43 protein-coding genes and 1 tRNA gene (2 of these 44 cut by a window edge) are annotated in these 57,671 nt (G+C 69.0%); 35 read left to right on the top strand and 9 right to left on the bottom strand.

The window, feature by feature from the left end; genetic code table 11:
• The 3 genes from F6X51_RS05545 to F6X51_RS05535 form a co-directional block, all read right to left on the bottom strand.
• On the bottom strand, positions 1-451 hold the beginning of the coding sequence (locus F6X51_RS05545) for a DUF4214 domain-containing protein (protein ID WP_150962211.1). Its footprint begins 1,058 nt before the window's first position; only the first 451 of its 1,509 coding nucleotides appear in the window; the start codon lies at positions 449-451; its stop codon lies off the left edge, out of view.
• Position 452: 1 nt separating this feature from the next.
• Positions 453-3,533, bottom strand: coding sequence for a class I SAM-dependent methyltransferase (locus tag F6X51_RS05540; protein ID WP_150962210.1), 3,081 nt, complete (start codon positions 3,531-3,533; stop codon positions 453-455).
• Positions 3,534-4,049: 516 nt separating this feature from the next.
• Positions 4,050-5,954: a hypothetical protein gene (locus F6X51_RS05535; RefSeq protein ID WP_150962209.1), complete on the bottom strand. Its 1,905-nt coding sequence runs from the start codon at positions 5,952-5,954 to the stop codon at positions 4,050-4,052.
• A 253-nt stretch (positions 5,955-6,207) separates the two neighbouring features.
• Between F6X51_RS05535 and F6X51_RS05530 the strand changes: the two genes are divergently transcribed.
• The gene (locus F6X51_RS05530; RefSeq protein WP_150962208.1) at positions 6,208-6,648 is read left to right on the top strand and encodes a helix-turn-helix domain-containing protein; all 441 of its coding nucleotides are present in this window, start codon (positions 6,208-6,210) and stop codon (positions 6,646-6,648) included.
• 55 nt (positions 6,649-6,703) lie between these two features.
• On the opposite strand, the gene F6X51_RS05525 is transcribed toward F6X51_RS05530, so the two are convergent.
• A complete protein-coding gene (locus F6X51_RS05525; protein WP_150962207.1) occupies positions 6,704-7,798 on the bottom strand; it encodes an FkbM family methyltransferase in 1,095 nt (364 codons plus the stop codon).
• Positions 7,799-8,120: 322 nt separating this feature from the next.
• Between F6X51_RS05525 and F6X51_RS05520 the strand changes: the two genes are divergently transcribed.
• The 6 genes from F6X51_RS05520 (at position 8,121) to F6X51_RS05495 (ending at position 15,566) form a co-directional block, all read left to right on the top strand.
• Positions 8,121-8,801: a class I SAM-dependent methyltransferase gene (locus F6X51_RS05520; protein ID WP_150962206.1), complete on the top strand. Its 681-nt coding sequence runs from the start codon at positions 8,121-8,123 to the stop codon at positions 8,799-8,801.
• A complete protein-coding gene (locus tag F6X51_RS05515) occupies positions 8,798-10,558 on the top strand; it encodes a glycosyltransferase (RefSeq protein ID WP_150962205.1) in 1,761 nt (586 codons plus the stop codon). The genes F6X51_RS05520 and F6X51_RS05515 overlap by 4 nt, the downstream gene beginning before the upstream one ends.
• The gene (locus F6X51_RS05510; protein WP_150962204.1) at positions 10,555-12,930 is read left to right on the top strand and encodes a glycosyltransferase family 4 protein; all 2,376 of its coding nucleotides are present in this window, start codon (positions 10,555-10,557) and stop codon (positions 12,928-12,930) included. The genes F6X51_RS05515 and F6X51_RS05510 overlap by 4 nt, the downstream gene beginning before the upstream one ends.
• An 8-nt stretch (positions 12,931-12,938) precedes the next feature.
• Complete coding sequence (locus tag F6X51_RS05505; protein ID WP_150962203.1) at positions 12,939-13,448, top strand: hypothetical protein; 510 nt, start codon at positions 12,939-12,941, stop codon at positions 13,446-13,448.
• Between the two features lie 89 nt (positions 13,449-13,537).
• Positions 13,538-13,951 (top strand): hypothetical protein, encoded by a 414-nt coding sequence (locus F6X51_RS05500; protein WP_150962202.1) that lies wholly within the window; start codon positions 13,538-13,540, stop codon positions 13,949-13,951.
• A gap of 382 nt (positions 13,952-14,333) precedes the next feature.
• Complete coding sequence (locus F6X51_RS05495) at positions 14,334-15,566, top strand: hypothetical protein (protein ID WP_150962201.1); 1,233 nt, start codon at positions 14,334-14,336, stop codon at positions 15,564-15,566.
• Positions 15,567-15,807: 241 nt separating this feature from the next.
• Here the strand turns inward: F6X51_RS05495 and F6X51_RS05490 are convergent, their stop codons facing one another.
• Both F6X51_RS05490 and F6X51_RS27710 read right to left on the bottom strand, forming a co-directional pair.
• The gene (locus tag F6X51_RS05490; protein ID WP_150962200.1) at positions 15,808-18,186 is read right to left on the bottom strand and encodes a hypothetical protein; all 2,379 of its coding nucleotides are present in this window, start codon (positions 18,184-18,186) and stop codon (positions 15,808-15,810) included.
• A 642-nt stretch (positions 18,187-18,828) separates the two neighbouring features.
• Positions 18,829-20,121, bottom strand: a complete 1,293-nt coding sequence (locus F6X51_RS27710) for a site-specific integrase (protein WP_191970016.1) — start codon at positions 20,119-20,121, stop codon at positions 18,829-18,831.
• 351 nt (positions 20,122-20,472) lie between these two features.
• On the opposite strand from F6X51_RS27710, the gene F6X51_RS05480 reads away from it, so the two are divergent.
• Complete coding sequence (locus F6X51_RS05480) at positions 20,473-21,324, top strand: type II toxin-antitoxin system HicB family antitoxin (protein WP_150962199.1); 852 nt, start codon at positions 20,473-20,475, stop codon at positions 21,322-21,324.
• On the opposite strand, the gene F6X51_RS05475 is transcribed toward F6X51_RS05480, so the two are convergent.
• Positions 21,297-21,797 (bottom strand): CAP domain-containing protein, encoded by a 501-nt coding sequence (locus tag F6X51_RS05475; RefSeq protein WP_150962198.1) that lies wholly within the window; start codon positions 21,795-21,797, stop codon positions 21,297-21,299. The two genes, F6X51_RS05480 and F6X51_RS05475, sit on opposite strands and share 28 nt — an antisense overlap.
• A gap of 459 nt (positions 21,798-22,256) precedes the next feature.
• On the opposite strand from F6X51_RS05475, the gene F6X51_RS05470 reads away from it, so the two are divergent.
• From F6X51_RS05470 to F6X51_RS05455, 4 genes are all read left to right on the top strand, one after another.
• The gene (locus F6X51_RS05470) at positions 22,257-23,450 is read left to right on the top strand and encodes an ABC transporter substrate-binding protein (RefSeq protein ID WP_150962243.1); all 1,194 of its coding nucleotides are present in this window, start codon (positions 22,257-22,259) and stop codon (positions 23,448-23,450) included.
• Positions 23,451-23,651: 201 nt separating this feature from the next.
• Positions 23,652-24,524: a branched-chain amino acid ABC transporter permease gene (locus tag F6X51_RS05465; RefSeq protein ID WP_150962197.1), complete on the top strand. Its 873-nt coding sequence runs from the start codon at positions 23,652-23,654 to the stop codon at positions 24,522-24,524.
• 75 nt (positions 24,525-24,599) lie between these two features.
• The gene (locus tag F6X51_RS05460; protein WP_150962196.1) at positions 24,600-26,645 is read left to right on the top strand and encodes a branched-chain amino acid ABC transporter ATP-binding protein/permease; all 2,046 of its coding nucleotides are present in this window, start codon (positions 24,600-24,602) and stop codon (positions 26,643-26,645) included.
• Entirely contained in the window at positions 26,638-27,360 is a 723-nt protein-coding gene (locus tag F6X51_RS05455; RefSeq protein WP_150962195.1) for an ABC transporter ATP-binding protein, read from the top strand. The genes F6X51_RS05460 and F6X51_RS05455 overlap by 8 nt, the downstream gene beginning before the upstream one ends.
• A gap of 208 nt (positions 27,361-27,568) precedes the next feature.
• On the opposite strand, the gene F6X51_RS05450 is transcribed toward F6X51_RS05455, so the two are convergent.
• A tRNA-Asp gene (locus F6X51_RS05450) sits at positions 27,569-27,645 on the bottom strand.
• 330 nt (positions 27,646-27,975) lie between these two features.
• On the opposite strand from F6X51_RS05450, the gene F6X51_RS05445 reads away from it, so the two are divergent.
• From F6X51_RS05445 to F6X51_RS05340, 22 genes are all read left to right on the top strand, one after another.
• Positions 27,976-28,341, top strand: a complete 366-nt coding sequence (locus tag F6X51_RS05445; protein WP_109890497.1) for an NADH-quinone oxidoreductase subunit A — start codon at positions 27,976-27,978, stop codon at positions 28,339-28,341.
• A 45-nt stretch (positions 28,342-28,386) separates the two neighbouring features.
• Positions 28,387-28,974 (top strand): NuoB/complex I 20 kDa subunit family protein, encoded by a 588-nt coding sequence (locus F6X51_RS05440; protein WP_150962194.1) that lies wholly within the window; start codon positions 28,387-28,389, stop codon positions 28,972-28,974.
• 9 nt (positions 28,975-28,983) lie between these two features.
• Positions 28,984-29,631: an NADH-quinone oxidoreductase subunit C gene (locus F6X51_RS05435; protein ID WP_150962193.1), complete on the top strand. Its 648-nt coding sequence runs from the start codon at positions 28,984-28,986 to the stop codon at positions 29,629-29,631.
• 14 nt (positions 29,632-29,645) lie between these two features.
• Positions 29,646-30,836 carry an NADH-quinone oxidoreductase subunit D gene (locus F6X51_RS05430; RefSeq protein ID WP_150962192.1) on the top strand — a complete coding sequence of 397 codons (1,191 nt, stop codon included), beginning with the start codon at positions 29,646-29,648 and terminating at the stop codon, positions 30,834-30,836.
• 13 nt (positions 30,837-30,849) lie between these two features.
• The gene (nuoE, locus tag F6X51_RS05425) at positions 30,850-32,256 is read left to right on the top strand and encodes an NADH-quinone oxidoreductase subunit NuoE (RefSeq protein WP_150962191.1); all 1,407 of its coding nucleotides are present in this window, start codon (positions 30,850-30,852) and stop codon (positions 32,254-32,256) included.
• A 9-nt stretch (positions 32,257-32,265) separates the two neighbouring features.
• A complete protein-coding gene (gene nuoF / locus F6X51_RS05420; RefSeq protein WP_150962190.1) occupies positions 32,266-33,567 on the top strand; it encodes an NADH-quinone oxidoreductase subunit NuoF in 1,302 nt (433 codons plus the stop codon).
• A gap of 43 nt (positions 33,568-33,610) precedes the next feature.
• Positions 33,611-35,692 (top strand): NADH-quinone oxidoreductase subunit NuoG, encoded by a 2,082-nt coding sequence (nuoG, locus tag F6X51_RS05415; RefSeq protein WP_150962189.1) that lies wholly within the window; start codon positions 33,611-33,613, stop codon positions 35,690-35,692.
• Between the two features lie 12 nt (positions 35,693-35,704).
• The gene (nuoH, locus tag F6X51_RS05410) at positions 35,705-36,727 is read left to right on the top strand and encodes an NADH-quinone oxidoreductase subunit NuoH (RefSeq protein ID WP_150962188.1); all 1,023 of its coding nucleotides are present in this window, start codon (positions 35,705-35,707) and stop codon (positions 36,725-36,727) included.
• A gap of 25 nt (positions 36,728-36,752) precedes the next feature.
• On the top strand, positions 36,753-37,241 hold the full coding sequence (nuoI, locus tag F6X51_RS05405; RefSeq protein WP_150962187.1) for an NADH-quinone oxidoreductase subunit NuoI: 489 nt from the start codon (positions 36,753-36,755) through the stop codon (positions 37,239-37,241).
• A 186-nt stretch (positions 37,242-37,427) separates the two neighbouring features.
• The gene (locus F6X51_RS05400; protein ID WP_150962186.1) at positions 37,428-38,048 is read left to right on the top strand and encodes an NADH-quinone oxidoreductase subunit J; all 621 of its coding nucleotides are present in this window, start codon (positions 37,428-37,430) and stop codon (positions 38,046-38,048) included.
• A gap of 138 nt (positions 38,049-38,186) precedes the next feature.
• Positions 38,187-38,492, top strand: coding sequence for an NADH-quinone oxidoreductase subunit NuoK (gene nuoK / locus F6X51_RS05395; RefSeq protein ID WP_003598182.1), 306 nt, complete (start codon positions 38,187-38,189; stop codon positions 38,490-38,492).
• A gap of 93 nt (positions 38,493-38,585) precedes the next feature.
• A complete protein-coding gene (gene nuoL / locus F6X51_RS05390; RefSeq protein ID WP_150962185.1) occupies positions 38,586-40,748 on the top strand; it encodes an NADH-quinone oxidoreductase subunit L in 2,163 nt (720 codons plus the stop codon).
• 124 nt (positions 40,749-40,872) lie between these two features.
• Positions 40,873-42,393: an NADH-quinone oxidoreductase subunit M gene (locus F6X51_RS05385; protein WP_150962184.1), complete on the top strand. Its 1,521-nt coding sequence runs from the start codon at positions 40,873-40,875 to the stop codon at positions 42,391-42,393.
• A gap of 14 nt (positions 42,394-42,407) precedes the next feature.
• On the top strand, positions 42,408-43,856 hold the full coding sequence (nuoN, locus tag F6X51_RS05380; RefSeq protein ID WP_150962183.1) for an NADH-quinone oxidoreductase subunit NuoN: 1,449 nt from the start codon (positions 42,408-42,410) through the stop codon (positions 43,854-43,856).
• Positions 43,857-43,860: 4 nt separating this feature from the next.
• On the top strand, positions 43,861-44,682 hold the full coding sequence (locus F6X51_RS05375) for a biotin--[acetyl-CoA-carboxylase] ligase (protein WP_150962182.1): 822 nt from the start codon (positions 43,861-43,863) through the stop codon (positions 44,680-44,682).
• 17 nt (positions 44,683-44,699) lie between these two features.
• Complete coding sequence (locus tag F6X51_RS05370) at positions 44,700-46,373, top strand: ribonuclease J (protein ID WP_150962181.1); 1,674 nt, start codon at positions 44,700-44,702, stop codon at positions 46,371-46,373.
• Positions 46,374-46,460: 87 nt separating this feature from the next.
• On the top strand, positions 46,461-46,865 hold the full coding sequence (mce, locus tag F6X51_RS05365; protein WP_150962180.1) for a methylmalonyl-CoA epimerase: 405 nt from the start codon (positions 46,461-46,463) through the stop codon (positions 46,863-46,865).
• Between the two features lie 24 nt (positions 46,866-46,889).
• Positions 46,890-47,213, top strand: coding sequence for a DUF1467 family protein (locus F6X51_RS05360; protein WP_150962179.1), 324 nt, complete (start codon positions 46,890-46,892; stop codon positions 47,211-47,213).
• 100 nt (positions 47,214-47,313) lie between these two features.
• Positions 47,314-48,642 (top strand): sugar MFS transporter, encoded by a 1,329-nt coding sequence (locus F6X51_RS05355; RefSeq protein WP_246696633.1) that lies wholly within the window; start codon positions 47,314-47,316, stop codon positions 48,640-48,642.
• 448 nt (positions 48,643-49,090) lie between these two features.
• Positions 49,091-50,416 (top strand): proline--tRNA ligase, encoded by a 1,326-nt coding sequence (gene proS, locus F6X51_RS05350; RefSeq protein WP_150962178.1) that lies wholly within the window; start codon positions 49,091-49,093, stop codon positions 50,414-50,416.
• Between the two features lie 7 nt (positions 50,417-50,423).
• Positions 50,424-51,743, top strand: a complete 1,320-nt coding sequence (locus F6X51_RS05345) for a lipoprotein-releasing ABC transporter permease subunit (RefSeq protein ID WP_150962177.1) — start codon at positions 50,424-50,426, stop codon at positions 51,741-51,743.
• A 21-nt stretch (positions 51,744-51,764) separates the two neighbouring features.
• Positions 51,765-52,478 carry an ABC transporter ATP-binding protein gene (locus F6X51_RS05340; protein WP_150962176.1) on the top strand — a complete coding sequence of 238 codons (714 nt, stop codon included), beginning with the start codon at positions 51,765-51,767 and terminating at the stop codon, positions 52,476-52,478.
• A 23-nt stretch (positions 52,479-52,501) separates the two neighbouring features.
• Here the strand turns inward: F6X51_RS05340 and F6X51_RS05335 are convergent, their stop codons facing one another.
• Positions 52,502-53,782: a glycosyltransferase gene (locus F6X51_RS05335; RefSeq protein WP_150962175.1), complete on the bottom strand. Its 1,281-nt coding sequence runs from the start codon at positions 53,780-53,782 to the stop codon at positions 52,502-52,504.
• 686 nt (positions 53,783-54,468) lie between these two features.
• On the opposite strand from F6X51_RS05335, the gene dnaE reads away from it, so the two are divergent.
• Positions 54,469-57,671: the 5' portion of a DNA polymerase III subunit alpha gene (dnaE, locus tag F6X51_RS05330; RefSeq protein ID WP_150962174.1), read on the top strand. The gene runs 298 nt beyond the window's last position; the window shows 3,203 of its 3,501 coding nt (coding positions 1-3,203); the start codon lies at positions 54,469-54,471; its stop codon lies off the right edge, out of view.

The raw sequence follows: 57,671 nt of genomic DNA, 5'->3' as shown, positions 1-57,671 counted from the left end.
CGCCGAAGGCCAAGGCGTAACCAGTCGAGGCGAGCTCCCGCACGACGAGCGTGTAGGCATCGGGATAGATCACGTCGTCGTAGTCCAGGAACGCGAGGTAGCGCCCGCGCGCGTTCCGGATCCCGAGATTGAGCAGGGCGGAGCGGGCGTCTTTCGGCTCCTCTCCCTCGAAATTCAGAAGGTTGAGGGTGACCCCCGTGGCGAGTTCGAGGATCGGGGCAAGCACGGCCTTGGTCGCCGCGATATCATCTTGCGTGAAGCGCTGCGTGCAGAGATGGATCGTCAGGGGGCGATAGCGCTGGCAGACGAGCGAAAAAATGCAGCGGGAGAGTTCCGCCAGCCGCTTCGCATCATGAAATCGCACGATCACATCGAGGCGACCATCCGCATAGGTCCGATCCTCCTCGGGGGAGGGCGGTACGTCCTGGTCAACGGGTTGGTCATTCAGCATCTCACCACCTCGTCGCTGCGAAGCTGAAGGTGTGCTCGAAATCGGCGACGTCCCGGCGGCTCGCGAAAGCGGGGATCTGCGGGATAACAGGGATGGGAATCCTGGCGTTGCCGAACTCAGCGCGCAACATCTGCTCGAAGGCGTCTCCGCCCCACTTCCGAGCCAGGATGATGCCGGAGGTCAGGAAATGCGCGTGGACCGAGCGGTCGTAGGGTCGGTCGATCACCGGATGGTAGTAGATCGCCCGCGGGCAGGTCTTCACCTCGAAGCCGGCCGCGCGGGCGCGCCAGGACAGGTCGACATCCTCGCAATACATAAAGAATCGCTCGTCGAAGCCGCCGATGGCTTCGTAAATCGCGCGCGGGATCAGGAGACAGGCCCCCGAGGCCCAAGGCGTGTCGAAGCTCGTGGTGTCGTAGATCTTCGGGTGCTCCTCGGGCGATTGCACCGCCTCGATCAGGGCGGTCTCGCGGGCGGCCTGCGCCATTTGAACCAGCGCCTGCACGCATTCGGGATGGAAGGCGCCATCGGGATTGGCTGCGACGTAGTACTCCTCCGAGGGACCTGCTGGGGTATGATTGCTGAAGGCCTCCGCCATCAAGCGATTATGGCCGGCTCCAAATCCAATATTACCCCGGCTCTCCACAAGATGGACCGATGGATCGCGCAGGAGGTCCGGCTCGGTCGGCTGGCCATTATCGATCAGCAGGACCCGCCCATTCTGCGAGAGGCCAGCTTCTCGCAATGCCAAGCGGGCACTGGCGATCGTCGTGGCGAGTTCAGCCGGGTCATTGTTGTAGGTGACGATACCGACCGTGACGTGGGCCGGCCGGATGATCTCGCTGGAACCGAGCACCTGACGCCGGATCCGATCCCGCTCCTCGAGCCAGGTCCGGCTCCTCTTGCGTCCCTGGTGTCGTCCGATCCGAAGGTAGTGGATCAGCGGGTCCATCCCGGCGGCCCGTACGTCGGGGTGCCGGTCGAGGTACCATTCGGGGTCGAAGTCCGGGTGCGGCTGCGGCCGCAATCCGGCCGCGACCGCATCGAGATAATGCAGGAGTGGGCTCTGCCCGGTCGGGACCTCCGGGTTCTGCTGACGGTACCAGGGGGCGTTGAACAGGTGGTTGGGGTCGGAGTTCTTGACCACGCCCACCGTCAGATAGTGCAGCAAGGGATCGATCCCGGAGTCACGTACCTCCGGGCGGCCATCGAGGTACCACTCCGTCTCGAAGAGACCCGAGGCGGCGATGCGCTTCCAGACGGCCAGATCGACGAAGCGTCCGTCCTGCTTGCCCGCCTGCAGGTAGTGGACGAGCGGGTCGCCCCCCGCGGCTCGCCCGTCGGGGTGCCGGTCGAGGTACCATTCGGGGTCGAAGTCCGGGTGCGGCTGCGGCCGCAATCCGGCCGCGACCGCATCAAGATAATTCAGGAGCGGGCTCTGCCCGGCCGGGACCTCCGGGTTCTGCCGACCGTACCAGGCCACGTCGAACAGGCGATTGGGCGCGGCCTGCGCGAGCACGCCGACCGTAAGGTAGTGCAGCAACGGGTCAATTCCGGAGTCTCGCAGATCCGGATACTGGTCGAGGTACCACTCGGGCTCGAACAGTCCCGAGCCCGCGATGCGCTTCCAGCTCGCCTGGTCGATGAAGCGTCCTTCACGCCGGCCCGCCGTCAGGTAGTGGATCAGGGGATCCATACCGGCGGCGCGTACGTCCGGGTGCCGGGCGAGATACCAGGCGGGATCGAAGTCCGGGTGCGGCTGCAGTCGCGAGCCAGCCGCGACCGCATCGAGATAGTGCAGCAGAGGGCTCCTTCCGGTGCACGCCTCTGGGTGCCGTTCGCAGTACCAATCCGCATCGAACAACGGGTTCGGATCCGCGTGCTGCGCCACACCGACCTTGAGGTAATGCGCGAGGGCGTCGCCCCCGGCCGCGCCCGCATCCGGATGCCGCTCGCAGTACCAGTCCGGATCGAACAAGCCGGAACTTGCGATGCGCGCCCGTTCTCGTTCGTCCGCGGTCCGACGGTTCGACCGCGCCAGGATCCGCCGCATGGTTGCGCGCGCCTCGCCCAGGATCTGTCGGCTCCAGCTGCGAACCGCCGGGCGCCCGGCCGAGGCGCGGGGAGACTGTGTCGCCATCCGCGGTGCCACGCGTGTCTCCACGGGATCGACGCCGGAACCTGGGCCGCCGGTCTGATCCGACCCTTGCGCTCCGGGGGCATCGGAGGCGGGCGGAGGGTCACGGTCCACGACGATCAGCGCTTCCGGCTCCTGAACAATGTGCGCCGGCTCCGTCGTGTCGGTTGACGGCTCCTGGGCGTCGCCCGCGCTGGGGCGATCCACGAGGGCAGCCCCGAGCCGGGCATAGGTCTCCCGCACGGAATCCTGGACGTCGCTCGGCGCGTTGAGGAGTTGCGTGATCGCCGCGGGACAGCGCTCGCCGACGGCGAGAACACCGAGTCCATGGCAGTGGGGAAAGTTGAGCGAAGGGTAGGTTCCGTTCAGCTCATCCCAGAACTTCCACACGCCGAAATCTCGCTCAAGCACGGTCGTATCATGGAACAGCACCACGGCGCGGTCCGACAGCTTCGCACGCCAAGTCTCGAAGTCGTGCTTAACGTCCTCGTAGAAGTGACGGCCGTCGATGTGCAACAGGTCTATCGAGCCATCTTCGAACTGATCGACGGCGTCGTCGAAGGTCGAGCGGATGAGACGGGAGAAGTCGGCGTAATGCTCGTCGTGATAGGCCGAGAGCGCCTCGAAAATATGCTCGCCGAACTCGCCCCCGTGCTCATCACCCTTCCAGGTGTCGACGGCATGGCAGGTGGTGTCGAGCCTCAGGCGCCGAATGGCTTGGCAGATCGCCAGATAGGAGTAACCCCGATACGTCCCGAGCTCGACGAAGCTGCGCGGGCGCAAGGTCTCCGTCAGCCAAAACGCGAAGGGACTGTGCTCGGTCCAGGCGGATGCCACCATCCACTCGGGTGTCCAGAACGATGCGGGCGTCAGGAAAAGCCCGAACGTTCCGGCCATTTGCGGGTCATCGCTCGATTGCAGATGATCTTCGGCAAATGACTGCACGAAAGTTCCTCCAAATCGCTTGGTCGAGTGGTTTACTCTTCTGCCGGAACTCTCTTACAGATTCCGGTTTCAGTAAAGTGCCGGCGACACAACTTGATTTTGCTGTGGCCGTGGCTTCCCGGGGCCGGAAGCTGAGCGGCCGTACACAGTTTCCAGAACGCACGCAAGGCTGGGTTCCTGTCATTCGTGCTGCGGTCATGCTTCCCGATTGCGGCCGGGAGAGGACATGTCCTCGATGTTGATCGGTCGCGACGCCGAGGACACGTCGAGGGGAGCTTCCGCCATCCCTCGGTCGAAGGTGGGCCGGCTCCATCCGCCCTCGTCTCGTGGTCCGACCGCTCCTTGTGCGCGGCGACACCGGCAGGGGGACCGCGCGCGGACGCCGCTCGTCCGGGAGCCCCGGCGATCTCGCCCGGTCCAATTTCGCGAGGCATGTCCTGACGGCTGCATCGATCAAGCCCATCGCGCCGCGTGCGGGCTCCCCACGAAACAGAATCTCCGCGAACGTCATACGATTCAGCCCGAGGCCGTGAGGGCAGCGTACTCGGCCGAACCGTGCAGAGCGCCAACGAGCTGTTCGACCGGCACCGAGGCCTGCGCGGTTTGCGCTTCCCACCAGGCGAGGCCGGCAGGGTCGGCGGCCCGTCCCAGGACCAGGGCGTAAGCCCGCTCGACATCGGTCATGCTGATCGCTGCGGGGTTCGGAGCCGCCAGGGCCCGGATGAAGGCCGACACCTCGAATTCCGCGCCCCGCGCCTCCGCCTCAGCCACCAGGATCTCGGTCAGCGCCACCTTGCGCGCGTGCTGCGCACCGAACGAGGCGTGCGAGGCGATGCGATGGGTTGTCAGGCGCGCGAGCCGGTCCGACCATTTCGCCTGGAAGTAGCGCTGGTTGTAGGCGATTTTCTCCAGCCGCTCCGGGTCGTTCAGGAAGTCGCGCGTCGACCCGTTCTCTTCGTGGAGGAGGTTCACGGGCACCTGATAGAGGTTCACGCCCCGCGAAGCCGCTTCGAGCGAGTAGTCGACGTCCATGACGTAGGCCCAGCGATAGCCCGGATCGAACCCCCCGACCATGTCGATGACCTCCCTCCGGATATAGACCCCGCCGAAAGTCACCCAGTCGACGCGTCGTGGCTTGGCGAACCGCTCGTCGTAGCGCGTCGCGTCCGCAGTGCCGATGCCCGCCGCAACGTCGACGAAGCCGCCGATATGCTTGACGATCCCCCTATCGATCTCACCGCCCGCGCATTGCACGTACCAGGCGCCAGAGGGGTGGCGGACCGGATAGAGGAGATCGCAGCCGATGAGGCCGGCATCGGGCAGAGCGGCGACGTTCGCGATCAGGCGCTCGTACCAAGTGTTCCGGGCGTCGTCCGGCAGCGGCCTCATGTCGGTGTGAACGATAATGACATCGCGGTCGGGGAACTGGTTCCAGCAATGCTCGAAGGCCCGCTCGGGTCCGATCAGGGCCGTATCCTGCCAAAGGTGGAACGGGAGGCGGCGACCTCGCTCGTCATCGAGGCCGAACGCCGCGACGACCCGGTCGCGATGCTCGTTCCTGACGTAGGGACAGAGGATCACCGGATCTGGCCGCGGACTGCCCTGCTTCCGCCGAACGGGCGCGAGTGCGGCACCCCTACCGTCACCGGGTGGCCGAAGCGCCCCGCGTCCCGCTGCCCAAGAACCCGCATGCCATGCGAGAGGGGAGCCCACTGCGCGCCCATCGCCTGGCTGATGATCGTCAGCTGGCTGCGGGGCGGACGTGTGTGGGAAGGGTGCCGGTGCCGCACCTGGTCGCAAGGCTGCCTCGCCCGGGGCTGCGCCGGTCTCGTCGAGCCCGGCCGCCGTCATGGGCGATGCGACCTGCCAGCCCGCATCCGAGATCCGCTCGACCGGGATTGCCCCGGATCGGACCCCCGACCAGATCGCCTCGGCGCCCGCGGCCCGGAGCTTGCGGTAGGGTGTCGCCACGGTGATCTCATCCCTCGGCGGGGCTTCGGTGACCTCTTCCGATCGGGACAAGGGGCGCGGGAGGACCAGGGCGACGGGGCCGCCGCTGCGGGCCCGCAATCCGTCCACGCTGTCCGCACGTGGGATCCCGCTCGTGTCTGACAACAGGATCCAATCCTCGGCATCGGCGTCGAGAAGGCCCCGGGTCACGCAGTCGCGCTGGAAGCGTGCGCGCGCTGCGGAACTCGTGAGATCGGGCGGCTCCTCGGCCACGACGACGTAGCGAAGCTTGCGGTGAAATTCCGTGAACCGGCTCCATTGCTGCCGCAGGAACAGGGGCTTGGCCGTCCCGGCATGGGACCGCGTCGCCTCGACGATCACGAATGTGTCGACGGCGGACCTCAACTCACCGAGACGGAACGCCAGGGCTTCGGCGTCGCCGTCATAGAGCAGGCAGTCGAAGATGCGCATGTGAAATCAAAGGGTGCTTAGCTCGGGTTGTACCGGCGAACTAGCACCTGCCACGCCTCAGAGGAACCGAGACGGCGCGACACGCTCCGACCCGAGCCGCGACGGATGAGGGGGCGGTGCCGCTATGCGGAGGCTGAGCCGGGCAAGTGGCGCCCTTGTCCGAGCGAGCAGCCTTGACAACCAAGTGGGCGGGCCGTTACCGATGAGTATGTGCTATACTGTACAAAACCTCTGCAACTCACGGCTGTAGAAAATGTATACGAACGCCCAGAAGTTGTCGGCGCCTGAGACGCAGGAGCTGCGCCGGGAGGCCGGTAAGCTTCTGAAGCACCTGCGTGAGAAGGCGGGGCACTCGCAGCGCTCGTTCTCGGCCGAGATCGGCTCGCCGCTCTACACGTTCGTATCGCAGGTCGAGACCGGCCGCGGGCGAGTCCCGCCCGACCAGATCCGGGTCTGGGCCGATGCCTACGGCATCGAGGCGCGCAAGTTCCTGCAGATGATCATGCGCTTCTACGACCCAGAGACCTTCGCGGTTCTGTTCGAGGGAAATCCGGAGATCCGCGACGGAACCGCGTTTCCCGAACTCGTGGAGATCGGCGCCGCTGTCGCTGCCGACGACTCTCCGTCCGGAAGCCCCCAGGGCTCCCCGACCCAGGCTGCGCAGGACCCGGACGACGCCGCGCCGGCGGGTTGACGGGTTCTGGTTCGGAACAGGGATCCGGCGGCTCGCCGCCGATCCCCGGGTGGCGTCACTGACGCGCGGCCCGTGATCCCGACAGGTAAAGCGCATCCACCTTGATCTGCAATCGCGCGGTCTGAATCACGGAGATATCGCGCGCATCCCTGAGGCCGTCGACCTCCGCCTGCAATCTCCGGTTCTCCTGCTCGAGGGCCGTGATTCGTGCCAGGCGCGCGTCGGCGACCTCCGTCATCTCCCGCACCAGCGCGTCGAGCTCGACCGCGAAGGCGGCCCGCTCCGCCCTGAGATCGGCCCGGCGCGCGACGCGCTCGGCGGTGAGCTGCGTCACCAGGGAATCCCGCTCCGCCCTGAGATGGACGAGCCCGTCGCGCTCGGCGATCAGGGCCTGGATGCCGCCCTCCGGGATCTCGTCGAGGACGCTGCGCTTGCAGGCGATGTAATCGACGCGTCGATCGGTGAAGGGCAGCCGGAAGTGATCGAACACGTTCGGGGGCACGTCGAACAGGTTCTTGCGCCAGGCGTCCTCGTCGCGCACGTAGTAGCGGTTCAGGCCGTCGAAGTAACAGAATTGATAGCCCTTGCGCAGGAGGCCATCCTCCCAGGAGGTCGAGGCGAGGGCGATGCTGTCTGGCTCGGTCGCCTCGATCACCAGGATGCGCGGGCGCACCGTCGTGAAGGGGTAGGCCTCCAGGATCGCAGCCTCGGCTCCCTCGACGTCGATCTTCAGGAAGTCGACCGTCCGACCGTCGGTGTGACGCTCGAACAGGTCGCCGAGGGTAAGCGCCTCGACGCTGACCGTCCCCTGCGCCGAGCGTCCGCTGCTCGTATGGTGCTCGGCTACATCGTCGACCGTCGTCGAGAGCCCGTCCATCAAGTGCAGGTCCAGCGTGCCGGATCGTCCGGACACGGCCACCGCCAGGTTGAGGTCGTGCGGACGATGCTCACGCAGCAGCGCCTGGAAGCGCGGGTTCGGCTCGACGTTGATGCCGGTCCAGCCCTTCGCGTAGAACCACTGGGTGACGTTGTCGATCACGGGATGGAATGCGCCGATATCGATGTAGAAGCCGCGCTCGATCTCCGGCAGGGCGCGGCGGAGCAGGACGTCCTCGAAGTTCTGCGCGTAGCTGATCATCGGCGGCAGCACCCGCCGCCTGCTCCAGTCCGGCGCCGCCGATGCGGGGGACGGGCCACGGCCCCGCAGGGGCGCGCGACGGTATCGCGCCGCAACCACCCGCCCCGATGCCAGGGGATATCTTCGCACTCTGCTTGCCACGTTGGGTCTCGCCTCGACGGTGGGCCTCTGCTAGGGAGGCGCCGCGTCCTTGATCCGATCGTCCGGAGATTACAGGGGTCCGAGGGAGACGAGAAGCCATCCCGGCAAGCCGATTTGTGATCGCGGCCAGGCGCCTCAGCCGGGCGCGCGTCGCGATGGACGGGATGGTCGATGGAGCGGTTCGGAGATCGTGATGTTTGACAACCTGATGTTCCCGGGCGTCCTGGTCGACAAGTGGCAGATGATGCAGTGGGAACGCATCGGCCTCACGGGCGTGCTTGCCCGGATGCGCCCGCGCGGTGCGCTCGAAGTCGGGGTCTATCACGGCGGCAGCCTGAGCCTGACGAGCCAGTACGCCGAGCACATCATCGCCATCGATATCGATCCCGAGGTACCGAGCCGCTTCGCCTGCCCGGAGAACGTCGATCTGCGGATCGGATCCTCCGAGGAACTCGTGCCGCGAGCCCTCGCGGATTTCGAGGCCCGTGGCATGCCCCTCAACTTCGTCCTCGTCGACGCAGACCATTCCGCCGCTGGCGTCCGGCGCGATCTCGAACTCATCCTCGCCTATCGACCCACCGCGCCGCTCGTGATCCTCATGCACGATTCCGGAAACCCGGAGACGCGCCGCGGGCTCCTCTCGGTCGATTGGGCTGCGAACCCTCACCTGCACTTCTTCGACTGCGACTTCATTCCGGGCCAGATCATCGAGCATGCCGTGACCGAGACCTCCGGCGAGATCTGGGGCGGACTCGGGCTCGCCTATCTCGAAGCCACCCCGCGGGCCGGCGCCCCCGAGATCCGCCAGAGCGCGCGGACCTCGATCCGCTGCCTTCACCATTGCGCGCCCGATCTGACGATGCTGCCGCGATGATCCGTAGCGTGATGGAGGAGACCGCCCCGATGCGGGTGGCCGCGGCGAGGCGCGTCGTCATCGTCAGCAACCTGTTCCCGCCCGTGGTGATCGGCGGCGCGGAGATCGTGGCCCACCGCCAGGCGAAAGCGCTCGCGGCCCGTGGCTACGACGTCGCCGTCTTCGCCGGGGGATTGCCGGAGGCGGGGGCGGAGCCCGGGAGCCTGACCCTTGAGATGGAGGACGGGTTTCCGGTCTATCGGCTCATCCTCAACTCCCTCGCGCCCGCGGAGAACTTCCATTGCTCGGCGAACGCCGAACGATTCCTGTCGGTCCTGGCCGCACACCAGCCCGAGCTCGTCCATTTTCACAACCTTGCGGGCCTGGGCTTCAACCTGATCCCGACGGCCAAGGCCTTCGGGGCGCGGGTCGTGGTAACCCTGCACGATCACGCCGGTCTCTGCTTCAAAAGCACGCTCCTGCGCGACGACGGCAGCCTGTGCGACGACATCGAGGAATGTGCGGTCTGTCTTCCCGCCATCGACGCCCCCGACGGGACGCGCCTGCCGATCCGGCTGCGGCGGGACTACACCGCGTGGTGCCTCAGCCAGGCCGATCACCTCCTGAGCCCGAGCGCCTATCTGGCCGGCGCCCTCGCGGCATCCGGAGTGGTGACCCGACCCGTCGAGCACCTCTCGAACGGGATCAGCGGAGAGCGCGTCCGCGTCCGGCCAAAGCCCGCGCCCGAGCCCGTTGCATTCACCTGCTTCAGCTATCTCGGCGAGCATAAAGGCATCCCGACACTTCTGGCCGCCGCCGAGATGCTCGCCGGCGATCGGGATCTGGAGGGTCGTTGGCACCTGACGATCGCCGGGCATGGGCACCTCGCCGACGCCCTGTCCCGGGACATCGCGGCGGGACGATTCCGGGGGGCGGTCGCCTTCGCCGGCCGCCTCGCGCACGAGCAGGCTCTCGATCGTCTCGCCGAGACCCATGTGGTGGTGCTGGCCTCGCACTGGCCCGAGAACGAGCCGGTGACGCTCCTGGAGGCGATCGCTTCCGGGACCGCCCAGATCGCCACCCGTATCGGGGGTAACCCCGACTTGGTCGACGAGGAAAGCTCAGGCGTTCTCGTCACGCCGGGCGACGCAGCGAGCCTCGCCCTGGCGATGCGCCGCTACATCGACGATCCGGAGCTCGCCTCCGCCCACGGCGCCTACAATGCGGCGCGGCGCGATCGCTTCGACGAGAGCCGGACGATCGAGCGTCTCGTCGGGCTCTACGATCTGCTGGCCGGGCCCGAGACAGCTGCGGAGGCGGCGGACGAGATCCTCGTGATCTGTGGCGGCCGCGTCGGCTCGCGCGAGCGCGCCCTGCAGCTCCAGGTGCTGCTGCACCGCTTTCACCTCGTTGAGGACAAGGTCCGGCGCGTCCGCTTCGTCTGGCAGGGCTGGGCCGATGCGCGGGTCTGGCGCGAGGCCCGGATGCTGTGGCTCTGGGGGGAGGCGGACGAGGCTGAACTGCCCCTCGTGGCGCGCGCCCTGCGCGCAGACATTCCCGTGCTGGCGCCGAGGTCGTCCGCGCAGGTGAGCGCCGCCGCGGCCCAGGACGTCGACCCCTACGACACACTCCTCGATGCCCTCGGCGCGCTCGCCGCCCTGCAGGACGTGCCGGCTCCGGCACGTTCCACGACCGGGAGAGGGCCGGGCGCCGCGCGCTTCCTCAACGCGCTGGCGCCAGCGGAGAGTTTCCAGCTTCCGGTTCGAGCGCCCGCGTGACGTCTCCTTCCCGTCATTTGAACAAACCCCGGGTCCTGATCGCGAATGAGCGATTCATCGCGCGCTTCGGCGTCGACCGGATCCTGATCCTGCTCGCTGAGCACCTTGTGGCGCAGGGCGTCGAGGTTTCCTTCGCCTGCATCCGCTGCGACAGGGCGGTGCTGGAGCGCATCAGTCCCAGGATCGCCGAGATTCCCTTGCCGGACGGGATTGATCTTCTGAGCGCGGACGCGCACGTCCGCGCGCATCTCTTGGCCGCTTGGGCGAGCGATCCCGTCGACGTGATCGTCAGCGGAGGCTGGCCCTTCTTCGAGATCGCGGCCCATGCGCGGAGCGCCGGAGCGCACGGCGTCTTCATCGATGCCGGAGCGGTGCCCCATGATGGCATGCCCCCGGGCGCCCTGCCGGTTCAGCGGGCGCTGCGTCGCCTGCGGCAGGCCACGCTCCCGTCGATCGACACGATCCTTCCGATCAGCCGCTTTATTCAGGAAAGTCAGACCGAACCCGACCGTGGCGGCGATCGCGGCGTCAGAACGGTTCTCCTCGGCTCCGACCACATGGCCCTCGGCGCCGATAACGGGGCGCCAGACGACGCGGCGTCCCGCATCCTCCTCGATGATCTCGACAAGCGGATCTCGGTCGGGGCGCGACCGATCCTGGCGCTCGGCCGGGTCGAGAGCACGGGCTACAAGAACTCCCTCGCGGCCTTCGAGGTCCTGCGCGGCGTGCGGCGCAAGGTGCCGGAGGCGCACCTCCTGATGCTGGCAGGGCCCGATCGCCTCGATCCGCCGCCGGATCTGCGGGAGCACGTGACCGCGCTGCCGACGCTCAGCGACGCCACCCTGCGGGCCGTCATGGAGCGCTGCGATCTCGGTGTCAGCCTCTCGCTCTGGGAGGGATTCAACCTGCCGATCGCCGAGATGCAGTGGCTCGAGCGCCCGGTGCTCGCCTACAGCCTCGCTGCGCATCCCGAGGTGATCGCCGATCCCTGGTTCCTCTGCGGGTCGGAGGCCGAGATGATCCGCAAAGCGGCCGAGATCCTCGTCGACGGCTTCCCCGAGCCGATCCGAGCTCTCGATCGCTTCGCGCAATTCCGGGATCAGTTCACCTGGGCGGTGACCCTGTCGCAATGGACGCGAGCGATCCTGGCGCCCTGGCGAGAGGCCGCCCCCGCCTCGGTGCGGGAGGCCAGCCGCCGCCTGATCCTCGTCGACGTGTCGAACTCGGCCCGGGATCCTGCCAATTCCGGGGTGATCCGGGTGACGCGCCGCCTGTCCGCGGCTCTCACCCGCCGTCCCGATCTCGACGTCCTGTTTATCAAGTGGAACGGCGCCACCGGCACCTACGAGCGCCTGTCGGCTGAGAACCAGCCGTTCCTGTCGAGCAATGCCGGTCCGGTCGACTGGATCGGTATGACCGCCGACGCCTTCGGCGATCCCGTCTCCCTCGAACAGGTGATGCGGGCCGCCGATCCGCTCAGCGCTTCGAAGCCGATCCTCCTTCTCCCCGAGGTCATCCTCGATGGGTCCGCGGCGGAGCGGGTTCAGTGGGGCCGCGCGCGGGGATGCCGCGCTGCGTTTCTCCTCTACGACATGTTGCCGATGTACGAGACAGGGTACGTCGACGCCGCAGTGACCAGGGCCTTTCCGCCCTACCTTGCGGCCCTTCGCGAATCCGACGCCATCTACGCGATCTCCGGGTTCAGCCTGAGCGAGTGCGAGCGCTGGCACCGTGACCGGGGCGAGACCCTGCCGGAGCGCCGCGAGGTCATTTGGCTGCCGGCGCAGTTCAGCGACCACCCGCGGGTGCTGCAGCCGGCTGCCACCTCGGAGCAGGTGAATATCCTGTGCGTCTCGACTATCGAGCCGCGCAAGAACCACCGCGTCCTGATCAAGGCCTTTCAGGCACTTCGTCGGCGCCGCCCCGATCTGCCGGTGAACCTGCATCTCGTCGGCAACCTCTACGTCGGCGCCGAGAAGCTCGCCCTCTGGGTGCGTCTCGCCGCCGAGGCGGATGACCGGATCGTCTGGCATGGCATCCTGTCGGATGCGGCCATCGCCGAGCAGTATGCCCGCACGACGTTCACCGTCTATCCCTCCCTCGTCGAGGGGTTCGGATTGCCCATCATGGAGAGCCTCTGGATGGGCAGGCCCTGCCTCTGTCACGAGGGCGGCGTGATGGCGGAACTGGCCGCCGATGGCGGGTGCCTGCCCGTCAACATGACGAGCGTTGCCGAGGTGTCTGCCGCCCTCGAACAGATGGCGGTCAACGGCGCCCTGCGGGAGGTGCTCAATCGCCAGGTCTTCACGCGCCGGATCGACACGTGGCAGACCTACGGAAACGCGATCTCGGCGCGCCTCAAGGAACTCTGATGGACCTGATGCCCGATTCTGCGGCGCCGCCGTCCGCACCCCACACGCGCACCGCCTTCGCGGAGGCCGCAGCCCGGCGCCGGGCGCTGTTTACCGCGCGCGATGCCCTGTCGGCCGAGATCCTCGGCGGCGCGGTCACGCGGGCCGACGCGACCTGCGATCAGGGGAGCCCCGGCGTTCCCCCGTTGGAATACGCCTTGCCCAAGCCGGTGCGGCCGCGATCTTGGCTGGCGCGTCGATCCTACGCCGCCAAGCAGCGCGCGCGCCGCGACGCGCTCCTGTCGTCCGGCCTGTTCGACCCGGACTGGTACCGCGCCCGCTACCCGGACATCGAGACCGCCGGGATGGATCCGCTCCAGCACTTCCTCGACCACGGAAGCTTCGAGGGCCGCTCGCCCGGCCCGGACTTCAACGTGACGGTCTACCTCGCGCTCAATCCCGACGTCGTCGCTGAGCCGATCGAGCCCTGGATGCACTACACCCTTCACGGCAGGGCCGAGGGCCGGGCCACGAAATAGGCGGGTTTCTCGGTCCATTGAGCGGCGACCGGGCGTCGGGCTCACTAATCCGCTGCGAAACCCAAAGATATCAAGCGAGAAGGTAGGGAATGATGGCCAATCAAACGGATCAACTCGGCATCTACGTCGATATGGGCAAGAATGCCGTGCCGCGCTTGAACTTCACACTCGGCGGCCACACGACCAATGTCGACATCGATGGGGTCGGCGCCGCCAACCTCGGCTCATCTCTCCTGATGTCGAGCTTCCTCTCCAGCATCGGCAAGGGTGTGCCCGATGGGACGCTGGTCTCCCCTGGGCAACTGCCCGTGCAGACCGTCGATGGCGGCGTCGATCCTGCCACGAACCTGCCGACGCTCAAGCTTGGCCTGATCGGGGGCGCCGAGCTCACCTTGATCTTCTCCGCCGATCTCGCGGCCGTCGGTGCGACGCTCTTAACCCAGCAGACCATCCAGGTGGTCAAGGGCACGTCGGCCGAGGGCACGAACGGGCCGGCGAACTAGGCTCGGACATCGTCAGGCATTCCCGGCCGGGATCCGGAAAAAGGGAGTGAAGGGCGATCGACGCGACCGTGGCTTAAGGTGTCGCTTCGCCCCGGGAACCCGTCCGCTGGCGTCTCCGCGGGGCGAGGTGGGCGACCTGATGAGGCGGGTCGATCCATCGATGCGGACGCCTGGCACTGCAACCCGGCCGACATCATGCCGGCGCGTGACAGGCTGCGCGAGTGACCATCCGGGATCTCGCCGCTCGGGCGGTCGCGGGATCACGGTCGAGAACGACGATACCCGGCTGATCTTTCTCGCCACAAGCCCGTCGCCTCGTTTCTCGCGCCACCGAGTAGGGTTGTGGCGAGGAGGACCTCAGACGGGCGAGGCCACGAAAGGCATGGACATCCACCAGATGGTCGCACTGACGCAGCAGCACATCACCGACTATTATCGGTGGCTCCTGGAGCGCGAGCCCGAGCCGGAGGTGATCGCCACCTACCTGTCAGCGGGGGTGACGCGCACGCAGCTCGTCCAGACGATCCTGCAATCGGGCGAGTTCGCCGAGCGCAGGCGGCGGGCGGATGCATCGGCGCCCGTTGCCTCGTCCAGCCCATCCCCGGGCGTGCGGGACAGCCAATTCTGGCGACGCTACGTTCCCTTCTGGAATCCCCGCAGCCCGGTTCCGTTCGTCGAGTCCGAGTTCCAGACCTTCGTGGTGCCGGGGGCCGACGGCGAGATCATCATTAAGAGCATGCTGTCGAGCCTGGAGCTCTCCCTCCTCTACGCGCTCGCGCGGGATCACTGGACGGGCGAGGGCGAGATCGTCGACCTCGGCTGCCTGTATGGCCTGACGACGCGCTGCCTTGCCGAGGGCGCAGCCCGGAATGACCAGGTCCCGGAGGCAGCCAAGGGCCGCCGCATCTACGCCTACGACCTGTTTCTCGCCGAGGACTTCGAGTGGTGGTCGCTCGCTTCGCCGACGGTGCACGCCGGGAGCTGGTTCACGGATTTCCTGCGCGTCAATCACGCGTACCTGCCCATGCTCGTGCCCTGTCCAGGCGACCTGCTGCGCATGAACTGGGGCAGCCGTCCGATCGAAATCCTGATGGTCGACGCGGCAAAGTCCTGGGATCTGAATGGCTGGGTGATCCGGAAGCTGTTCCCGAGGCTTATCCCAGGTAAGAGCGTTGTAGTCCAGCAGGATCAGGTCCATTACCTAGAGTATTGGATATCAATCGCGATGGAGTATTTTTCTGATAAGTTCGAATACATTGATACTATTTACGGGTCTTCCGCTTTCTATCTCTGTAAGGCGCCCATCACTGAGGATGAGGCGCGCGTCGACCTGAAAGCATTGCCGTTTCGGGAGAAGGAGCGCCTGCTTCTCGCAGCCATCGCGCGGGGGCGTCCCTCGTTGCGCGAAGCCCTGAAGGGTACCTACGTCAAGCTGCTGCTCGATTGCGAGATGTACGCGCGGGCCCGCGAGGTTCTCGAAGGGATGTCGACCGAACGTCTTTCCGAGGACGAGGCTTACGATTTCTCCGCGATCGCCCGAACGGACAAGGCGAGCTTGCTGGCGCTCCTGGAGACGGGCGAGCCCAGCACTCGTGGATTTGCTCCGCTCGCTTGAAGGGACCTGAACTGAGGTTCAAGCTCGCTTGAGCGCGATCCTCGCGTGCCGGCCTTCGATCTCAGCGCGAGACGAGCGGCGCGGAATTATTGCGGCGCCTGGAGGCACGACTTCAGCGGCCTGCGCGCCCCGGCGGGACCTTCAATCCACTCCCCGCTCGAGACCACGAGAATGATCCGGCCTCGATGCCTGCGCCTGCCGAGAACTCACGAAGCCCCAGGTCCGACCCGCGTGCAACTCCTCAGGCGACGGCGTGCCCATCGCCGATGCCGACGATCTTGATGATCGAGCCGCCCCCGAGATCCCAGGTCATGGCCGAAATGTTCGGATCATTGATCATCGACGTATCGTAGATCTCCAGCGTGGTCGCGGTTGCGCGAATTTCGAGGTTGGGCGTCGCCGCCATGAACGCATCGATGATCCGCAACTGTGCCGCGTCGAGCGGCGTCGGTCCTGTCGTCAGGCTCAGCGAGACCGCCTTGGTGATGGTATTGCTGGAACTTACGAGCGCCGATACCGCGTGCAGGGCGTCCGTGTGCTCGGCTTCCGCCGCCGCCGAAGTCAGAACAGCGTTGTTCGACTGCACCGGCACGGGGATGGTGCCGGTGGCAGCGGCCGGTCCACCACCCGCCGTAACGCTGCTGGACGCCGTGGCAAGCGTCGGCTGGGCAGTGTTTGCCAGAGCCGGCGCCGCCGCCGACGAGTCGGACACGTTGCCGATATGGGCGAGGTCGGCGTTTCCCGCTTGAGACGATGCCGCGGAGCCAGCCGCCGTAATGATCTGAGCGCCTGCCGCGGCCGCCTTGGTGACCGTGGCGGCGGAATCTGCGCTTGCCGTGTGGCTCGCGTCGCTCGTGAGCTTGGATGGGGCGACGGGCAGTTCGGAATGGGTGCCATCGCCCGACGAACCCGTCGCCGCCTGCGTGGTCGCTGATGCGACGATCTTGATGACGGGTGACGGCGAGCTTGAGGAGCTGGCGTCGATCGTGCTCTGGCTCACCGCCAGCTTGGTCGATCCCGTGCCGGGATCGAGGGTGCTCGCAAATGCGCCCTTGAGGCCGACGAGGTCCGTCGTCGAGGAGCCGCCGATGTCGCCGGTGAGTTCGGACTTTGCCGTATCCCCGATGAGGGCGTGCAGGAGCGAGGACACCACCTTTGGCGAGAGGGTCGCGGTGTCCTGCAAGATCGTGCTGAGGCTCTTGCTCGCCGCCGCGTCGCCGCCCGTGAGGGACGACGACGTCGATGAGCCGGAGGCGACCGTCTGACCGCTAACCTTGGTTGTTGCCGTTATGCTCGAACCGGTGTCACTGGCAGCGGTCGATACGAGCTTCGTGGTTCCATCGTTCGGGCTTGCGCCTGAGCTTTGCGCGATTCCGCCAGCCGGAACGGCGCTGTTGTTGCTCAAGACCGGCGCCGATCCGGAGACCTTTTCGGATCCCACCGGGTGGCCGAGGTCGCCCGAATGTGCCGCGTCGCCGGCCGCACTCGGAGCAGCACTCGTCTCCAGGCCGACGCTGGAACCCGTACTCGCCGCGCTCCCGATGGACGTGGTCGGGGCTTTCGCCGGCGCACTCGCCGCGTCGCCGGCATGCGGCGCAACGAGGCGTACCATCCCTGGCGTCGTGAGAAACACGAATTGGAGTGGTGCTGCCCCCTCGAACGCATTGCTCCTGGCAAGAAGGGCGGATCCATCAGGCCCGAGCGTGACGATGCTGGCGCCCGGGGTCGAGAGCAGGATGGCGCCCGCCTCGCGCGGGCTCACGTGAGTGAGCAGAGCGTTGCCGCCGGCGGTCGGCGGCTCGCCGGCAACATCCTGATGGGTTGCCCAGCGGGCGTCCTGGGCCTCTTGGCCGGCCTTCTGCTCCGCGGAGACCAGGCTCGCCGTCTCCGTCGGCACGTGCACGGACTTCACGAGCGTCTCAGCGCTCGAGAGCGCGGTCGCAGACCTGATCTCGTCGGGATTCGCGCTCTGATCGAGGAAGCATGCGATGCAGGCCATCACGACGGCGGTGGCGGCCGCGAGCTCGCGCTGCTCGCCGATCCGCGTCCGCGCGGAATGTCCGTCGCCGGGCTCTATTGAGTCGGCAGCCGACAGCGGCTCGAAGCTGAAGTGTCCCGAAGCGCCCTCGAGGGGCTGCCTGGGAAGGATCGCGCCGCTGTCGAGCTCGCTCGCCACCGCCTCGTTCATGGTTGAGAGCAAGCACGTGGTCGCCACGATCGCCGCCAGGAGGGCAGCGGGGTGCATCAGGATCTGGGCTCCATGGCGGGCACCCGTCCCGCCGGGGCCATCGCGATGGATCGGCAGCACGCTCGGATTGCGGGCGACGAGCTCGGAAAGAAGAGCGCGGAAGTCCGGCCCGATCAGCGGTTCGCCGACCATGTCGCTGACGATGACGTAGGACCCGTCGACCCGCGCGAAGTGGAGGAAGACCTCGCCGTCGTCCCGGCAGAACACGAGCCAAGGATCACCCTCGTCGCTCAGGCCCCGCTCCAGCGAGAGCCGCAGGCCGGCCTGAAGCGAGGCCGCCTCGACGCGGTAGAACTCCGCGAGTTCCTGCTGCGACCAGTCGCCCGACGTGGCGGGAGCAGGCCGAAAGAACGAGAGAACCCTGGCGCTCAAATTCCGCTTCCCACCTCTGTGCCGAACTTCCAGCCCCCAGCGCCGAGATCATCCCGACACCGTGGCATTTTCATGCCCCGGACGCGTGTCAAGGATCCGCGGAGATGCTCGGGCCGGCCGACGCGTCGCCGCCGCTCAACCGACGTGCCCTCGGTGCGGCAGCATGCCGTGGGTTCGTGAGCGGTTTCTTAAATCAACACCAGTACTCATCCCGCACTCTGGCGAGGAACGCGGCTCGGTCAAGTCCAGACTTCGCGAGGCGTCCGCTGAGAGCCGATTTCAGCCCAGTGTGCCCTCGCCGCACGTCCGATCGAGGCACGGCGTCGGTCTCGCCCCGGTTCGGTCACGCGCCCTCTCGCGTCGAGAGGCTGAGAGCACCGGATCCCTCCACTGAACGGATGAGCGGATCCGGAGACGGGGCAGGTCAGGCCCGCTGCGCGGCCGCGCGGCGATGACGGGTGGCGAGCGCGTCGGCTTCCCTCCGGGAGACAGGCCGCACCGCCTCACCTCGCGGATCTCCCTGCCGCGTTTCACCGGTCTCCTTGCCGGACCCGTCGCCGTTCCGGGCAAACCGGATCGGGACGCGCGACGCCGCGTCCCCGTCGGCTCGTCCAAGGTCGTTGAAACGCTGCGAAACCGGGATCAGGGCCCCGGAGGCCGGACCGGATCGGGCGGCTCTTCGGGCTCGGGCGGCCCTTCTGGCTCGGGCGGGCGGGGATCGGGCCGGGTCGCCGCCGGGCGGCGGGCCTGCGGCGCCCGGGACGGCGACCATTGGGCGAACTGGGGGAAGAGGAGCGCCGCCGGGAGACCCGGGGACGCGGCGGGCTCGGAGCGCCGCTTCGGAGTTTGCTCGGGCTTCGGCAACGCGTCTTGCAATTCGCGATCGACCCAGTCGTCGCTCGCCACCGGCGGCTCGATTGTGCCGGGCCCGGCTTCGTCGATGACGACCGGATCTTGCGCCTGCACTTCGGGCGTCGCCTTGCGCGTCGCGCTCTGCTCCGTCGCGCCGGCGATTCCGCCACTGATCGCAGCGGCAAGCTCAGGGTCCGGGATCGCCAGGCCCGTCTGATGGCACCAGCCGTGGCGGGCGCCGGCATAGGATCTTTGCATCGCGACCGTCTTGTGGCCTGCCAGGGCCGCGATCCCGGCGGGATCGAGCCCCGCAGCCTTCCAGCTGGCCAGCGCCAGGTGGCGGAAGCTGTAGAGCGAGAGCCGCCGCTGTCGAGCCCGGGCGCAGCTGCGGGCGAGGCGCTCCGCCAAGGTCTTGCGCAGCCGCTCCCACGGGGCAACCTCAAGGAGGCCCGGAAGCAGTCCGAGGATCAGCGAAATCGCGGACTGGACGCTCGCGTCGAGCCCGCCCAAGCCAATCCTCCGATGATCGGCGCAGCCCCGACCGTTGGTGCGCTTCGCGCAGGGCACGACGAGAGCCTCGCCGTCGATCCACGCTGCGGCCCATTCGATCGGCCGCAACCCGACCTGCGGCGCCGCGAGCACGAACACCGGAAGCAATCGGTCAATCGTGTCGGCCTCGGCAAGGCGGGCGCGTGCCATGAGATCGGCGAGAACCGCGTCGTATTCCTCAGATCCCGGGTCACGCACCTTGCAGCGGCTAGTTCGGTTCGGGATCGCCTTGCTTCGCCGCCGTTCCAGGGCGGCGTCGATCCTGGCCTTGGCGTCCGCCGTGCTTATGGCGGGCCCCGATGGACGGGCGGCGAGCCAGTCGATCAGTGTCTCGACCTCGCACCGATAACGCCGAACGGTTCTGGCGCGGAGCTTGACGGGATCCGTCTCGAAATGGGTGACCAGGGCTGTGAGTTGGCAGGCCAGCATCGGGTAGTGCTTGGTCGCCCGGCGGAGATGCCGACAGCCCTCCCTCAGATAGACGTCGTTCGTGGCTTCGGTGCGAGTGGGGGTCACGAAGCTGCCGGCGGTCACGATTTCGGCCTTTCCCTGCGTTGGTCCACGCCCTCACCATACGATTTGTAAAGCGTTGCACAAGCGTCAAGTCAGGCGTGGTCGCAGCATCGAGTATCGCGATCTCGGTGGCTGTGTATCGGACCGCCGCTACTACGTTTCGGGTGCGCGGAGTCCGATGCGTCAATCCGCCCTGTCCATCGCGCGGTACGCATTTTCCGGATCAGCCCGCAGGCGGTTCCAGGCCGTCCCCGACCGCGCACAGCAGCGTGATCATTGACGTGCATACGTAAAGCAGTGCATACGTAAGAACGTATTAACGTAATGTGCGTTCGACCGTAAGCTTCGGTCGAACGCCTCGGAGGGGGATCGATGCCGAGTCACGACGGGCGCTTCACCCTGAAACTGTCGCCCGACGATCACTTGCGCCTCGCCATCATCGCCGCGAGGCGTCGCCGGTCGATGACTGAAATCGTCCTGGAGGCGCTTCTGCCGGTTCTGCATGGCGAGGTCGCCGAACTCTCGGCCGAAGCCGATACGGAACCGGGATTACCCGAGAACGCCGTGCCGGCAGCGGGGCCGGCGGAGACCGGCGTGGCGATGCGGGACACCGGTCCCGGCGCCGGCGCGCATGTGCCTCCGGACGCACCTCGCGATGCGCCGTGCGGCGATCCCGCTTCCAATCCCGGCCTCGATTCCGCGGTCTCGCCGGAAGTCCTTCGCCTGATCGCCGAAATCGTTCGGCAACAGATCGCTCAGGCCGGGGCTGTCGGGTTGAGGATTGACGAAGGGGCTCGTGTGCAAGGTGGCTCGGTCAAGAAATTGATGCTGAGGATCATCGAGCGCGCGGCCGAGTTGCTGCCGGAGGATCAGAGCTTCACACCGGTGGAGTTGCGCGAGTTGCTCCTTGCGCACAGTGACGCGACCACCGTGCCGACGCTGGCTGAGGTCCAAGCCGTCGACCTTAAACAGATCGCCGACATGCTGGTCTGGCGCGGCGGTCGAGGCGTGGTCTTCAAGCCCCTTGACGACCGCAGCTACACCCTTCTTCCCGGCATGAAGGACAAGGCGAACGTGAGGGAGGCGCTGGCGACAGGCAGGAGGCCGCGATCCAAGAGAGGGCCCATGCGCCGGGATTCCGCCGAGACCGACCGCGCGCGCGACGCGGCAGTACCGTCCACTCGGGTCGAGGGCCATCAGCCCCCCAGCACCAGCGCCCAATAGCGCTTGTAGCGGGTGCCCGGCGCGTCGACGCGGGCGATGCCGATGCGGCGGATCTGCGGGATCAGCATGTTGCGGTTGTGCTCGGGCGAGGCCTTCCAGCGGGCGAGCACCTGGTCGAAGGTCTCGGAGCCCGCGCTCAAATTCTCCGCCGCGTAGGCGCGGCCGAGCCCGACCTGCGCCATCCGCGAGGTGAAGCTGCCGCCGATCTCGTGCGAGAGGCGCCCGGCCCGCGCGTTCGTGGCGGCCTGGTAGGCCGCCGCCTTGACGAGGCTCGGGTCGACCACGACCGGCGAGAGCCCGTGCTGGATCCGGTAGGCGGAGATCGCCACGGCGGCCGCCGCCTCGTCGAGGATCACGTCGAGGGTCGGCGCTCCCGCATCCGGCAGGATCCCGGGTGCGCCGCAGCCCGCCAGGGCAAGGATGAGGCCGGCGGCGGCGGCGCGGAGGAGGGCGGGAGGGGAGCGGTGGGCCATCGGCGCGGGGAGCGTCTCTCGGGGGAGGGGAGGGCTCCCATCCGGGGCCGATGCGGCGAAAGCGGGGCATGGCGCACCGACCCCATCGGCCGCCGCCGGCCTGTGGCCGTCCGGGCACGCCCATCGGTCGGGCCACCGCACCGCATCCCGGCGCGAGGCCGCGTCGATCGGTCCGGAATGGCTGGCGCGCGGGTCTCGGCGCTCGCGCCCGGTGGGCCGCCTCGACGGTTAATCCGCCGCTTTCCCCCGAAACGTAGAAATAATGCTCATTTTGTCATCAATGCCGGGTTGCGATGTCCACAGCGTGTAATCGTCGATCGCCCTACGTCATGATGAGATCTTGACGGCGGGAAATAAGTTCGAGCAAGACTACTCGACGTCGCGACCGAAGTGCCACCCCGAAGGGCATGCCAGCGGCATCATGGAGAGGAAACGATGACCACGAGGAGACGCGCGCTCATGGGCGCGCTCGTCTGCGCGACAGCGCTCGGGTTGATGCCGGCCCAGGCCGCCGACCCCATCAAGATCGGCGTCACGGGCCCCTATACCGGCGGGTCCTCGTCGATGGGCGTGTCGATGCGCGACGGCGCCCGGCTCGCGGCCGCGGAGATCAACAAGGCGGGCGGCGTCCTCGGGCGGCCGCTCCTCCTGGTCGAGCGCGACGACGAGGCCAAGAACGAGGTCGGCGCCCAGGTGGCGCAGGAGCTCATCAACAAGGAGAAGGTCGTCGCCACGCTGGGCTTCATCAACACCGGCGTGGCGCTGGCGGCGCAGCGCTTCTACCAGGAGGCCGAGATCCCGGTCTTCAACAACGTCGCCACCGGCACGATCATCACCAACCAGTTCAAGGAGCCGGATTACGAAAGCAACTACGTCTTCCGGAACTCGGCCTACGACGTGCTCCAGGCCGGCATGATGGTCGACGAGGCCCTCGCCCAGGGCCACAAGAAGATCGCGGTCCTGGCCGACTCGACGAATTACGGCCAGCTCGGCCGCGAGGACATCGAGAAGTATCTCGGCACCAAGGGCGTGAAGCCCGTTGCGGTGGAGAAGTTCAACATCAAGGACGTCGACATGACGGCCCAGCTGCTCAAGGCGCAGCAGGCCGGGGCCGACGTGATCCTGGCCTACGGCATCGGCCCCGAGCTCGCCCAGGTCGCCAACGGCATGGCCAAGCTCGGCTGGAAGGTGCCGATGATCACCTCCTGGCCCTCCTCGATGCAGAGCTTCATCGATATCGCCGGCCCGAACGGGAACGGCGTGATCATGCCCCAGACCTTCATCGAGGATCAGACGCTGCCTCGGCGCAAGAGCTTCCTCGAGAGCTACTACAAGAGCTACGGCGTCACCAAGATCCCGACGCCGGTGGCGGGCGCGCAGGGCTATGATTCGGTCTTCATCCTGGCCGCCGCGATCAAGCAGGCCGGCTCCACCGACGGGGCGAAGATCCGCGCCGCGCTGGAGAACCTGAACGAGCGCGTCGAGGGCGTGATCACGACCTACGAGAAGCCCTTCACGGCGAAGGACCACAACGCGATCTCGCGCAACATGGTGGTGTTCGGGAAGGTCCAGGACGGCAAGATCGTCTACGCCAAGCCCGAGGACGCCCAGAATGCCGGCGTCGTCCGCCTGAAGGAAAAGTCCTCGAACTGAACGGCCGCGCGGGCGGCTCCTCCGCGGCCCCGCGCCACGGGAGAGCTGCCCGCGGCGCGGATCCGGGACCCCGACGCACGGGATCCCGGATCCACCTCCGGCCCCGTGCCGGAACGCCCGCCGGACCCGACGGCCTCAAACCTCCGGGGACGCCCCCGGCGGCGCTGACCCCGATTTCCCGCTCCCACCACACGGCGCCCCATGGCCATCTTCCTGCAGCTCATCGCGTCCGGCGTCGCGGTCGGCATGATCTATGCCGCGATCGCCTTCGGCTATCAGCTGACCTTCGCCACCTCGAAGACCCTGAATTTCGGGCAGGGCGAGGCGCTCGCCCTTGGCGCCCTGTTCGGGCTGACGCTCGCCCCCTTCACCGGCTACTGGCTGATGATCCCGCTGGTGCTGGTCTTCGGCTTCGCCCTCGGCGCCGTGGTGGAGCGCCTCGGGGTGCGCCCGGCCGTGAAGATCAAGTCCGAGTACGGGTGGATCATGGCCACCATCGCGCTGGGCATCATCTTCAAGAACGTCGCCGAGAACGTCTGGGGCCGCGACGACCTCAAATTCCCCTCGCCGCTCCCCGAGACCGCCATCGACGTCGCCGGCGTTCGGATCCTGCCGATGGAGCTGCTGATCGTCGGCGGCGCCCTCCTGATGATGCTCGCGGTCGAGATCTTCAACCGCAAGTCGATCTGGGGGAAGGCCGTGGTGGCGACCTCGAACGACATCGACGCCGCCGGCCTGATGGGCATCAACACCCAGCGGGTCATCACCCTGTCCTACTCGATCAGCGCCATGACGGCGGCCTTCGCGGGCGTCCTCGTCGCCCCCGTGACCCTCACGGGCGCCACCATGGGCGCGGTGCTGGCGCTCAAGGCCTTCGCGGTGGCGATCATCGGCGGCCTCGAATCCGGCCTCGGCGTGATCGTGGGCGGCCTGATCCTCGGCGTCGCCGAGACCCTGACGGGCTTCTACATCTCGACGGGCTACAAGGACGTGCCCGGCCTCATCCTGCTCCTCGTCGTGCTCTCGATCCGCCCAGTCGGGCTGTTCGGCAAAGCCGTGATCAAGAAGGTCTGAGCGTGACAGCCCGCGTCCCCCGCCGTCCCGGCCGCCCGATGCCGTCCCCGACCAGTCCGACGAGAGCTTGACGCCATGGCGCAGTCCACCCTCGCCCCCGCCGCGGCGCCCGCGGCAGCTCCGAGCCTCGGCCGCCATGCCGGCCTCCTCGGCGGCGTCCTGCTCGTCGTGTTCCTCGCCGCCTTCCCGCACGTGGTGACGAGCTCCTACTACATCCACCTTCTGGTGGTGATCGCCATCTACGCGATCCTGATCCTCGGGCTCGACATCGTGGTCGGCTACACGGGGCAGGTCAGCCTCGGCCATGCGGGGCTGTTCGGCGTCGGCGCCTACGCCGCCGCCGTGCTGTTCCTGCACTTCAAGCTCGGGATCTGGTGGGGGCTGCTGGCCGGGATCGGCGTCACCTCCGCCTTCGGCCTGCTGCTCGCGGTGCCGGCCCTCAGGGTCACCGGCCCGTATCTCGCCATGGTGACGCTCGCCTTCGGCACCATCGTGCAGATCTTCATCAACGAGCTGACGCCCCTCACCAACGGCCCGCTCGGCATCACCCTGCCGCCGGCCCGCGTCCTCGACTTCTCGCTCCTCGGGATCCAGGCGCCGTGGGGGGCGGCCGGGCGCAAGCTCGAATTCTACTATCTCGTCTGCGCCGCGCTGCTGCTGACGATCCTGGTGGTGAACCGGGTGGTGCGCTCGCCCTTCGGCCGCGCCTTCGAGGCCCTGCGCGACTCGCCCATCGCCTGCGACTGCATGGGCGTCAGCGTCTACCGCTACAAGGTCTACGCCTTCGTGATCTCGGCGGCCCTCGCCGGCCTCGCGGGGGCGCTGTTCGCCTGGTCGGAGCGCTACGTCGCGCCGAACTCCTACGGGTTCGAGCTGACGGTGCTGTTCCTGCTCGCCGTGACCATGGGCGGACGCAAGTCGCGGGCGGGCCCGCTCATCGGCTCGGCCATCGTCGTGATGATGCCCAACATCCTGGCCGACATCGACCTCGTGCGCATCATGGCGGCCATGATCGCCCTCGCGGCCCTCGCGGTCGCGGCGCTGGCCTTCCTGCGCCGGCGGGAGAACCGCTACGCGATCCTCGTGCCCGTCGTGCTCTGCGTGCTGTTCTTCCCCGCCACCCTCGCCCTGCAATCGGTGACGGATTTCCGCCTGACCGTGTTCGGCCTGATGATCCTGTTCGTGGTCTATTACCTGCCGGACGGCATCGTCGGGTTCCTGCGGGAGAAGATCCCGGCCCTGCGCCCGGCCCACACGGCGGAGGGGCGGACCCTGACGGCGGAGGGCTCCGCGCTCATCGCGCAGCGCGGCGGGGCCGGGGCGGATCCGCTGCTCAGGGTCGAGTCCGCGCTGATGCAGTTCGGCGGCCTCAAGGCGCTCGCCGGCGTCGACCTCGCGGTCCGGCCGGGCACGATCCACGGGCTCATCGGACCGAACGGGTCGGGCAAGAGCACGATGATGAACGTGCTGACTGGCATCTACAAACCGACCGACGGCGCCGTGATCCTGGCGACCGCCGGGGGCACGCAGCGCCTCGACGGGCGCACGCCCTCGGAGATCGCCCTCTCGGGCGTCGCCCGCACCTTCCAGAACGTCCAGCTCTTCCGGGAGATGACGGCGCTGGAGAATGTCCTCGTCGGCCTGCACCACGCCTTCCGGGGCACCATCGTCGACGCGATCCTGAGCACGCCGCGCCGGCGGCGCGAGGAGCGGGAGGCGCGGGAGCGCGCCATGGCGATCCTCGAATTCGTGGGGCTCGGCGGCCTCGCGCAGGTCGAGGCCCGCAATCTTCCCTACGGCAAGCAGCGCCTGCTCGAGATCGGCCGAGCGCTCGCCCTCGATCCCGTCCTCCTCCTCCTCGACGAGCCGGCCGCCGGCCTGACCGCCCCCGACATCGCCGACCTCACGGCGATCATCCGCAAGATCCGGGACGCGGGCATCACCGTGATCCTGATCGAGCACCACATGGACGTCGTGATGGGCCTGTGCGACCGCGTCAGCGTGCTCGATTTCGGCCACAAGATCGCGGAGGGCGGCGCCCGCGAGATCCAGGAGAACCCGAAGGTGATCGAGGCCTATCTCGGCAGCCCGGTTGCGGATCAGGAGCCCGTCCATGCTTGAGGTGTCGAACCTCTCGGCCGGCTACGGCCAGATCGAGGTCCTGCACGGGCTCTCCTTCGAGGTCCGGAAGGGGCAGGTCGTCACCCTGATCGGCTCGAACGGGGCGGGCAAGACCACGACGATGCGGGCGCTCTCGGGCATGATCCGCCCGCGGGCCGGGTCGATCCGCCTGAACGGCCGCGAGGTCGGCGGCCTCGACAGCCACGACGTGGCCCGCTCCGGTCTCGCCCACTCGCCCGAGGGCCGCCGCGTCTTCGCGACGCTGAGCGTCGAGGACAACCTCACCCTCGGGGCCTTTCCGCGCCTGACCGGCTCGCGCCCGAAGGGCGACGTCGCGGCCGACCGCGACCGCGCCTTCGAGCTGTTCCCGCGGCTCAAGGAGCGGCGGGAACAACTCGCCGGCACCCTGTCGGGGGGCGAGCAGCAGATGCTCGCCATGGGCCGGGCCCTGATGCTGCGCCCGGAGATCCTGCTCCTCGACGAGCCCTCGATGGGGCTCGCCCCGAAGCTCGTCGAGGAGGTGTTCCGCATCATCCGACGGCTGAAGGACGAGCAGGTGACCATGCTCCTCGTCGAGCAGTTCGCCATGGCGGCGCTCGGCGTCGCCGACCACGCCTACGTGCTGGAGAACGGCCACATCCGCTTCCAGGGCCCGGCGGCGCAGCTGCGCAACGACCCCGCCGTGCGCGCGGCCTATCTCGGCGGCAGCCACTGACCGGCGTCGGCCGAGACGCAGCGGTTGAACGCTCCGGGACGCGTGGCGGCGGCCCCCTGAGCCGCCGCCCGTGCCAGGCGCACGTGCGCCTGGCCACATGCGCCTGGCCACGTGCGCCTGCCACGTGGGCCTGGCGGAACGCGCGCGAAACGGTGCAGCCGGAAGCGGGTGCGCAGGTCGGCCGGCGATGTCGGGATTGCCGGATACGTGGCGCGGGCGACGGGGCTCGAACCCGCGACCTCCGGCGTGACAGGCCGGCACTCTAACCAACTGAGCTACGCCCGCGTGGCGTGCCGCCTCAAGCGGCGACGGGCCGGGGTTTAGGGGGGTGGTTCGGGGCTGTCAAGCTGCCTCCGCGCCAATCCGGAAGGGCCCGTTTTCAGGGCGTTTGCCCCCTGCGGCGGGGCGTCCTGCGCGCATCTGACGTGTTGGTTGCGGACTGACACGGGCCCATCTCTCTCACCGAGGGCGGTTTGTGCGACGCGCAACGCACTTGTTTCACCGGAACCGCTCGTCTAAGCCTCGCGCCGTGCGCACTCTGGCATTGGAGCAATTCCACATGCCGCCGAGCCGATCGAGGGCGCCGCGGTCTCACTCGAACGCGAGAGGTGTCGCATGACCGGCCTGTTGGCGGATTACCTGCCTCTCATCGTCTTCATCGGGGTGTCGCTGTTCATCGCGGTGGCGCTGCTGGTGGCGCCCTTCCTGGTGGCCTACAACAGTCCGGATCCCGAGAAGCTCTCGGCCTACGAGTGCGGCTTCAACGCCTTCGACGACGCGCGCATGAAGTTCGATGTGCGCTTCTATCTCGTGGCCATCCTGTTCATCATCTTCGATCTCGAAGTGGCCTTCCTGTTCCCCTGGGCGATCACCTTCGGGGAGCTCGGCTGGTATGGCTTCTGGTCGATGATGGTCTTCCTCGGCGTTCTGACCGTCGGCTTCGTCTACGAGTGGCGCAAGGGCGCCCTCGAGTGGGACTAGGCCGAGACCGCCGCCGACACGCACCCGAGCTGACCTGAGGCATTCATGGCCCTCACCACCGATCTCTCCCGCGCTCCCACGATCGCTCCCCAGCCGAAGGGGATCATCGACCCGTCGACGGGTCGGCCGATCGGCGAGAACGACCCGACCTTCCTGTCGATCAACAGCGAGCTGGCCGATCGCGGCTTCCTGGTGACCTCGACGGACGACCTCATCAACTGGGCCCGCACCGGCTCGCTGATGTGGATGACGTTCGGCCTCGCCTGCTGCGCCGTCGAGATGATGCAGATGTCGATGCCGCGCTACGATTGCGAGCGTTTCGGCTTCGCCCCCCGCGGCTCGCCGCGCCAGTCCGACGTGATGATCGTGGCCGGCACCCTGACCAACAAGATGGCGCCCGCGCTTCGCAAGGTCTACGACCAGATGCCCGAGCCGCGCTACGTCATCTCGATGGGCTCCTGCGCCAATGGCGGCGGTTACTACCACTATTCCTATTCCGTGGTGCGCGGCTGCGACCGGGTCGTGCCGGTGGACATCTACGTGCCGGGCTGCCCGCCGACCGCGGAGGCGCTCCTCTACGGCGTGCTGCTGCTGCAGAAGAAGATCCGCCGCACCGGCACGATCGAGCGCTGAGGCCTTCCGATGAGCAACGGCATCACGATCCTCGCCCACACCCAGCCGGAAGGCGGCGAGGGCGCGCTCCAGGCGCTCGGCGACACGATCGCGGGCGCCCTCGGCCCGGCCGTGATCGAGCGCAGCCTGACCTTCGGCGAGCTCACCCTGATCGTCCAGGGCTCGGACATCGTCTACGCGCTGACCTACCTGCGCGACGACCCGGCCTGCGCCTTCCGCTGCTTCATCGACATCTGCGGCGCGGATTACCCGAACCGCGAGAAGCGCTTCGACGTCGTCTACCACCTGCTCTCGCTGCGCCATAACCAGCGCATCCGCGTGAAGGTCCAGACGGACGAGACGACGCCGGTCCCCTCCGTGATCGAGGTCTTCCCGGCGGCCAACTGGTACGAGCGCGAGACCTACGACCTCTACGGCATCCTGTTCTCGGGCCATCCCGACCTGCGACGCCTTCTCACCGATTACGGCTTCGAGGGGCACCCGCTCCGCAAGGACTTTCCGCTCACCGGCTTCGTCGAGGTCCGCTACGACCAGGACGAGGCGCGGGTGGTCTACGAGCCCGTGAAGCTGACCCAGGAATTCCGGAACTTCGACTTCCTGTCACCGTGGGAGGGCACCGAGTACGTGCTCCCGGGCGACGAGAAGAAGACGGTCTGAGGCGGAGGCTTCCCGTGACCGAGCACAACATCCGCAACTTCGCGATCAATTTCGGGCCCCAGCACCCGGCCGCGCACGGCGTGCTGCGCCTCGTGCTGGAGCTCGACGGCGAGATCGTCGAGCGCGTCGACCCGCATATCGGGCTCCTGCACCGGGGCACCGAGAAGCTGATCGAGTACAAGACCTACCTCCAGGCGACGCCCTATTTCGACCGGCTCGACTACGTCGCGCCGATGAACCAGGAGCATGCCTTCTGCCTCGCCATCGAGAAGATGCTGGGGCTGTCGGTGCCGCGTCGCGCCCAGCTCATCCGCACCCTGTTCTGCGAGATCGGGCGGCTCCTGTCCCACCTCCTCAACGTCACCACGCAGGCGATGGACGTCGGCGCGCTGACGCCGCCCCTGTGGGGCTTCGAGGAGCGCGAGAAGTTGATGATCTTCTACGAGCGCGCGAGCGGCGCGCGGCTCCACGCCAACTACTTCCGGCCGGGCGGCGTCCACCAGGACCTGCCCCCGGCGCTGATCGACGACATCGAGGCGTTCTGCGAGAGCTTCCCGCAGGTGGTGGACGACCTCGACGACCTCGTCATGGCCAACCGCATCTTCAAGCAGCGCAACGTCGACATCGGCATCGTCACGGTGGACGAGGCCATGGCCTGGGGCTTCTCGGGCGTGATGGTGCGCGGCTCCGGCATCCCGTGGGACCTGCGCAAGTCGCAGCCCTACGAGGCTTACGACGAGATGGAGTTCGACATCCCGGTGGGGAAGAACGGCGACACCTACGATCGCCAGGTGATCCGCATGGAGGAGATGCGCCAGAGCGTGCGCATCATGAAGCAATGCATCGCCAAGCTCCGCGAGCCCGCGGGCCAGGGCCCGATCGCGACCCTCGACGGCAAGGTCGCGCCGCCCCCGCGCCGGGAGATGAAGCGCTCGATGGAGGCGCTCATCCACCACTTCAAGCTCTACACCGAAGGCTTCCACGTGCCGGCCGGCGAGATCTACGCGGCCGTCGAGGCGCCGAAGGGCGAGTTCGGCGTCTATCTCGTCTCCGACGGCACCAACAAGCCGTATCGCTGCAAGATCCGCGCGCCGGGCTTCGCCCATCTCCAGGCGATGGACTGGATGTGCCGCGGCCACATGCTGGCCGACGTGTCCTGCGTGCTCGGCACGCTCGACATCGTGTTCGGCGAAGTGGACCGCTGAGGGTTTTCGACTGATGGCCAACCGCAGACTCGCTCCCGCAGCCGAGCAGCCCGACGATTTCGCGTTCTCCCCCGAGAACGCCGAATGGGCCAAGGGGCAGATCGCCAAGTACCCGGAGGGGCGCCAGGCCTCGGCCGTGATCCCGCTCCTGTGGAAGGCGCAGGAGCAGAACGGCGGCTGGCTGCCCCAGAAGGCGATCGAGGCGGTGGCGGACGAACTCGGCATGCCGCATATCCGGGTGCTCGAGGTCGCGACCTTCTACACGATGTTCGCCCTGGAGCCGGTCGGCCGGTTCTGGATCCAGCTCTGCGGCACGGTGCCGTGCGATTCCTGCGGCGCCCGCGAGCTGAAGGGCTATCTGCAAGAGCGGCTCGGCCCCCCCGGACACGTCTCGGCGGACGGCAACTTCTCCTGGCTCGAGGTCGAGTGCCTCGGGGCCTGCTGCAACGCGCCGATGGCGCAGATCAACCAGGATTACTACGAGGACCTGACGCCCGAATCCCTCGGCACGCTGATGGACGACCTCGCCGCCGGCCGGCCCGTGAAGGTCGGCTCCCAGGTCGGGCGCACCTCCTCCGAGCCGAAGGACGCCGTCCACACCCTGCAGGACCCGACGCTGTTCGACGGCTCGCGCATCGGCGCGTGGCGCAAGCGCTTCGAGCAGACCGACGCCGAGGCCGAGGAGGCCGGCAGGGACGAGGCCGCCTCGAGCGAGCAGCGCGCCGCCGCCGATCCGAAGCCCGCCCATCCCGACGCCGGCCGGGCTGCCGGGAGCCCCGCGACCGACGCGCCCGCCCAGCGCGCCGCCGGGGGCGAGACGCCCGTGAAGGCGCAGGATCGCGCCGACGCCGCCGACCGCTCGCACTCGACCACCGCGCAGGGCGAGAGCGGCCCGGCCGAGACGGCCGCCGAGTCGACCCCAGCCGAGTCGCCGCCCGCTCAGTCGACTCCCGAGCAGATGGCCGCGGCCGGCGAGGCGGCCGCCGCGGAGGCGGGTGCCCAATCCACGCTCCGTCGCGACGAGGTCCCGCCCCAGCCCGCCGCCCCCGGCGCGAGCGAGGGCGAGATCGCGGCCGAGGCCGAGGAGACCCGGATCGAGAAGACGCTCGCCGACCTGCCGAAGGACGCGAGCCCCGAGCAGAAGGCCGATGCAGTCGGCACCCGGCCCCCGGCCCTCGACGCCGCCCTTGCCGGCCAGCCCGACGCGCTGACGCGCATCAAGGGCATCGGCCCCGGCAACGAGCGCCGGCTGCACGAACTCGGCATCTACCATTTCGACCAGATCGCTGCCTGGACCCGGGACGAGGTCGCCTGGGTCGGCACCTACCTTGCGTTCCCGGGTCGCATCGACCGCGAGGACTGGGTGGGGCAGGCCAAGGCCCTCGGCGGGGCCGACGCGCCCGGCCGTTCAGCGCAGTGAGGACCTGACATGCTCTCCGATCAGGATCGCATCTTCACCAACCTCTACGGCCTCCACGCGCCGGGACTCGCGGCCGCCCAGAAGCGCGGCGCCTGGGACGGGACCAAGTTCCTCCTGGAGATGGGCCGCGACTGGATCATCGACGAGATGAAGGCGTCGGGCCTGCGCGGGCGCGGCGGCGCCGGCTTCCCGACCGGCCTGAAATGGTCCTTCATGCCCAAGAAGTCGGACGGGCGGCCGCATTACCTCGTGGTCAATGCCGACGAGTCGGAGCCCGGTACCTGCAAGGACCGGGAGATCATGCGGCACGACCCGCATCTCCTGATCGAGGGCTGCATGCTGGCCTCGTTCGCGATGAACGCGCATGCCTGCTACATCTACATCCGCGGCGAGTACGTCGCCGAGAAGCACGCGCTGCAGCGGGCCGTCGACGAGGCCTACGAGGCGCGCCTCGTCGGACAGGACAACCTCCACGGCTACCCCTTCGACATCTACGTCCACCACGGCGCCGGCGCCTATATCTGCGGCGAGGAGACGGCCCTGCTCGAGAGCCTCGAGGGCAAGAAGGGCATGCCGCGCCTGAAGCCCCCGTTCCCGGCCAATATGGGCCTCTACGGCTGCCCCACGACCGTGAACAACGTCGAGTCGATCGCGGTGGCGGGCACCATCCTGCGGCGGGGCGGCGCCTGGTTCGCGGGGCTCGGCGGCAAGAACAACACCGGCACCAAGCTGTTCTGCGTCTCGGGCCACGTGAACAAGCCCGGCAATGTCGAGGAGGAACTCGGCATCACCTTCCGGGAGCTGATCGACGAGCATTGCGGCGGCATGCGCGGCGGCTGGGACAACCTGCTCTGCTCGATCCCCGGCGGTTCCTCGGTGCCGCTGGTGCCGGCCGACCAGATCATCGACGCCAAGATGGATTTCGACACCCTTCGCAACCTCGGTTCCGGCCTCGGCACCGCGGCCGTGATCGTGCTCGACAAGTCGACGGACATCGTCTCGGCCATCGCCCGCATCGCCTACTTCTACAAGCACGAGAGCTGCGGCCAGTGCACGCCCTGCCGCGAGGGGACGGGCTGGATGTGGCGGGTGATGCTGCGCATGGCCGAGGGCCGCGCCCAGCGCCGCGAGATCGACATGCTCCTCGACGTGACGAAGCAGATCGAGGGCCACACCATCTGCGCGCTCGGCGACGCCGCCGCCTGGCCGATCCAGGGGCTGATCCGGCACTTCCGCCCCGAGATCGAGAAGCGCATCGACCGCTACAGCGCCAACCCGCACAGCACGCCCGTGCCGATGGCCGCGGAGTGACCGGCTCCGCGACCGCACCGAAGTTCGAGACCGAGAACCAGGTATGACCAAGATCGTCGTCGACGGCACCGAGGTCGATGTCCCGGCCGAGTACACACTGCTCCAGGCCTGCGAGGCCGCGGGCGCGGAGATCCCGCGCTTCTGCTTCCACGAGCGGCTGTCGATCGCCGGCAATTGCCGCATGTGCCTCGTCGAGCTGAAGGGCGCGCCCAAGCCCGTCGCCTCCTGCGCCTACGCGGTCAAGGATTGCCGTCCCGGGCCGAACGGCGAGCCGCCGGAGGTGCTGACGCGCTCGGGCACCACCAAGAAGGCCCGCGAGGGGGTGATGGAGTTCCTCCTCATCAACCACCCGCTCGATTGCCCGATCTGCGACCAGGGCGGCCATTGCGACCTGCAGGACCAGGCGATGGCCTACGGCGTCGACTCGACCCGCTACGGCGAGAACAAGCGCGCCGTCGAGGAGAAGTATATCGGCCCGCTGGTGCGGACCGCCATGAACCGCTGCATCCACTGCACCCGCTGCGTGCGCTTCCTGGCCGAGGTCGCGGGCGTGCCCGATCTCGGCGCCATCGGGCGCGGCGAGGACATGGAGATCACGAGCTATCTCGAGCAGGCGATGGGCTCGGAGCTCCAGGGCAACGTCGCCGACCTCTGTCCCGTGGGCGCGCTCGTGCACAAGCCGCAGAGCTACAACGTCCGCCCCTGGGAGCTGACCAAGACCGAGTCGGTCGACGTGATGGACGCGGTCGGCTGCGCCATCCGGGTCGATTCCCGCGGCCGCGAGGTCATGCAGATCGAGCCGCGGGTCAACGAGGACATCAACGAGGAGTGGATCTCCGACAAGACCCGCCACGCCGTCGACGGCCTGCGGGTGCAGCGCCTCGACCGGCCCTTCCTGCGCGAGAACGGCCGGCTGCGCCCGGCGAGCTGGGGCGAGGCCTTCGGGGCCATCAAGGCGAAGCTCGGCGCGGCCGACCCGACGCGCGTCGGCGCCCTGGTGGGCGACCTCGCGGGGGTCGAGGAGACCTACGCCCTGAAGAGCCTGATGGGCGCGCTCGGCGTCCGCAACCTCGATTGCCGCCAGGCCGGCGAGGCCCTCGACCCGGCCTGGGGCCGCGCCGCCTACACCTTCGGCCCGACGATCCCGGGCATCGAGGAGGCCGACGCGATCCTCCTCGTCGGCGCCAATCCCCGCCTCGAGGCCTCGCTCCTCAACGTGCGCATCCGCAAGCGCTGGCGCATGGGCCCGCTGCCGGTCGGCCTGATCGGCGAGCCCGTCGACCTGACCTATCCGCATGTCCAGCTCGGGGCCGGCCCCGAGACCCTGGCCGACCTCGCGGCCGGCAACCACAGCTTCGCCGAGGTCCTGAGGGCCGCCCAGAAGCCCGTCGTCATCGTCGGCATGGGTGCCATCGCGCGCCCGGACGGGGCCGCGATCCTCGCCGCCGCCGCCGCGCTGGCGAAGGCGATCGGCGCGGTGAGGCCGGACTGGCACGGCTTCGGCGTGCTGCAGACCGCCGCCGCCCGCGTCGGCGCCCTCGATCTCGGCTTCGTGCCGGGGGAGGGCGGCCTCGACGTCGCCGGCATGACCGCCCCGGGGGCCCTCGACGTGGTGTTCAACCTCGGCGCCGACGAGGTCGAGATCGCCCCCGGCGCCTTCGTGATCTACCAGGGCACCCACGGCGACCGCGGCGCCGCCCGCGCCGACGTGATCCTGCCGGGGGCCGCCTACACCGAGAAGAACGCCACCTACGTCAACCTCGAGGGCCGGGTGCAGACGGCCAACCGCTCGTCCTTCCCGCCGGGCGATGCCCGCGAGGATTGGGCGATCATCCGCGCCCTCTCGGACGTCGTCGGCAAGCGCCTGCCCTACGATTCGCTGACGGCGCTCCGCCGCGCCCTCTACGCCGACCACCCGCACCTCGCGGCGGTCGACGCGGTGGAGCCCTCGGACGCCGTCGCGGCGGTCGAGGCCCTCTCGGCCCTCGGCGGCAGCCCGGCGCGCGAGCCCTTCCGCACGCCGATCCTCGACTTCTACCTCACCAACCCGGTCGCCCGCGCCTCGCGGGTGCTCGCCGAATGCTCGAGCCTCGCCCGCGGGCGCGCGCTCGAAGCCGCCGAATAAGGGACGGCCCCGATGACCTTCCTCGAAGTGCTCGGCACCGTCCTGCTCATCGCGCTGAAGAGCTTCGTGCTCCTGGCGCTGCTCCTCGTCTTCATCGCCTACGCGCTGCTGGCCGACCGCAAGATCTGGGCGGCGGTGCAGCTGCGCCGCGGCCCGAACGTGGTCGGGCCCTGGGGCCTGCTGCAATCCTTCGCCGACCTCCTGAAGTTCGTGCTCAAGGAGCCGGTGATCCCCGCCGGCGCCAACAAGGCGATCTTCCTGGCGGCGCCCCTCGTCTTCGCCACGCTCGCCCTCGCCTCCTGGGCGGTGATCCCGCTCGCGGAGGGCTGGGCCATCGCCGACATCAATGTGGGGATCACCTACATCTTCGCGATCTCGTCGCTCGGCGTGTACGGCGTCATCATGGGCGGCTGGGCCTCGAACTCGAAATACGCCTTCCTCGGGGCGCTCCGCTCGGCCGCCCAGATGATCTCCTACGAGGTCTCCCTCGGCTTCGTGATCATCTGCGTCCTGCTCTGCGCCGGCTCGCTCAACCTCTCGCGCATCGTGCTGGCGCAGGACACCGCGCTCGGGCTGTTCGGCTGGTACTGGCTCTGGCTGTTCCCGATGTTCGTGGTGTTCTTCATCTCGGCGCTCGCCGAGACGAACCGCCCGCCCTTCGACCTGCCCGAGGCCGAGTCGGAGCTCGTGGCCGGCTACATGGTCGAGTATTCCTCGACGCCGTACCTGCTGTTCATGCTCGGCGAGTACGTGGCCATCATGACCATGTGCGCGCTCGGAACCGTGCTGTTCCTCGGGGGCTGGCTCTCGCCGATCCCCTTCGCGCCCTTCACCTGGATCCCGGGCGTGATCTGGTTCGCCCTCAAGGCCAGCTTCCTGTTCTTCATGATCGCCATGGTGAAGGCTATGGTGCCGCGCTACCGCTACGACCAGCTCATGCGCCTCGGCTGGAAGGTCTTCCTGCCGCTCTCGCTGATCTCCGTCGTCGTCGTCGCCTTCGTTCTCAAGCTCACCGGCCTCGCGCCGGGGGCTTGACCCGCACCCATTTGGAGATCGCGCGATGCAGCTCGATCAAGTCGCCAAAGGCCTCTTGCTGAAGGAGTTCGTGTCGGGGTTCGTCCTCGCCATGAAGTATTTCTTCAAGCCGAAGGCGACGATCAACTACCCCTTCGAGATGGGCCACCGCGGTCCGCGCTTCCGGGGCGAGCACGCGCTTCGCCGCTACCCCAACGGCGAGGAGCGCTGCATCGCCTGCAAGCTCTGCGAGGCGATCTGCCCGGCCCAGGCCATCACCATCGAGGCGGGCCCGCGCCGCAACGACGGCACGCGCCGCACCACCCGCTACGACATCGACATGGTGAAGTGCATCTATTGCGGCATGTGCCAGGAGGCCTGCCCGGTGGACGCCATCGTGGAGGGGCCGAACCTCGAGTTCTCGGTCGAGACCCGCGAGGAGCTGCTCTACGACAAGGAGAAGCTCCTGCTGAACGGCGACCGCTGGGAGCGCGAGATCGCGCGCAACATCGCCATGGACGCGCCCTACCGCTAGGGGAGGGCGCCGGCCGCGCGCGGATCGCGGGCGGCTAACGGGAGAGTTCGGCGCAGGCTGTCACCCGCGCAAGCGCGGGTTCGGGTTGTGCGCCGTAGAGCCGAGTTCTATAGACGGGCCGCCGGTGCGGCCGATGGCCCACCGAAGGCAGAAGGGGCCGCCACGCGCGGCTGAACCCGACATCGCATGACCGCAGCCGCTGCCTTCTTCTACCTGTTCGCCGGATTGGCGATCGCCTCGGGCTTCATGGTGATCGCGTCGCGCAATCCCGTGGCGTCGGTGCTGTTCCTGATCCTGGCCTTCGTGAACGCCGCCGGGCTGTTCGTGCTGATGGGCGCCGAGTTCCTGGCGATGATCCTCATCGTCGTCTATGTCGGCGCCGTGGCGGTGCTGTTCCTGTTCGTCGTGATGATGCTCGACGTCGATTTCGCGGAGCTGCGCCAGGGCTTCCAGCAATATCTGCCGGTGGGCGGCCTGATCGGGGCGATCTTCCTGATCGAGCTTCTGCTCGTCGTCGGCTCCTGGACCATCGATCCGGGCCTCGTCCAGGCGCCGCTCGGCAACGTCGCGGCGGGCGAGAGCTTCACCAACACGGCCGCGCTCGGCCGGGTGCTGTACACGGAATACGCCTACTTCTTCCAGATCGCGGGCCTCGTGCTGCTCGTCGCGATGATCGGCGCCATCGTGTTGACGCTCCGCGACCGGCCCGGCGTCAAGCGCCAGAACATCGCGGTCCAGAACGCCCGCACGCAGGCGATGGCGGTGGAGACCCGCAAGGTTCCGTCCCGCCAGGGCGTCGAGGTTTGAGTGTGACCTCCCCGCTGCGGGGAGGGTCGAGGACGGAGGAGGTTCCGCAGGGCCGGATGGACGGTTCGCGGCACCCCCTCCCGGTTCACGCCTCCCCGCACGGGCGGGGCGGGTGCGTGTGGAGACGCGGGTAGAACGATGATCGGACTGAGCCACTACCTCACGGTCGCCGCGATCCTGTTCACGCTCGGCGTGCTCGGCATCTTCATCAACCGCAAGAACGTCATCGTGATCCTGATGTCGGTGGAGCTGATCCTGCTCGCCGTGAACATCAACCTCGTGGCGTTCTCGACGCACCTCAACGACATCACGGGCCAGGTCTTCGCCCTGTTCGTCCTCACGGTCGCGGCCGCCGAGGCGGCGATCGGCCTCGCCATCCTGGTCGTGTTCTTCCGCAACCGCGGCTCTATCGCGGTCGAGGACGTGAGCATGATGAAGGGCTGAGGCGACGAACCCGACGCGACCCGACGCCTTCGCCCATTGGACCTTCACGGGGGCGCCCTCAGGCGCCCCGAGAGGCCGGACTGACAAAGAACGATGTATCACGCGATCGTCTTCTTCCCCCTCATCGGCGCCCTCGTCGCCGGCTTGTTCGGCCGCCAGCTCGGGGCGCGCGCCTGCGAGTACCTGACGACGAGCTGCCTCGCCTTCTCGGCGCTGCTCTCCTGGGGCCTCTTCCTCGACGGGGGCGACCACGCCATCCGGGTGCAGGTGGCGACCTGGTTCACGGCCGGCGACCTCACGGTCGACTGGGCCTTCCGGATCGACACGCTGACCCGGGTGATGCTCGTCGTCGTCACCACGGTCTCGACCCTCGTGCACCTCTACTCCATCGGCTACATGGAGGAGGATCCGCACCGGCCGCGCTTCTTCGCCTACCTGTCGCTCTTCACCTTCGCCATGCTGATGCTGGTGACGGCCGACAACCTCGTGCAGATGTTCTTCGGCTGGGAGGGCGTCGGCCTCGCGAGCTACCTGCTGATCGGCTTCTGGTACGAGAAGCCCTCGGCCAACGCCGCCGCCATGAAGGCGTTCATCGTCAACCGCGTCGGCGATTTCGGCTTCTCCCTCGGCATCTTCCTCGTCTTCGTGCTCTTCGGCTCGGTCGCCTTCGACGGCATCTTCCCCCGCGCCAACGAGCTGAAGGACGCGCATTTCCACTTCCTCGGCCATGACTGGCACGCCCTGACGCTCGCCTGCCTGCTCCTGTTCATGGGGGCGATGGGCAAGTCGGCGCAGTTCCTGCTGCACACCTGGCTGCCCGACGCGATGGAGGGCCCGACCCCGGTCTCGGCCCTGATCCACGCCGCCACCATGGTGACGGCCGGCGTCTTCATGGTGGCCCGCCTGTCGCCGCTGTTCGAGCTCGCGCCCGATGCCCTGGTGGTCGTCACGGTGATCGGCGGCATCACGGCCTTCTTCGCCGCCACCGTCGGCCTCGTGCAGAACGACATCAAGCGGGTGATCGCCTACTCGACCTGCTCGCAGCTCGGCTACATGTTCGTGGCGCTCGGCGTCGGGGCCTACTCGGCCGGCATCTTCCACCTCTTCACCCACGCCTTCTTCAAGGCGCTGCTGTTCCTCGGGGCCGGCTCGGTCATCCACGCGATGCACCACGAGCAGGACATGCGGAACATGGGCGACCTGCGCCGCTACATCCCCTTCACCACCGCCATGATGGCGATCGGGACCCTGGCGCTGATCGGCTTCCCCTTCACGGCCGGCTACTACTCGAAGGACGCCATCATCGAGGCGGCCTACGCCTCGACGCGGCCGGGCCACACCCTGGCCTTCCTGGCCACCGTGATCGCGGCCTTCTTCACCTCGTTCTACTCCTGGCGCCTGTTCTTCATGACCTTCGAGGGCCCGGCCCGCTGGGCCGACCACGGCGCCCACGGGCATGACGACCACGCGCACGCGGCGCCGGCCCTCGCCCATGCGGGCGACCACGGTGCCACGGTTCAGGGTGCCACGGTCCATGGCGGCACGGTTCACGCCTCCACGGCGCACGAGGCCGACGGCCTGCCGGGCCACCACGAGGGCGTCGCCCACGACGACAAGGGGCACGATGTCGAGCCGGCCTCCCACAGCGACCTCGAGCATCACGACGAACACGTGCACAAGCCGCACGAGAGCCCGCTCGTCATGACGATCCCGCTGGCGGTGCTCGCCTTCGGGGCGCTCTTCGCCGGCCTGATCTTCAAGGACCGCTTCATCGGCGAGGGCATGGAGGCGTTCTGGGGCCATGCGCTGGCGCACGGCCCGGACAACCACATCATGCACGACATGCACCACGTGCCGGGCTGGGTCGTGGCCTCGCCCTTCATCATGCTGGTGCTGGGCTTCCTCCTCGCCTTCTGGATGTATATCCGCCGGCCGGAGCTGCCGGGCCAGCTCGCCGGGCAGCAGCCGGTCCTGTACCGCTTCCTCCTCAACAAGTGGTACTTCGACGAGATCTACGACCGGATCTTCGTCCGCCCGGCCAAGGATTTCGGCAAGTTCCTCTGGAAGGAGGGCGACGGGCGCGTCATCGACGGCCTCGGCCCCGATGGCATCGCGGCCCGCGTGGTCGACGTGACCCGCGGCGTGGTCCGCCTCCAGACCGGCTACGTCTACCACTACGCCTTCGTGATGCTGGTCGGCGTCGCGGGCCTGATCAGCTGGTACCTGATGACCGGCCTGCCCAAGGGCGGTCACTGATGGCCGCCACGACGGATCCGGGCGGCCGCGGGGGCATCGCGCCCGGCGCGACGGCGCGCCCCGGCGGCCGCCTTCGACCGGTCACGGCCGAGCGCCATACGAAGACAAACGGGAGCACCCGCTGATGTTCGGCCTCGGCATCCTCTCCGGCCTGCTGCTCGTGCCGCTCGCCGGCGCGGCGTTCATCCTGACGCTGAACGGCGACGAGGAGAGCGTGCGGCGCAACGCCCGCTGGGCCGCGCTCGCCACCACGATCGTCACCTTCCTGCTCTCCCTCGTCGCCTGGGGCCGCTACGACGCGACCTCGTCGAGCTTCCAGCTCGTCGAGAGCCACGCCTGGCTCACCGACACGATCCGCTTCAAGCTCGGCGTCGACGGCTTCTCGATGCCGCTGATCCTGCTGACCACCTTCCTGATGCCGTTCTGCATCGGCGCCTCGTGGCACGCCATCGAGACCCGGGTGAAGGAGTACTTCGTCGCCTTCCTGGTCCTCGAGACCACGATGATCGGTGTGTTCCAGGCCCTCGACCTGGTGCTGTTCTACCTGTTCTTCGAGGCCGGCCTGATCCCGATGTTCCTCATCATCGGCATCTGGGGCGGCAAGCGGCGCATCTACGCGAGCTTCAAGTTCTTCCTCTACACCCTGCTCGGCTCGGTCCTGATGCTGCTCGCCATCATGGCGATGTACTGGCACGCCGGCACCACCGACATCCCGACGCTGCTGCAGACGCGCTTCCCCGCGCAGATGCAGACCTGGCTCTGGCTCGCCTTCTTCGCCTCCTTCGCGGTGAAGATGCCGATGTGGCCGGTCCATACCTGGCTCCCCGACGCCCATGTCGAGGCGCCGACGGCGGGCTCGGTGATCCTGGCCGGCATCCTCCTCAAGATGGGCGGCTACGGCTTCATCCGGGTCTCCCTGCCGATGTTCCCGGATGCGAGCCACCTGTTCGCGCCCCTGGTCTTCGCCCTCTCGGTGATCGCGATCATCTTCACCTCGCTGATCGCCATGATGCAGACCGACATCAAGAAGCTCATCGCCTACTCGTCGGTCGCCCATATGGGCTTCGTGACGCTCGGCCTGTTCACCTTGAACGAGCAGGGCATCCAGGGCGCCCTCTTCCTCATGATCTCGCACGGCATCGTCTCCGGCGCGCTCTTCCTCTGCGTCGGCGTCGTCTACGACCGGATGCACACCCGCGAGATCGCCGCCTACGGGGGCCTGGTGAAGCGGATGCCGCTCTACGCGGTCGCCATGATGGTGTTCACCATGGCCAATGTCGGCCTGCCCGGCACCTCCGGCTTCGTCGGCGAGTTCCTGGCGATGACGGGGGCCTTCCGGGCGAACCCGACCGTGGCCTTCTTCTCGGTCTTCGGCATCATCCTCTCGGCGGCCTACGCCCTCTGGCTCTACGCCCGGGTGATCTACGGCAAGCTCGAGAAGCCCTCGCTCCAGGGCATCCTGGACCTCGACAACCGCGAGAAGCTCATCATCGCGCCGCTCGTCGCCCTGACCATCTATTACGGCGTGCACCCGGCCCCGATCCTCGACACCTTCGCGCCCTCCACCGAGGCGCTGATGACGAGCATCCGGGCCGCCCTCTCGAACACGCAGACCGCGGCCGCCGCGCTGCCGCTCGCGCGCTAACCGGTATGGGACCGATGACCGCCGCACATTCCGTCCTGCCCACCCTCGCGCCGCTGCTGCCGGAGCTGATCCTCGGCGTCGGCGTGCTGGTGCTGATCCTCTACGGCGCCTTCCGGGGCGAGCGCTCCGTCGAGGGCGTCAATGTCGGGGCGCTGCTGCTCCTCGTCCTCGCCTTCTTCGTGGTGGTGGCGCAGCCGGCCGGCATGAAGGTCACGACCCTGTCGGGCGCCTTCATCTCGGACGCGTTCTCGCGGGTGATGAAGGGGCTGGTCCTGCTCGGCTCGGCCGCCGCAATCCTGCTGTCGCGCGACTATTTCCAGCGCGCGCGCATCGACCGGTTCGAGTTCCCGGTGCTGATCGTCCTCTGCACCATCGGCATGATGGTGATGGCCTCGGCCAACGACCTGATCGCCCTCTATCTCGGCCTCGAGCTGACCTCGCTGGCCTCCTACGTCATCGCGGCCTTCCACCGGGACGACCTGAAATCCACCGAGGCCGGCCTCAAGTACTTCGTCCTCGGCGCGCTCTCCTCGGGCATGCTCCTGTACGGCGCCTCACTGGTCTACGGCTTCACCGGCACCGTCTCGTTCCCCGGCATCGTCTCGGCGCTGCACGGCGAGACCGCGGGCCTCGGCATCGTCCTCGGCATCGTGTTCGTGGCCGCGGGCGTCGCCTTCAAGATGTCGGCCGTGCCCTTCCACATGTGGACGCCCGACGTCTACGAGGGCTCGCCGACGCCGGTGACCGCCTTCTTCGCCTCGGCGCCCAAGATGGCGGCGGTGGCCATGACGGTGCGGGTCTTCATCGGCGCCTTCCCGGACGTGACGGCGATCTGGCAGCAGATCATCATCTTCGTCGCCATCGCGTCGATGGCCCTCGGCTCCTTCGCGGCGATCGGCCAGCGCAACATCAAGCGCCTGATGGCCTATTCGTCGATCGGCAATATCGGCTACGCGCTGATCGGCCTCGCGGCGGGCTCCGAGGAGGGCATCCGCGGCGTGGTGATCTACATGATCATCTACCTCGCCATGACGCTCGGCGCCTTCGCGATCATCCTGTCGATGCGCCGCCGCAACGAGATGTTCGAGACGATCGACGACCTCTCGGGCCTGTCGCGCACGCATCCGGTGCTGGCCTTCTGCCTCGCCGCGATGATGTTCTCCCTCGCCGGCATCCCGCCGCTGGCCGGCTTCTTCGCGAAGTTCTACGTCTTCGCCGCCGCCATCAAGGCGGGCCTCGTCACCCTGGCGGTGATCGGCGTGGTGACGAGCGTGGTCGGCGCCTACTACTACCTGCGCATCGTCAAGGTGATGTATTTCGACGAGGCGCGGGCGCCCTACGAGCGGATGGCGCCGGGCCTGCGCATCGTGCTCGCGATCTCCAGCGTCGTGGTGATCCTGTTCTGGCTCCTGCCGGCGCCGCTGGTCGGGGCCGCGGGCGCGGCGGCCAAGTCGCTGTTCTAGGGCTTTGAACTACCGGCTCAGCGACGCGGCCCGGGCCGACGGGCACCGCCTGCACGTCCATGACAGCCTCGCCTCGACGAACACCGAGGCGATGGAGCGGGCGCGCGCCGGCGAGGCCGGGCCGCTCTGGGTCGTGGCCCGGCGCCAGGAGGCGGGCCGGGGACGGCGCGGCAACGCCTGGACGTCGCTCCCGGGCAACCTCGCGGCGAGCCTGCTCTGGCCCGTCGCCGGGGTCGAGCCCGACCGGATCGCGAGCCTCGGCTTCGTGGCCGGCGTCGCCCTCGCGGACGCCCTGGAGCAGGCCCGGATCTCGGCCCGCGACACCGTGCCCGGCCTCGCGCAGGCGCCGGGGGCACGATCCTTCACCCTGAAATGGCCGAACGACGTCCTCGCGGGGGACGCCAAGCTCGCCGGGATCTTGCTCGAGGCGGAGGTTCTGCCCGGCGGCCGCCGGGCCGTGGTCGTGGGTTTCGGCGTCAACGTGGCGGCGGCCCCGGAGGGATTGCCCTACCCGGCGGCCTCCCTCGCGGGGCTCGGGATCGCGGTCGAGGCCGAGAAAGTCCTTGAATACCTGTCGATTCATGTCACCGAGACGGCGCGCATCTGGAATCGCGCACGGAATTTCGAAGGCATCCGCGCCCGCTGGCTGGCGCGGGCCTCGGGCCTCGGATCGCGGGTCGCGGTCCGATCCGGCGGAGAGACGCTGGAGGGCCTGTTCGAGACGATCGACGAGGGGGGGCGGCTCGTGATCCTCGCCCCGGATGGTACGCGCAGAACCGTGACGGCGGGCGAGGTGCATTTTGGGACGGCCGCGACGGCGGCATGAGGTTGGATTGAACGGAAATGACGATGAGCCAAGACGAGCTCGTCTTCCTGCCGCTCGGCGGTGTGGGCGAGATCGGGATGAACGCGGCGCTCTACGGCTTCGGGCCGGAGAAGCGCCGGAAATGGATCATGGTCGATTGCGGGATGGGCTTCGCCGGGGAGGAGGCGATGCCCGGCATCGACCTGATGTTCCCGGACCTCTCCTTCATCGAGGAGCGCAAGGCCGACCTGCTCGGCATCTTCATCACGCACGCGCACGAGGACCATATCGGGGCGATCAGCGAGCTGTGGCCGCGCCTGAAGGTGCCGGTCTACGCCACGCGCTTCGCCAAGAGCCTGCTGGAGACCCGCCGCCTCGGCGAGCCCGGCGCCCCGAAGGTGGATCTGCGCGAGATCAAGCCCGGCCGCCGGGTCACCCTCGGGCCGTTCGAGGTCGACTTCGTGCCGGTCTCGCACTCGATCCCCGAATCGAACGCGGTCGCGATCCGCACCGCCCACGGCCTTGTGCTGCACACCGGCGACTGGAAGCTCGACGCCACGCCGATCCTCGGCGACGTGACCGAGGAATCGGCCTTCCGGGCGCTCGGCGACGAGGGCATCCTGGCGCTGGTCTGCGATTCCACCAACGTCGTTCGCGAGGGGCGCTCCCCGAGCGAGGCCGAGGTGGCCGCCACCCTGAGCCGCCTCATCGCCGAGGCGCCGCACCGGGTCGCGGTGACGACCTTCGCGTCGAACGTCGCCCGCATCCGCGCGGTGGCGGAGGCCGCCAAGGCCTCCGGCCGCGAGGTGATCGCGGTCGGCCGGGCGATGGACCGGGTGATCGACGTCGCCCGCGAGTGCGGCTTCCTCGACGGGCTGCCCGACTTCCGCTCCGCCGACAGCTACGGCTACCTGCCCCGCGAGAAGGTGGTGGCGCTGCTCACCGGCTCGCAGGGTGAGCCGCGGGCGGCGCTGGCCCGGGTCTCCCGCAAGGACCACCCGGCCATCAACCTGGCGTCGGGGGACCGGGTGATCTTCTCGTCGCGCGCGATTCCCGGCAACGAGCGCGAGGTCGGCGCCATCATCAACGACCTGATCAACCAGGGCGTCGAGGTCGTCACCGACCGGACCGAGCTCGTCCACGTCTCCGGCCACCCGCGCCGGGACGAGATGGCGGAGATGTATGCCTGGACCCGGCCGCAGGCGGCGATCCCCGTCCACGGCGAGGCCCTCCACCTCGACGAGCACGCGCGCTTCGCCCGGGCGCAAGGGGTGCAGAACGTCGTCAAGGCCCGCAACGGCAGCCTGATCCGGCTCGCGCCGGGCAAGGCCGAGGTGATCGACCACGTCAAGGCCGGCCGCCTGTTCAAGGACGGCAACGTCCTGATCGACGACCGCGACCGGGCGATCCCCGAGCGGCGCAAGCTTGCGCAAGCCGGCCTCGTCTCGGTGGCCATCGCCATCGACGAGACCGGCGAGGTCCTGGGCGAGCCCGCCATCGACATCATCGGCCTGCCCAATCGCGGGCGCGGCGGCCAGCCGCTCCTCGACACGGTGGTGGAGATCGTCGGCCGCACCCTGTCGGGGCTCTCGAAGGGCAAGCGCCGGGACTCGGAGGCCGTCGAGAAGGCGGTCGACCGCGCCATCCGCTCGGCCGTCAACGAGGCCTGGGGCAAGAAGCCCGCCTGCCACGTGCAGGTGGTCGAGGTGTGATATGAGCCTTGCGGGGCTCTCCCGGCGGGAGAGGGATCCTCCGGGAGGGGCCCCGCGGCACGGACAACGCGGACAGGGAGCGAGACAATGATCGGCCGGCTCAACCACGTGGCCATCGCGGTGCGCGATCTCGATGCGGCCTGCGCCGTCTACCGGGACACGCTGGGGGCGAAGATCTCCGAGCCGCTGCCGCAACCCGAGCACGGCGTCACGGTCGTGTTCGTGGAACTGCCCAACAGCAAGGTCGAGCTGATGGCGCCGCTCGGCGCGGACTCCCCGATCGCGAGCTTCGTCGAGCGCAACCCCGCCGGCGGCGTCCACCACGTCTGCTACGAGGTCGACGACATCCTGGCCGCCCGCGACACCCTCAAGGCGCAGGGCGCCCGGGTGCTCGGCACCGGCGAGCCCCGCATCGGCGCCCACGGCAAGCCGGTGCTGTTCCTGCACCCGAAGGACTTCCTCGGCACCCTGACCGAGCTGGAGCAGGTCTGACCGGCCTCACGAGGACGCACGCCCATGCACGCGCTCGCCCGCACCACCCCGCGCACGCTCGCAACCGTGCTCGTGCTGGCCGCCGTCGTCATCACGGCGGCGGTGAGCCTGTTCAAGCTCACGGTGGGGGGCGCCATCGCCCTCTACTTCGTGCTGTGGTGGACGCTGCTCTTCGCGATCCTGCCCCTGCGCAACCAGCCCGAGACGCGGGCCGAGCGCATTGTGCCGGGGCAGGATCCGGGGGCGCCCGCCGTGCCGCGCCTGCGCGAGAAGGCGGTCTGGACCACCGTGTTCGCCGGGGCTGCGCTGCTGGCGGCCCTCGCAATCTTCCCGCTCGCGGGTTTGTAATCCCTCCGACGATTGACAGGCCGAGGACCCCCTCCGACAACCGTCGCAAGGGCCGCGCGGCTCGCCGGGGCCGACGCGCCGCGCGATCGGGGAGGAGCCGGTGCTGCCACGGGCGAGTGCGGCCGGGGGGACGGCCGACGACACCGGGGCGCCGGCCGGCCGGCGCCGCTGGCTCCTGCCCGTCATGCTGGCCCTGTTCTTCACCTGGGGCCTCGCCACCGTCCTCGTCGACATCATCACCCCGAAGCTCAAGAGCCTGTTCGCCCTGAGCTACGCCGAGGCGACGCTGACGCAGTTCTGCTTCTTCCTCGCCTACGCCATCGTGTCCCTGCCGGCGGGCCTCCTCGTCGCCCGCATCGGCTACATCCGCGGCCTGGTGCTCGGGCTGGTGGTCATGGCCCTCGGCGGGCTGATGTTCACCCCGGCGGCGCGGATGGGCGTCTACCCGCTGTTCCTCCTCGCGCTGTTCGTGATGGCCTCGGGGATCGCGGTGCTGCAGGTGGCGGCCAACCCCCTGGTGACGAAGCTCGGCCCGGCCGCGCAGGCCCCGAGCCGGCTGACCCTGGCCCAGACCTTCAACGCCCTCGGCACCACCGTCGGCCCGGCCATCGGCGCCTGGGCCATCCTCTCGCGCGGGCCCGCGACCCCGCCGGACCCCGCCGCCCTCTCGCCCGAGGCCCTGGCCGCCGCGCGCCAGGCCGAGGCCGCCGTGCTTCAGGCCCCGTTCCTCGTCATCGCGGGCGGCCTGATCGGGCTCGCGGTCCTGTTCTGGTGCCTGCGCTCCTGGATGCGGGAGGAGGGGGGAGCGCGGCCGGCGCAGGGGCTCGGCCTCGACCTCCTGGCCCGCCCGCGGCTCGCCCTCGGGGCCCTCGCGATCTTCCTCTATGTCGGCGCGGAGGTGGCGATCGGCACCCTGATGGTGAGCTATCTCGAGCAGCCGCGCGTCCTCGCGGCCGATCCGGCCACCGCCGGGCACCTGCTCAGCGTCTACTGGGGCGGGGCGCTGGTGGGGCGCGTCGTCGGCAGCGTGGTGCTGCGCTACGTGCGCGCCGGGGCGGCCCTCGCGGCCTGCGCCCTCGCGGCGGGGCTCCTCGCCACGGTCTCGGCCGTCTCGGACGGGCCGCTCGCCGCCTGGACGCTGCTCGCGGTCGGGCTCGCCAACGCCATCATGTTCCCGACGATCTTCGCGCTGGCGATCGACGGCCTGGGCGAGCGCACCGCGCAGGGCGCCGGCATCGTCTGCGTCGCCATCGTGGGCGGGGCCGTGGTGCCCGTCGTCACGGGGCTGCTGGCCGACCGGATCGGCCTGAGCCCGGCGCTCGGCGCCCCGGTCATGTGCTACCTCTGCATCGCCGGCTACGCGCTCGCCAACCTGCGCGAGGGCGCCCGGACGCCGGAGAGCGAGCCCGCCCGCTCCCTCGCGGCCTGACCGCTCGGCCACGCGGGATCGCTCCGCAGAGAGCCTCAAAACAAAAAAGCAAGGCGAGGCGCCTTGCTTTTTCAATCAAGTTGATATTCGGCTCAGCCTTGAATTGTCCTACGCATTGCCTGCGTGGCGGCTGGATGTTCCTCCCAAGACTCGGACCGTGCGCGGCCTCTGGCGGGCGTCGCGACCATCACGGCGTCGCTTATAGGAATAAGAATTCGTGCTGTCACCCGTTCGGTGGCAGATATTTGCGTTTTTCTGCCGAGAATGCGGCAAACCGCCCTCGTTTTCCGCAGGCCACCGGGTGGGACAGACCCGAACCGCCGCCGAAACGGCCACGCGGCACCCCGCCGGCGCCGCGGTGCTTGTGTTTTCCCGGCGCAATGTGTTGTGTGCCCCGGCGCGATGCCGCCGCCCGCGGTCCGCCGCACCCGACAGTCCAAGGCCCGCCATGCGTCTCTCCCGCTACTTCCTGCCCACCCTGCGCGAGACGCCCAAGGAAGCCGAGATCATCTCGCACCGGCTGATGCTGCGGGCGGGCCTGGTCCGGCAGGAATCGGCGGGCATCTATGCCTGGCTGCCGCTCGGCCTGCGCGTGCTCAACAGGGTCTGCGCCGTGATCCGGGAGGAGCAGGACCGCTCCGGCGCCATCGAGCTGCTGATGCCGACCGTGCAATCGGCCGAGCTCTGGCGGGAATCGGGCCGCTACGAGGCCTACGGCAAGGAGATGCTGCGCATCAAGGACCGGCACGAGCGCGAGATGCTCTACGGCCCCACCGCCGAGGAGGTCATCACCGAGATCTTCCGCGGCAGCGTGCGCTCCTACAAGGACCTGCCGAAGAACCTCTACCAGATCTCCTGGAAGTTCCGCGACGAGGTGCGCCCGCGCTTCGGCACCATGCGCTCGCGCGAGTTCCTGATGAAGGACGCCTATTCCTTCGATTTCGACCAGGCCGGCGCCCGCCACGCCTACAACCGGATGTTCGTGGCCTACCTGCGCACCTTCGCGGGGCTCGGCCTCAAGGCGATCCCGATGCGGGCCGATACCGGCCCGATCGGCGGCGACCTCAGCCACGAATTCATCATCCTGGCCTCCACCGGCGAGAGCGAGGTCTTCTGCGACCGGGCCTATCTCGACTTCGAGATCCCCCCGGCCACCACCGATTTCGACGACGTCGCGGGGCTCCAGGGCACCGTCGACGCCTGGACCTCGCACTACGCGGCCACGAGCGAGATGCACGAGCCCGAGGCCTTCGCGGAGGTGCCCGGGGCGAGCCGCCTCTCCGCCCGCGGCATCGAGGTCGGGCACATCTTCTACTTCGGCACCAAGTATTCCGAGCCGATGGGCGCCAAGGTGGCGGGGCCGGACGGGATCGAGCGGCCGGTCCACATGGGCTCCTACGGGATCGGCCCGAGCCGCCTCGTCGCCGCGATCATCGAGGCGAGCCACGACGAGGCCGGGATCATCTGGCCGGATGCGGTGGCGCCCTTCGACGTGGCGCTGATCAACCTGAAGACGGGGGACGCCGCCACGGACGGTGCCTGCGCGGAGATCCAGGCCCAGCTCGAAGCCGGCGGGCTGACGGTGCTCTACGACGACCGCGACGAGCGGCCGGGCGCGAAATTCGCCACCGCGGACCTGATCGGCCTGCCCTGGCAGGTCGTCGTCGGGCCCAAGGGCCTGGCGGAGGGCAGGGTCGAGCTGAAGCGTCGGGCGGGCGGCGAGCGCGAGACCCTGTCGCCCGTCGACCTGCTCTCGCGCATCAAGCGCGTCTGAGGCGGCGATGGCGGGCGGGGCAGCGGCGGTGAGAACGGCTCTGGGCGCACGTCTGAGGGGCCTCGGCGCGGGCTTCCGGGCCGGCTCGACGCCGCCCTTCGCGGGCTTCGAGTGGATCCTCGCCGGGCGCTACCTGCGGGCCCGGCGCCGGGGCGGCGGCGTCTCGGTGGTGGCCTTCTTCTCGGTGCTCGGCATCACCCTCGGGGTCGCCACGCTGATCATCGTGCTCTCGGTGATGAACGGCTTCCGCACCGAACTGCTCTCGAAGATCGTCGGCATCAACGGCCACGTCTTCGTCACCCCGATCGACAAGCTCTTCACCGACTTCACCGACCTCTCCGACCGGCTCTCGAAGGTCGCGGGCGTGCGCGCCGCGATCCCCCTCGTCGAGGGGCAGGCCTTCGCCTCCTCGCCCTACGGCGGCAGCGGCGTCCTCGTGCGCGGCGTCCGGGGCGAGGACCTCGACAAGATCGGGGCCGTCGCGCGCAACATCCGCGGCGGCACCCTGGAGGGCTTCGACGAGGGCTCCGGCGTCGCCCTCGGCCGGCGCCTCGCCGAATCCCTCGGCCTGCAGGCCGGCGACCAGATCACCCTCTCGACCCCGAAGGGGGCCACCACCCCCTTCGGCACGGCGCCCCGCACCAAGGCCTACACGGTCAAGGCGGTGTTCGAGATCGGCATGACCGAGTTCGACTCGACCTTCGTGTTCATGCCGCTCGCGGAGGCGCAGGCCTTCTTCAACCGCGAGGGCGACGTCAGCCTGATCGAGATCTACCTCGACAACGCCGACGGGGTGGCGGAGATGCGCGAGCCCCTGGAGATGGCGGCCGAGCGGCCGGTGCTGCTCACCGACTGGCGCCAGCGCAACCGCACCTTCTTCGGGGCGCTCGAGGTCGAGCGCAACGTGATGTTCCTGATCCTCAGCCTGATCGTCGTGGTGGCGACCCTGAACATCATCTCGGGGCTGATCCTGCTCGTGCGCGACAAGTCGAGCGACATCGCCATCCTGCGCACCATGGGGGCGACGCCCGGCACGGTGATGCGGGTGTTCCTGATCAACGGGGCGCTGATCGGGCTCGTCGGCACCCTCGGCGGCCTCGGGCTCGGCATCCTCGTCACCCTCAACATCAAGCCGATCCAGCGGGTGCTCTTCCCGGGCGCCTGGGACCCGACCGTGCGCTTCCTCGCCGAGATCCCGGCGGAGATGAACGCCACCGAGATCACCGTGGTGGTGGTGACGGCGTTCCTGCTGTCCCTCGCTGCGACGCTCTATCCCTCCTGGCGCGCGGCCCGGCTCGATCCGGTGCAGGCTTTGCGGTACGGCTGAGCCGGAAGGGGATCGTCGCCGATGAGTACCACGCCCGAGCCCGCCGGCGCGCAGCCGGTGCCGGCGCTGTTCTTCGCCCGGGTCGAGCGGCGCTACCGGCAGGCCGAGGGGGCCCTCGAGATCCTGCGCGGGGCCGACCTCGCGATCTGGCCCGGCGAGCTGGTGGCGCTCGTCGCCCCCTCGGGGGCCGGCAAGTCGACGCTCCTGCACATCGCCGGCCTGCTGGAGCGGCCGGACGGGGGCGAGGTCTATGTCGGCGGCCAGCCCACCGCGGCCATGTCCGATGCCGAGCGCACGCGCCTGCGCCGCGAGGAGATGGGCTTCGTCTACCAGTTCCACCACCTGCTGCCCGAGTTCTCGGCGCAGGAGAACGTGGTGATGCCCCAGCTCATCCGCGGCCTCTCGGGCCGGGAGGCGAAGGCGCGCGCCGCCGAGCTCCTGAGCTTCCTCGGCCTCAAGGACCGGCTGGCGCACCGGCCGGCGGAGCTGTCGGGGGGCGAGCAGCAGCGCGTCGCCATCGCCCGCGCGGTGGCCAACGGGCCGCGCCTGCTGCTCGCCGACGAGCCCACCGGCAACCTCGACCCGCACACCGCCGGCCACGTCTTCGCGATCCTGATGTCCCTGGTGCGCGCCTCGGGCCTCGCGGCGCTGATCGCCACGCACAACCTCGACCTCGCCGCCCGGATGGACCGGCGCGTCACCATCCGCGACGGGCTGATCGAGCAGCTGGCCTAGCCCGTCCGCGACCCGGGGGTGGCTCAGCCCGCCCGCGACCCGGGGGCGGCCTCGCTCTCCGCCGGGGCCATCCGCTCGATCGCCTCGCAGGCCCGCGCGATCCCGTCCTCCCCGGCCATCCGGGCCTTGGCCACGGCGAGCGCGCGCGCCACCCGCGGCGAGCCGAGGAGCCGGCGCAGGTGCCGCTCCGCCCGGGCCGGGGTGAAGCGGCCCTGGCGCAGGGTGGTGCCGAGCCCGAGGCGCCGCACCCGCGCGCCCTCGTCGAAATGGTCGAAGGCCACGGGCACGATCAGCTGCGGCACGCCCGCCGCGAGCGCCTGCGCCACGGTGCCGACGCCCCCGTGGTGGATCAGGGCCGCCGCGCGGGGCAGGAGCGCGCTCAGGGGCACGTAGGGCAGGTGGATCACCTCCGGCGGCAGGTCGGGCGGGATCTGGTCGGCCTGGGGCGCCAGGAGCACGCCGCGCCGGCCCATGCGCCGGCACAGGGCGATGGCCGTCTCGAAGAAGGCGCGGCCCTGCCGCATGGCCGAGCCGTAGGTGAAGACGAGGGGCGGCGCGCCCGCCTCGAGGAAGGCCGTCAGCGCCGGGTCGAGCCGATCCGTGTCGCCGAAGCGGTCGACCAGCGGAAAGCCGACCTGCACGGCCTGCTGCGGCCAGTCGGTCTGGGGCGGCGTGAACCAGTCGGGGAACATCAGGATCAGGCGGGGGGCGAGGTTCCACCAGTGGCGCAGGCGCCGCACCGGCGGCAGCCCGAGCCCGGCCCGGAAGGCGTTGAGCCGGGGGAGGGCGGCCGGGCCGATCACGTACTTGTCCGCCCCGAGCCCGACCCAGTGCCGGAAGCGTGCGGGCAGGAAGCGCGGCAGCGGCAGCCCCGGCAGCACCGGGGAATCGATCCGGCTCTCCATGAAGAAGGGCATCACGTGGACGGTGGCGAGCGGCAGGTCGAGGCGCTCCTGCGCCACCCGCGCCCCGAGGCTGAGGGTCGAGCCCACCACCACCCCGGCGCCCCGCCGCCAGCGCCCCTCGAGCCAGCGGTAGGTCGGCTCGGTCAGGTCCGAGACGTAGGAGAACAGCGGCTCGACCCCGCGCCACGGGCGCCAGAGGTCGGGCTCGGCGGTGAAGCGCGCGTAATCCTCCGGGCTGCCGAGGCCCTCGAACGGGATCCCGGCGCGCTCGGCCAGGGGCGCGAACGGCGCCGGCGCCGCGAGCGCGACCGTGTGGCCCCGGCGCCGCAGGGCGCTGGCCAGCGCGATGATCGGCAGCACGTCCCCATGCGTGCCGATCGCTACAAGATGCACCTGCATCACGGATGTCTTATCGCTGCGGAGGCTGCGCATCCGCCCCGGTGCGCAGCCGGTCCTGCCGGAATCGGGAACGGTGCCAGCCCGTCCCGCCCAAGCCTGAAGGGCCCCCCCTGTGTCGGCATGGTCGATGTGGTGTCGCGGAGCGATCCCGCGACCGCCCCGCCGGGATCGCCCGGTCGGGCCGGTGCGCGGCGGCACCCGGGTGGCGCGGAGCCGCCGGTCCGGCCCGGAGGCGCGTTCTAGCCGAACACCGCCGCGGCGCCTTGCCCCCCGATCTTCACGAAGACGTAACCATAAGGTGCATTACCCGGCTATCCCCGCTTTACATAGAACAAAACAAGAACAAAACTCAGGGCATCAACGAACGGAGAGGCCCATGTTCAAGCGGATGATCCTGACCGGCGTCGTCGAGTTCACGGCGTTCGGGCTCCTGTCGGGGGCTGTGGCACTCTGGGCCGTAGCCTTGGCTCCAATCCATTAACGGCATTCCGCCAAGAGCGCATTCTGTTCCCGCCTCCCGGGGGCGGCCCACAGGAAATCGGGGTTCCGGTCCGGAAAGAGCCGAAACCGGCAACCGGTGATGCCGCCAGGGCACATGGCGGTGGACATCTGCGGAGAGGTCGCGCTTTCCGGATGACTCGCGGGCCCCGAGCCCGGATCCTGCCCGGCCAACATCAAGGTCGGTCATGGGTCGTCAGCTCACGGAGGTCGGATTCGTCCACCTCCACGTTCACTCGTCCTATTCGCTCCTTGAGGGGGCCCTGAAGGTCGGCGACATCGTCAAGGCCGCGGGCGCCGACCAGCAGCCCGCCCTGGCGTTGACCGACACCAACAACCTGTTCGGCGCGCTCGAATTCTCCGAGAAGGCCTCGGGCGCGGGCATCCAGCCGATCGCCGGCCTGCAAGTGTCGGTGACCTTCGAGGCGGCCGACCCGATGGCGCGCGGGCCGGTGCCGAGCGCCAACATCGTGGTGCTGGCCCAGGACGAGACCGGCTACGGCAACCTGCTGCGCCTCGCGAGCCGGGCGTATTTCGACGGGGCGCCGGGGGAGGCTCCCCGCGTCGCCGCCGCGGCCCTGGTGGAATCCGCCGCCGGCCTGATCGCGCTCACGGGCGGCTCGACCGGCCCCCTCGATTCGGCCCTGCGCCAGGGGCGGCCGGAACTCGCCGCCGCCCGGCTGGCGCAGCTCGCCGCCGCCTTCGGCGAGGACCGCCTCTATGTCGAGCTCCTGCGCCACGGCCTCGACGACCAGGCGCCGGTCGAGGCCGAGCTCCTGCGCCTCGCCGACCGCAACGGCCTGCCCTTCGTCGCCACCAACGAGCCCTTCTTCGCCAGGGCCGACGATTACGACGCGCACGACGCCCTGCTCGCCATCGCGGACGGGCGCCTCGTCTCGGACGAGCGCCGCCGCCGCCTGACCCCGCGCCACGCCTTCAAGACCCGGGCCGAGATGGGCGAGCTGTTCCGCGACCTGCCCGAGGCCCTGGCCGCCAGCGTCGAGATCGCCCTGCGCTGCGCCTACCGGGTCCGCACCCGCAAGCCGATCCTGCCGAACTTCGCGCTCGTCACGGCCGAGAAGGCCGCGAGCGAGGGGGCGGGCGAGCCCGGCGCCTCCGGGGTGTCGAGCGAGCCGGCGGAGCTGCGCCGCCAGGCCGAGGCCGGGCTCGCGCTGCGCCTCGCCCAGCACGGCACCGCGCCGGGCATGTCCGAGCAGGTCTACCGCGACCGCCTCGCCTTCGAGCTCGACGTCATCGTCAAGATGAAGTTCCCGGGCTACTTCCTGATCGTCTCGGACTTCATCAAGTGGGCCAAGGACCACGACATCCCGGTCGGGCCCGGCCGCGGCTCCGGCGCGGGCTCGCTGGTGGCGTGGTCGCTCCTGATCACCGACCTCGACCCCCTCCGCTTCGGCCTGCTGTTCGAGCGCTTCCTCAACCCCGAGCGCGTCTCGATGCCGGATTTCGACATCGACTTCTGCGTCGAGGGCCGCGAGCGGGTGATCGGTTACGTGCAGGAGCGCTACGGCCACGCCCAGGTCGCCCAGATCATCACCTTCGGCACGCTCCTCGCCCGCGGCGTGCTGCGCGACGTCGGCCGCGTGCTGGAGATGCCCTACGGGCAGGTCGACAAGCTCACCAAGCTGGTGCCGCAGAACCCCGCCAACCCCGTGACCCTGGCCCAGGCCATCGAGGGCGAGCCCAAGCTCCAGAGCGCGATCGAGGAGGAGCCGATCGTCGCCCGCCTCATCGACATCTCGCGCAAGCTCGAGGGGCTGCACCGGCACGCCTCGACCCACGCGGCGGGCGTCGTCATCGGCGACCGGCCGCTGGAGCAGCTGGTGCCCCTCTACCGCGACCCGAAGACGGGCATGCGGGTGACCCAGTTCAACATGAAGTGGGTCGAGCAGGCGGGACTCGTGAAGTTCGACTTCCTCGGCCTCAAGACCCTGACGATGCTGCGTTGCTGCACCGACCTCCTCAAGCGGCGCGGCATCACGGTCGACCTCGCGAGCCTGCCCCTCGACGACGAGAAGACCTACGAGCCGATGAAGCGCGGCGAGACCGTCGGCGTGTTCCAGGTGGAATCGGCGGGCATGCGCAAGGCCCTCTGCGAGATGCAGGCGGACCGCTTCGAGGACATCATCGCGCTGGTCGCCCTCTACCGGCCGGGCCCGATGGCTAACATCCCGGTCTATTGCGAGCGCAAGCTCGGCCGAGACGCCGGCAACGAGGCCGCGTGGTACGCGCACCCGACCCTGGAGCCGATCCTGAAGGAGACCTTCGGGATCATCGTCTACCAGGAGCAGGTGATGGAGGTGGCCAAGGTGCTGGCCGGCTACTCGCTCGGCGACGCCGACCTGCTCCGCCGCGCCATGGGCAAGAAGATCAAGGCCGAGATGGACGCCCAGCGCGACCGCTTCGTGCGCGGCTGCGTCGAGCGCGGACTGGCCCAGGCCAAGGCGAACGAGATTTTCGACCTGCTCGCCAAGTTCGCCGATTACGGCTTCAACAAGAGCCACGCGGCGGCCTATGCGCTGCTGACCTACCAGACCGCCTACCTCAAGGCGAACTATCCGGTCGAGTTCCTCGCCGCCGCGATGACCCTCGACATCGACAACACCGACAAGCTCGCGGAATTCCGCCAGGACGCGCAGCGGCTGAAGATCACCGTCGAGCCGCCCTCGATCAACACCGCGGGCGTCGTCTTCGAGGTGCACGAGGGCCGGATCCGCTACGCGCTCGCGGCCATCAAGGGCGTCGGCCGCGCCGCCGTCGAGGCGATCGTGGAGGCCCGCGGGACCCAGCCCTTCAGGGACCTCGCCTGCCTGGCCCGGCGCCTCAACCCGCGCCACGTCAACAAGCGGACCCTCGAGAACCTGATCGCGGCCGGCGCCCTCGATGGCATCGAGCCGGACCGCTCCCGCGCCTGCGCGGCGGTCGAGCCGATGATGAAGCTGGCGCAGGGGGCGGCGGAGGCGGAATCCACCGGCATCGTCGACATGTTCGGCGGCGTCACCTCGGCGGACGTCTCCCTGCGCATCCCGGCCCACGACCCCTGGCCGATGGCCGAGAAGCTGAAGCGGGAATACGACGCGATCGGCTTCTTCCTCTCGGGCCACCCCCTCGACGAGTACGGCCACCTCCTGGAGAAGCTCCGGGTCCAGACCTGGGCCGAGTTCTGCCGGGCGGTACGGGCGGGCACCACCAGCGTCGGGCGGGTGGCGGCCTCTGTCCTCGACCGCTCGGAGCGCCGCACCAAGACCGGCAACAAGCTCGGCATCGTCACCCTGTCGGACCAGACGGGCCACTTCGAGGCGATCATCTTCTCCGAGGGGCTCGGGCATTACCGCGACATCCTCGAGCCGGGAAGGCCCCTGGTGCTGCAGCT

It is taken from the genome of Methylobacterium planeticum (genome assembly GCF_008806345.1).
GTDB lineage: Bacteria > Pseudomonadota > Alphaproteobacteria > Rhizobiales > Beijerinckiaceae > Methylobacterium > Methylobacterium planeticum.
The sequence above is the reverse complement of the archived record's forward strand: the minus strand, read 5'-3'. Positions and strand labels throughout refer to the sequence as shown.

Bases quoted from the DNA above. Each gene is read 5' to 3' on its own strand.
- F6X51_RS05535 (WP_150962209.1), bottom strand. From the start codon at position 5,954: ATGCGCATCTTCGACTGCCTGCTCTATGACGGCGACGCCGAAGCCCTG.
- F6X51_RS05530 (WP_150962208.1), top strand. From the start codon at position 6,208: ATGTATACGAACGCCCAGAAGTTGTCGGCGCCTGAGACGCAGGAGCTG.
- F6X51_RS05520 (WP_150962206.1), top strand. From the start codon at position 8,121: ATGTTTGACAACCTGATGTTCCCGGGCGTCCTGGTCGACAAGTGGCAG.
- F6X51_RS05515 (WP_150962205.1), top strand. From the start codon at position 8,798: ATGATCCGTAGCGTGATGGAGGAGACCGCCCCGATGCGGGTGGCCGCG.
- F6X51_RS05505 (WP_150962203.1), top strand. From the start codon at position 12,939: ATGCCCGATTCTGCGGCGCCGCCGTCCGCACCCCACACGCGCACCGCC.
- F6X51_RS05500 (WP_150962202.1), top strand. From the start codon at position 13,538: ATGATGGCCAATCAAACGGATCAACTCGGCATCTACGTCGATATGGGC.
- F6X51_RS05495 (WP_150962201.1), top strand. From the start codon at position 14,334: ATGGACATCCACCAGATGGTCGCACTGACGCAGCAGCACATCACCGAC.
- F6X51_RS05480 (WP_150962199.1), top strand. From the start codon at position 20,473: ATGCCGAGTCACGACGGGCGCTTCACCCTGAAACTGTCGCCCGACGAT.
- F6X51_RS05475 (WP_150962198.1), bottom strand. From the start codon at position 21,797: ATGGCCCACCGCTCCCCTCCCGCCCTCCTCCGCGCCGCCGCCGCCGGC.
- F6X51_RS05470 (WP_150962243.1), top strand. From the start codon at position 22,257: ATGGGCGCGCTCGTCTGCGCGACAGCGCTCGGGTTGATGCCGGCCCAG.
- F6X51_RS05465 (WP_150962197.1), top strand. From the start codon at position 23,652: ATGGCCATCTTCCTGCAGCTCATCGCGTCCGGCGTCGCGGTCGGCATG.
- F6X51_RS05460 (WP_150962196.1), top strand. From the start codon at position 24,600: ATGGCGCAGTCCACCCTCGCCCCCGCCGCGGCGCCCGCGGCAGCTCCG.
- F6X51_RS05455 (WP_150962195.1), top strand. From the start codon at position 26,638: ATGCTTGAGGTGTCGAACCTCTCGGCCGGCTACGGCCAGATCGAGGTC.
- F6X51_RS05445 (WP_109890497.1), top strand. From the start codon at position 27,976: ATGACCGGCCTGTTGGCGGATTACCTGCCTCTCATCGTCTTCATCGGG.
- F6X51_RS05440 (WP_150962194.1), top strand. From the start codon at position 28,387: ATGGCCCTCACCACCGATCTCTCCCGCGCTCCCACGATCGCTCCCCAG.
- F6X51_RS05435 (WP_150962193.1), top strand. From the start codon at position 28,984: ATGAGCAACGGCATCACGATCCTCGCCCACACCCAGCCGGAAGGCGGC.
- nuoE (WP_150962191.1), top strand. From the start codon at position 30,850: ATGGCCAACCGCAGACTCGCTCCCGCAGCCGAGCAGCCCGACGATTTC.
- nuoF (WP_150962190.1), top strand. From the start codon at position 32,266: ATGCTCTCCGATCAGGATCGCATCTTCACCAACCTCTACGGCCTCCAC.
- nuoG (WP_150962189.1), top strand. From the start codon at position 33,611: ATGACCAAGATCGTCGTCGACGGCACCGAGGTCGATGTCCCGGCCGAG.
- nuoH (WP_150962188.1), top strand. From the start codon at position 35,705: ATGACCTTCCTCGAAGTGCTCGGCACCGTCCTGCTCATCGCGCTGAAG.
- nuoI (WP_150962187.1), top strand. From the start codon at position 36,753: ATGCAGCTCGATCAAGTCGCCAAAGGCCTCTTGCTGAAGGAGTTCGTG.
- F6X51_RS05400 (WP_150962186.1), top strand. From the start codon at position 37,428: ATGACCGCAGCCGCTGCCTTCTTCTACCTGTTCGCCGGATTGGCGATC.
- nuoK (WP_003598182.1), top strand. From the start codon at position 38,187: ATGATCGGACTGAGCCACTACCTCACGGTCGCCGCGATCCTGTTCACG.
- nuoL (WP_150962185.1), top strand. From the start codon at position 38,586: ATGTATCACGCGATCGTCTTCTTCCCCCTCATCGGCGCCCTCGTCGCC.
- F6X51_RS05385 (WP_150962184.1), top strand. From the start codon at position 40,873: ATGTTCGGCCTCGGCATCCTCTCCGGCCTGCTGCTCGTGCCGCTCGCC.
- nuoN (WP_150962183.1), top strand. From the start codon at position 42,408: ATGACCGCCGCACATTCCGTCCTGCCCACCCTCGCGCCGCTGCTGCCG.
- F6X51_RS05370 (WP_150962181.1), top strand. From the start codon at position 44,700: ATGACGATGAGCCAAGACGAGCTCGTCTTCCTGCCGCTCGGCGGTGTG.
- mce (WP_150962180.1), top strand. From the start codon at position 46,461: ATGATCGGCCGGCTCAACCACGTGGCCATCGCGGTGCGCGATCTCGAT.
- F6X51_RS05360 (WP_150962179.1), top strand. From the start codon at position 46,890: ATGCACGCGCTCGCCCGCACCACCCCGCGCACGCTCGCAACCGTGCTC.
- proS (WP_150962178.1), top strand. From the start codon at position 49,091: ATGCGTCTCTCCCGCTACTTCCTGCCCACCCTGCGCGAGACGCCCAAG.
- F6X51_RS05345 (WP_150962177.1), top strand. From the start codon at position 50,424: ATGGCGGGCGGGGCAGCGGCGGTGAGAACGGCTCTGGGCGCACGTCTG.
- F6X51_RS05340 (WP_150962176.1), top strand. From the start codon at position 51,765: ATGAGTACCACGCCCGAGCCCGCCGGCGCGCAGCCGGTGCCGGCGCTG.
- F6X51_RS05335 (WP_150962175.1), bottom strand. From the start codon at position 53,782: ATGCAGGTGCATCTTGTAGCGATCGGCACGCATGGGGACGTGCTGCCG.